The organism is Nocardia sp. NPDC001965 (assembly GCF_053594175.1).
On record NZ_JBSFDZ010000001.1, the window covers coordinates 227532 to 282447 of the forward strand.

Below are 54916 nucleotides of genomic sequence, written 5' to 3' on the forward strand. Positions count from 1 at the left end.
GCCGACCGCACGCGCATCATGCTGCGCTTCCACGACCTCGTCCTCCAGCGGCAAGAGCAGGCCCTCGACCTGATGCAGGCCGAGAGCGGCAAGACCCGCCGCGACGCCTTCCTCGAGGTCAGCGATATCGCGATCACCGCCCGCTACTACGCGCGCAGCGCACGGCGGCTCCTCGCACCGAAGCGCCGCAAGGGCGCGATCCCCGTGCTGACACACACCACCGAGCTGCACCACCCCAAGGGCGTGGTCACCGTCATTTCGCCGTGGAACTACCCGCTCAGCATGGCCGCCGGCGACGCCATCCCGGCCCTGATGGCCGGCAACGCTGTCGTGCAGAAGCCCGACACGCAGACCGCCCTGACCGCGCTGTGGGCCATGGAGCTCATGCGCGAGGCCGGATTACCGGCCGACGTGTGGCAGATGGTGGTCGGCCGTGGCAGCTCCATCGGAGGCGCGCTCATAGACGGCGCGGACTACGTGATGTTCACCGGCTCCACTGCCAGCGGGCGCCAGATCGCGCGTGACGCAGGTGAGCGGCTCGTCGGCGCGTCGCTGGAGCTCGGCGGCAAGAACGCCATGGTCGTGCTCGCCGACGCCGACATCCAGAAGGCCGCCGCCGGTGCGGTCGCCGCCTGCTTCCCCTCGGCCGGGCAGCTGTGCGTGTCCATCGAGCGGCTCTACCTCGCCGACGAGATCCACGACGCGTTCGTGGCCGCGTTCGTCGAGCGCACCCGGGCCATGCGCCTGGGGGCTGCCTACGACTTCTCGATGGACATGGGCTCGCTGACCACCTCCTCCCAGCTCGAGACGGTCAGCGCGCACGTAGACGACGCGGTGTCGAAAGGCGCGACGGTGCTGGCCGGCGGCAACGCCCGACCCGACCTCGGGCCACTGTTCTACGAGCCGACAATCCTGGCCGACGTAACACCGGAGATGACACTGTTCGACCACGAGACGTTCGGTCCAGTGGTCTCGATCTACCGGTACCGGTCGGTCGATGACGCGGTGGCGATGGCCAACGCCACCCCGTACGGCCTCAACGCCAGCGCCTGGGGCCGCAACGGCTCCGAGGCCCGCAAGGTCGCGCAACGGCTCCACGCCGGCACGGTCAACGTCAACGAGGCGTTCGCCGCCGCCTGGGGCAGCATCGATGCCCCCATGGGCGGAATGGGCGACTCGGGCCTCGGCCGCCGTCACGGCGCGGACGGGCTGCTCAAATACACCGAAGCCCAGACCGTCGCCCACCAGCGACTCCAGGGCTTCACTCCGCCCCGGTCAGTCGAGCACGAGCAGTGGGCGCGGATCCTGACCCGGGCCTTCAAGACACTGCGCGCCCTGGGCGTCCGATGACCACAAGACACGACGCTGCCCACCTCCTCGCCATCCGCCCCCGCAGGAAGGAAAATAAGCCATGACCAAGCGTGTGCTCCACGTCGTCACCAACGTCGGCCACTACGACGACCCTTCCCACGCGACAGGACTGTGGCTGTCCGAACTCACGCACGCCTGGCACGTGTTCGACAAGGCGGGCTTCGAACAGACCCTGGTCAGCCCGGCAGGCGGCCCCACTCCACTCGAGCCGCGGGCACTGAAGTTCCCCAACTACGACAAGACCGCCAAGGCCTGGCGCGCCGACCCCGCGAAGATGGAGCTCCTCGCGACCACGAAGAGCCCCGAAGAGATCGACTCCGCCCGCTTCGACGCCATCTACTTCACCGGCGGCCACGCCGTCATGTACGACTTCCCCGACTCCGAGCCCCTGCAACGCATCACCCGCGAGATCTACGAGCGCGGTGGTGTCGTGTCCTCGGTCTGCCACGGCTACTGCGGGCTGCTCAACACCCAGCTCTCCGACGGCTCCCACCTCATCGCGGGCAAGCATATGACCGGCTTTGCCTGGCAGGAGGAGGTGCTTGCCCGCGTCGACAAGCTGGTGCCCTACAACGCGCAGGAGCGCGCGAAGCAGCGCGGCGCGCTCTACGAGAAGGCAAAGCTACCGTTCGTGTCCTACACCGTCGTCGACGGCAACCTCGTCACCGGCCAGAACCCGGGCTCGGCCAAGGCCACGGCGCGAAAAGTCGTCGAGGCCCTCGCAGCCTGAAACGCTCGGTACGCGTGCACGACAGGACTGGAGGAAGCCGACCGAGTAGATCGAACAGCTGATGGTGACGGGCGCGGCGTACGTCCTCGCCGGGCGTCGAGATCCGACCTCGGTCGTGAATGACCGCGCTGACCGACTAAGTTAGCGCGGTATGCGGCATTACCGCACGCTTCACGGCCAGCACTCTCTGTGAGTTACCCGGATTACGGGCAGTTATCCAGGTAGCACCGGAGGCGGTCTTCAGCGGTGAATGCTCGGAAACCCGAGGTTGGTCAGCGATGGGGCCCGTGCGTTGCGTTCGTTCATTTTGTCCAGGCTCGCGAGTTTGGTCGCGGCGGCGCGCAGGCTGACGCGCAGTCCCTCGACTTCCCCGGTCCAGCCGCAGGATTGCGCCTCGGAGATACGGTCGCGCAGGTTGGCGATGATCTCGGCCAGGCGCGCGCGGGCGCGTGGGTCTACGTGCAGGCTCGGGCAGCGGATACAGGCGTGCTCATGCCGGCAGGGACTGCCGTATGGGCGTGAGCAGGTACCCAGTTCGAGTTTGCGCAGCTCGAAGTGCTGCTGGAACTCCTTCCATTCGCTGTCGGTGGGTTCACGGTATTCGGCTTGCGGGCGCAGGGCGCGGCGGTTGTCGAGGAAGGCCCGGTAGGCACGCACGAGGTGTTCATCGAAGACTGCGACGTAGGTTTGGGTTGTGTTGATGTTTCGGTGTCCCAGCAGTTTCGCCGCGATGTGGACCGGCAGACCGTTGCTGACCGCGTCGGTGGCCCACAAGCGGCGGAAGTCGTGCGGGGTGTAGCGCAGGGGCCGGCCAGCGGCGTCGGTGAGTCCGGTGCGCGCGAGGGTGCCGGTGAGAAGTTTCTGGACCTTGCCGTAGCTGAAGGTCTTCCAGATCCATCCGGTGCGGTGCTGGAACAAATGAGGAAGCGGCGGGCCGATAACCTTCTCGTGTGCGTCATAGCGCGCGGTCAAGGGCACGGTGGCGTCGTGATGGGCGCGCAGCCGGGAGATGATCGCCGCGAGCACGCTGGCCAGCTCCGGGCTGACCAGCAGCAGGCGTTCCTCGTTGCTCTTGGAGGGCACGATCTGCAGCATCGGCACGATCTCGCCGTTGGCGGGCACGGTGTAGGCGATCAGGCCGAGGTGGGTGATCTCGAGCAGTTCCTCGATGCGGATGCCGGTGTGGCGCAGGACCTCGATGATCGCCCAGGCCCAGAACGCGTCGTGCTCGGTCTTTCCGATATCGATCACCGCCCCGTTGTCCAGATCCTCAATGAGATCGGGCGGGCTCGCGGCGAGCCGGCCGGGATTCTGATACGGCCCAGGAAGTGGTCGCCCGTATCGGCGACCTTCGTGGGTGAAGCTTTCGCCCACCGGGGTCGCCGCGGCCGCAGCCAGTAGCCCGGCCTGTTCGGCGCGATATTTCTCGGCGGTCTCGACGAGGATCGGCAGGTGAGGCAGGCGTTCACGGATGCGTTGGGCCATCGCGGCTCGGCGTCTTTGGTCGGCTTTGGTGACCCCGCCGGTGTCGTTTTTGCGGATGGGGTTGGCGACGCTGTGGCGGGCCCAGTACGGGTCGTGCACGGCCCAGTCCTGGATGTCGCGGTAGAACGCGCGGACCGTGATCAGGACCTGGAAGTAGGTGTCCTCGCTGCGGGCACCGCCCAACCCTCGAGGCTGTCGTGCTCGCCGAGGTCGGCAATGCCCTGCAGCAGCGACCATCCCAGCGACAACCCGGCCGGGACCTGCTTGCCGCCGCGGCGCTGCCAAGCACGGTAGGCCAGCAGATCGATGGCGGTGAGTTGATCGGGATCCTTGCCGGTCCGGGTCGCGACCTTGCTGATCGTGGTGAGTGCTTCGTGGCAATGCACGGTATCGATGCCCCGCTCGGCGGCGCGCTGCGCTATCTGTGTGTAGAGATCCGGGCGCCACAGTTGCCGGTATTTGCCGTAGATCCGGGAGGCCTTGCACTCGTTGAGCAGGTTATAGCTGGGAAACACGATCCTCAGCAGGATCAGTGCACTGAGTCCGCCGAACAGCTGGATACGCTGCCGCTTCGGTGGCAGCGGATGCTCGTGCTGCACCAGGTCAGCGATCCAGTCGGTGTCGCGGTCCGCGCCCGAGACCAGCCAGCGCTGCTGCCAGCCGTGCGCGTCGGCGCTGGCCAGCCACTGCAGGATGTCGCGTGCGCCGTCGACGACGCGGCGATTGGTGGTGCTGCTCGTATCCGACCACCACGGCAGTTGTGGTATCAAAGCCAGGATCTGCGGGATCGACCAGTCATCGCGTACTCCACCGGTCTCCACCCGGGTCTCGGCGAGTTCCTCGTGCCACACCACCACCGGCAAACGGCGCCGTGCCCTACCCGCCCGCGGTTGCACGGCGGTCGCGGTGTCCAGACCTGCGCTCATTGTCGGCCTCCGAACAGCACCGCCAGGTCATCGTCGTCATAGCCAGGCGCGGGGGCCGGCGCCGGCCGGGTGGGGTCGGCGAGCTCGGCCAGGTGGCGGCGTACCCGGGCGATGGTCTCGGCGTCGTCTTGCACCAGATAGATCTGGGTGGTGGTCGACAGGTGCGCGTGCCCGAGGATGGTTTGCACATCGCGTTCGCTCAGGTGTTCATCGCGGGCCATGCGCAGGGCGGCGGTGTGGCGTAGGTCGTGCATCGACCAGTTCGTCCCCAGCGTCTCGTTGGCGCGGGTGAGGACTTTACGCAGCGCTTCATAGGTCATCGGCTGCCGGCGCGGACCGTTGCCGCGGTCACGGCGACGAAGTGTCTGCCACAGCTGTTGATCCGGCTCCACCGGTGTCTCCAGTTCGGCGATCCAGAGCCGCAACCACACGAACGCCTCGGCACTTGCCGGCAGCCACTGGCTGGCGCCGCTGCCCTTGCGGGTCACCCGGATCAACTGCTCACCCCAATCCAGATCGACCAGACGCAGCCCGAGGATCTCCGCGGAGCGGGCCGCGGTGCTGACCGTCAGCGACAGCACCGCCCGATCGCGATTGTGGCGCAATGCCGCGAACAACTGCTGCCACTGCGGATCGGGGATCTCGCGAGTCCGCTGTACGGGCAGCCTGGGGTTATAGCGCAACCGCCCACCGCTCTGGAAGGTGTCGAGCGGGTTGTGATGGGCGTGGCTGCGCGATCCTCGCCGGCTCAACGGCACCGGGTTGAGCAGCGGGCCCTCACCGATCTCGATCCAGAACTCGTAGAACGAGCGCACCACCGCGTTCGAATGCCGGATGGTGCGGGCGGCGTAGCGGTCATCGAGGTAGCGCTTACGCGTGATCGGGTTGATGGTGCCGGCGGTGCCTCGTGATTTCGTCCTTGGAGAGGTTCTCGGTTTGGTATGAAAACCGAGCCACAGCACAAGATCCCGGCACTCGGCAGAAGTCGCTCTGTCCCAGGCCACCTCAACCGCCAGCAGCCAACGCCACCACCGCAGCAACACATAGGCGTAGCTGCGCACCGACCGCGGGCTGTTGCCCTGCGCGACGAAGTCGGCGAGAAACCGCCGGATCGGCACCACGGGCACCCACTGGCATCCACAACCAGGAACGGCACGACCCCCTCGACCTCGACGACCCTCCCCCACTTGGCAGCCGAACTGCCCGAATATCCCGCTCAGCCCCACCATTCAAACCCAGAACCACCTCTCCCGTCAGACCACAGAAGATCTACCGGGCAACGAGGTAGAGCGATACCCGAAACACCGAAGCAAGCCGCGGTAGTCCGGTCAACGACTCGTCCTACCAGCCCGGGCGCCGTTCGCGGGCATGGGTGAAAACCCCGCTCCGCAAGACCACGGAGGCGATCGTCGCCGGCTGGACCGCCGGGACCGGGTCGGTGAATACCTCGTTCGGGTCGTTGATCCTGACCGGCCACGACCCGGCGGGGCAGCTGGTGCATATCGGCAATGTCGGCACCGGCTTCACGATGTCAGGGCGGCGGGCGTTACGGGCTCGTCTCGATGAGATCGCGCGCACCGAAGCGCTGTTCGTCCTGTCGCCGGGCCGGTTCGGGCGCCCCGGGGTGCCGCGGTGGGTGGATCCGGTGCTCGTCGGCGATATCGAGTACCGCGAGTACACCGGTGAGGGGCTGCGGCATCCCAGCTGGCGGGGCCTGCGCACCGACAAGGACCCCGCCGAGGTCGGGATACCGGAATAGTCGACGATCCGGGCGGCCGATGTCGGACGTGCGTGTCATCCTCGCGGGTGTACGTGTCCTGGCCGGAGGAGATGGATATGGCCGAGGTCGCCGAGGATCGGCCCACCGTGAAGCTGGTCGCGCACTGCCGCCGGTGCCATGGCTGGTTGCTGTCGCCACGGTCTGTGGCCGAGGGGATCGGCCCGACGTGCGCGGCGCGGGAACGTGCCGAGGAGCGCGACCAGGCTTCGGCGGCTCGACAGGAGCTGGTTTTGTTCGATATCGCGGCGTGAAGCCGGGCCGGCCGGGCAAACCGGCGCTACATGCCCAGTACGCCGCCGCGGCTGGGCCCGCGTGACATGCCTACCACGAGATTCAGAGACGTTTCGTCATATCCAACTTGCCCGGCAACACCATCACGAGGTCTGTCTTCAGATCGATCTTGCGCTTGGCGGCCCGCACCACCCGACTCCGCGCGGCCAGATCATGTAGCGCCTGACGCCGAGCCGCCGGAATGGCCGCGAGCACCAGGCTGACCGCAAACGACAGCATCCCGAGTATGGCCAGCATATTGAGGATGCCTGACTCCGGGAATCCCCCGGACAGCGACAAAAACACGAACGGCAGAAAGATGATCAGCATCCGAGTCACGGCAGGTCGCACACCGATACGGGGCGCGACCGTCTCCACTGCCGGCACGACCCGTAACCCGAGCAGCCCTTTGCCAAGGGTCTGCCCTTCCCGTCGAACCAGCAGAAACACCTCCAGCCCGACATAGGCGATGAAGTAGCACATCGCCGCCCCCAGTCCGTACACGAGGTCCTCATCCGCCCCCTCGGTCACCAGTCCGATCGGAATCCAGAGAATCGATACCGGTATGGCGACAACGAACGTCAGAACAAGACAGAACGCCAGATCCAGAATTCTGGCAGCGAGCCGCCGAAAGAAGGGCGCAGCTTCGTAGGACATCGGACCTCGCCTGTGTTCGAGCACCCGGGACGAGCAAATTCCCAGCAGCGCAGCTTTTCAATATACGCAGAGATCGGCCCATCCACACCGGCCGTTACCGCTTCACTTCCATCGCTACTACGTTGTCCCCGAATGTATTTTGCAACACGGCCTGACCGCCCCCGTCGCTGATCAACTCCGCAAGGCCCGTCGCCTGAGTGGATCGGTCGCCCGGGCCGGATCCACCGGCCGCTGCGGGTGCGCGACACCCTGTTCTGACCGGTCCCGGCGTTACCCCAGGGCCCGGTTCGTGTGCTCGTGGTCGAGCCATTCAGTGGTCCTCATGTCCGGGATCAGGTCCGCGCAGGATCGTCCGTCCTGGGTCCAGTCGTGGTCCCAGGCCCGTGAGTGGTGCGGTCCGGCGATGTAGCCGAAGGAGTAGGGGCGCCCTCGACTCCGATCCGCAGCTTGTCGGCGGTGATGCCCGCCCACTGGCGTCCGGTGTGCCGGCTGATCACCCGCCGTGCCCGGCCGGTCCAGACGTGCAGGGCGTATTTCGGGCTCGCTGTGGGTGACGCCGGGATTCCATGCCGGCTCCTGGGTCGACTGCGCGGGCGGGGCGTCTGGTCGGCCGGTGACCGCGGCGCCGAAGAGGCCGCGCGTCAGTGGGGGCGATGCGGTTCGGCGTCGCGTTGGTCGGTGACATGCGTACTCCAGGTCCACGCTTCCCGCCGGGCGGTGTACGTCGGGGACCTCGCGGTTCCGAATGGCGAGCCCGACATATGCAGAGGTTAGGACTTACTGCGTGCGAAGAGAATCGCTTGCTGAGCTTTCGCATCCGGGTCGAGCAGCATCTGGGCCTCGACCACGAATCCGGCATCGTGCAGCCAGGATGCCACCTGGTTCGGCTGACGGTGGTGGACATGGACCTTCATCGGGTGACCGCCGTAGCCCTCTGTCTTCAACAGCGACTCGTCGCCGACGTGAAACAGGAGTTGCAACGGTCCGCCGGGACGCAATGCTTGGTGGAAGCGCCCGAGCACAGTCGGCACCTCGTCGTCGGGGATGTGGATCAACGATTGCCAGGCGAGCAGGCCGGCCACCGAAGCGACGGGCAGGTTCAGTTCCGTCATCGAGCCCACCTCGAACCGCAGGCCGGGGTGGTCGCGCCGGGCCACGTCGATCATCGCCGGGGAGAGGTCGATACCGAAGGCGTCGACACCGAGCTCATGCAGGTGGGCGGTGACTTCGCCGGGGCCGCAGCCGACGTCGGCGACCGGTCCGCCGCCCGCGGTCCGCACGCTGTCGGCGAACAACGCCAGAGCCGCGCGAAGGTACTGGTGTCCGGCGAGGGCGCCGCGCACTTGGTCGGCATAGCTGACCGCGACCGTGTCATAAGAGGTTCGGGTGGCGGCCAACCAGTCATCCGTGGTCATGACCGGCACGATATTCCATGATCGCGGCGGACTCGGCGCTACCCGGGAACGACAAAGGTGCCTCCACCCGGCCGGGTGGAGCCACCGGTAGGCAGGACGGCATCGCTCATGGCGCGGGCCCCCGAGAGACTCTGGCCGACTCTGTCATCCGGTGGCGTGGGCATCAGTGACTGCGGCGAACGGCGGTACGCGTCTGGCTGTGACCGCGCATCGATAGCAGTGATACCCCGGATAGTGGGCTGTTATCCGGGGTATCGTGACCCTCGACCTGCGGCGGACCCGCTCCACCGGGTACACGAACCGGCCCCGTTATCCAGGGCAAGGACTGACGAGGGGATCCGAGGGCCGCGAAGGTGGCCCGGCTGCGCACCGCCCCGCCGGCGCGCAGCCTGCGCACCGCCGCCGAAGCGTTCCTCGACACCATCGGCTCGGCGAACACCCGCCGCGCCTACGGCATCGCCATCGTCAGACCGTCGACCGGCTCGACGGCCGCCCGGACGGACTCACCGCCGCCAGCCGCGCCCTGGACTCGGTCACCGACACCCCCAGGCCGAGAACCTGCGCCGCTACTTCAAACCCTCGCCGCAGGCGATCCGTGAGCTGACCTCGATCCTGGGCCCGGGAGCCGAACGCCGACGCTGACCAGCAGCTACGCCATATCCGTTGGTTTTTCGGCGGTTACTACCCGGACCCCTGACTGGCAGCCGCCCTGCGGGTGCTGCCGACGATGCCGAGGACGGCTGGTCACCGAGAAAGGTTGGCTCGCCAACTTCGCCTATTTGGAGTACAACCTGGTGTGCAACCGGGTCACTCGGTAGAAGCCGACCTCACACATCTGGTTACACCGGGTGCGTCAGTTCTCATTTGGCGAGCCTCCTCGCCCAGCGGTCATGTGCAGACTGGCGAGAGATCCCGACCTCGCGGCCAATGTCGGCCCAGGAGGCGCCAGCGTCGCGCGCGATGTGTACGGCCAGGTCCAGTTTCCCCTGCGCGTCGGCGACCGCATCGGCGTGCCGCCCCACCTCGTGCAGCTCGGCGGCAGGAGGACCGGCGTGGACCTCCCAATCCACCATGATCAGGGCGTCGTCTAAAGGGGCGAAAAAGGCTACCTCGCTCGGCCAGTGGACCTTCCGGGCGTCGAGATCCTGGTCCGCCAGGGCGGCCACACGAATCCAGTCCGGCCCCGTCCAGCAGCGGCGCCAGCCGTTGGGGTAGCTGGAATAGGTGGTGCAGATCGCGCGCCAGCCAACGATCTCGGCGGCGCTGCGGGTCGACCACCGGTCAACAGGCAGCGGTGTGCCGTCGGCGTCGATGGTCACCAGCGGTCCGGTCGCATCCCAGCGCTCCCCGGACATGCCGTCGGCGAAGAAGTGGACCATGGCACCTGCATGCCCACTGTCGGTCAGCCTGCTCATGGGATACCCCCGGAATCGAGATGTCAGGACTCCCGACAAATCTATCGGCGGTAAGGGAACCCTGACAGCAGTCGACCGAGGAGAACGCTATATGTCTATTTGGGGTAGACCCCAGATAGATACTCCTGACCGGGGCTAACGCGTCAAAATAGAGTCTCCTCGCACGTTGATTGACAGCCGTCCATCGTGTTGAAGGACCTCACCTTGTCACGCGTATGGCCTGGGGCCGGGCGCGGCGTCGGGTCAGTCTGGGAGCCTGGTCGGTAGTTCGACGCCGAGTGCGGTGATAGCGTCTTCGACCGTTGCGCCGGCGGGCGGGTCGCCGTGGATGGTCCATTCGATAGTGATGTCGTAGCGGTCCGACCACTGGCGGGCGTAGTCGAGGACACCTTTGACGACGTCTTCCAGGTCGGGGTTGCCGTGATCGTCGATGCCGGAGCTCTCGTCACGCAGTTCGTATTCGCAGGACCAGTCGACCCATTCCGGAGGCTCGCCCTCTTCGGGAGGTGAGTCGTCGACGTTGCGCCACAGTTCGGCATCGAGCACCCGCGCCCGCTTCACCGCGGTACCCGAAGCCAGTGGCAACAGACGGCGCGGCCCGAGCACGCGCGCACCTTCGGGTCGACGCACTCCTGGGCACGATGCGGCTGGCGCGATTTCCTCATCTCGTTATGCTTTCACCCCACGCGAACTGATCGAGGCGCCGCCTTCGACGGCCGCCTTATCGACCAGATCACCGAAGTGCTTCACACGCCGCGTCTCCCTTCCTCGGGACGCCGCTCGATATCGCGCTCCGCGCCCCGCCTATCTCATCTGGACCCGCGGCTACGGCTAGATCTAGGACAACCACGTCGAATATGGCGAAGGAGCCCGGAAACCCGCGGATCGACTCGATTTCAGGGGCTGGTCGTGGCGGGTAGCGCGCCGCGCGGCGGCTTGTGAGTTGGGGCGCCCAGTAGACTCTCCGATCAGCGGAACGGCCAAGCCCTACCCACCGTTTCGCGCTCTGCTCGTTGGTGTTCCGGTGCCGCTGGCATCTGTGGGAGTGCGGCGGGTGGAGATGTCCCGATCGGTGTGATCGGTGCCTCTCCGTCCGTCGCAAGAGCACGGATTCCCCTGGCCTTCGGGCCTCACACGACAAGGAGCGGTTCTACATGGACCAATCCGGAACGAGCGGAAACCGGCGCGGCCGCAAAGCCGCCCAGACGATCACCCGCAAGGTCTTGCCGGCCGTGCTCGCGCACGCGCTGAGCAAGATGGTGGCGGCGTGGATGGCGAACCTCGTCGAAGACGACGAAGCCGCCAGCCCGGCGCATACCGTACTGACGGCGATCGTCAAACTATGGAAGATCCTGCTCGGCCTAGGAAACTGACAGGATCGACCTGATCCAAGCCCCGCGTCTCGCGCGCCTAGCAAGCGCGCGGGGCCGGGGTTTTTCCTTTTTGGAAGCTCCATCCTGGAAGGTTCCATATGGAAGATTCCAGGATTCAACTTTACCTGTAGTCAGGTCGCAAGTCTTTCCTGAAGTCTTGTGACAAGCTGTCCGGCCCGGATCGCCTTCACCGCGACCCGGATCTCCCGGCCTGAGTCCTCAGCCCCTCCCGGCGGGGACGTTTGCCGTCGTGTCTGGGGCGGTGGTGAGTTCGGGCAGGTACTTGTAGAGCGTGGTCCGCGAGATCCCCAGAAGCCGAGCGATCGAAGACACCGACTCATCCGGCCGGGTCATCAACGCGCGGGCCTGGCGGATCTGCTCCTCGCTCATGGCTGGTGGACGGCCGAGGCGTTGCCCGCGGGCCCGGGCCGCGGCGAGGCCTTCGTGGGTGCCGTCGACGATGAGCTCGCGGATGAACTCCGCCAACGCGGCGAACACATGAAACACCAGCCGCCCACCGGGAGTCGTGGTGTCGAGCGCCTCATGCAGGGAACGGAACCCGATACCGCGGCGGCGCAGGTCGGCGACGATCGAGATCAGGTCCTGCAGGCTGCGGCCGAGCCGGTCGAGGGAGGCGACGACGAGGGTGTCGCCGGCGCGCATGTAGTCCAGGCACGCCGACAACTGCTCGCGCTCGATATCCTTCCCAGATTTCTTGTCGGAGACAACCTTCTCGCAGCCCGCCGCCTTCAACGCCCGGGTCTGCCGATCCAGGTTCTGGTCCCGGGTGGAGACGCGGGCGTACCCGATGAGCGCTCCTCCCCCGCCGATCGGGTCCAGGGCATCGCCGTCGAGAGAAAGCGGTTCGAGCGCATCGGTATCCGTCACCCTCGAATCGTACAGAAAAGGGTGTTGCGCTGTTATTGAACAGGCAGACTTTACGACACGTTTTTTGAACAGTCACGGTTCTCGGTCGACCTGGGCGTTCGTCTGTCGGAGCCCGTTTCGAGCGGAGTGTTCATAAAACGATCATTTGATGAACAGATTCCTGTCGCGACATCCAGTCTGCAATGGTTTCTGCGATGCTTACGGGCCATGAGTACGCGACCTTCCGGAGATCCGGTCCCCCGGCCTGACGGGACATTCTGCTGGATGGACTTGAAGACACGGGATCCGAACGCGGCGGCAGCTTTCTTCGAACGCGCGCTGGGCTGGACTGTCGAGACCGACCAGGACTCGTGGCGGCACGCTACCGTCATCCGGGTGGGCGAGCACCGCATCGGCGGACTCAGTGACGTGACGGCAGCTATTTATCCGCCCGGGACACCCCCGCACATCGCCTGCTACCTGGCGGTCGACGAGGTGGACGCGCGGGTCGCGGCCGCGGTCGAGGCCGGTGCCCGACTATTGGTGGCGCCCTTCGATGCCGGGGACGACGGCCGGATCACGACACTGATCGATCCGTTCGGCGCGGCAGTGTCGCTGTGGCGGCGGGCACCGCGGAGGGGTTGGACGCATCCACGGGCGACCAGGGCGGCGCCGCGGCGACTACAACACCTGAGCGCAGATCCACCAGCCGCCGCCGAGTTCTACCAGCGCCTCCTCGGAATGACCGATCCCGACACCGACTTCACTGGGCTCGCAAAGCCGAACACGGTGCCGGGCTGGCGCCTGATCGTCGCCGTCGACTCCGTCACCGAGGTTCAACGGCGAGCCGGCGAGTCGCATGGCGGAACTGGGCGGGTGGATCCCGTAAACGACCGGGGGGTGGTTGCTGATCTCACCGCACCCGATGGCCTCACCTTCTCCATCGAGGGCTGACTCCGGGAACCGGTTTCGCAGCGGACCGAGGATGGAGCGTCCGAGATACCGCTCTTCCTGCTGTCCAAAAAAGGGGTGGTCCTGGACGAAACTCGGTCGAATATATCTATGACCAGCGATGATCTCGCCTATAGGTGTTCAAGAACACATCATTTAATGGACGACACAAAGTCCCCCGGCCGGTCCGACCCGGGCAGGTGTGGCGTACCTGGACCTCAGGTCGATCCGCTATGATCGTAGTCGGGGTGGCTGTCCTCGACGGAGTCTGTGGGCCAAGCCGAAGTCACCATTCGCTGAACTGCTCCGGTAGTATGTCCAGGCTCCATTTGCGGGAGTAGGGCAATAGGGCCCAGCCTGTCGGATCCGTCGATTCGGAGGAATCTCGTGGCTCGACGCATCGGTCGAGGACATGTGATCTCGTGAACCGGTGGCAACCTGCCGACGAAGTTGCGAGATGGGCGGCCCAGCTGTCCGAGCAGTTGACTCGAGGGGCGGCGCAGGAGGCGCGGTCGGAAGCAGCAGCGGCACAATATCCGAGATGTGATCGGTGGAGTAACGGGTGCCGAAGAGCAGGGCGAAGGGCTACTCGACGGGACATCGAGAACCTCTCTCGAAGGGAAGAATATTCGGGCCGTGATCCTTGGGGAGGACGACCACCGCGAGCCCCTCGGAATACATGACGATGCCGCTCGTGCGGGTGATACGACAATCGGCCCGCAGATCGACACACCCGCTCTCATTGACGATGACAGGTCCGCACTGCAGCGCTACGGGGGATCCTCCGGAGGGTTGAACTTCGCAATACGCCAGAACGATCTGAGCCGCTACCAGCAACTGTTGCGCGACGACATCAACTCGGCCCTGAGCAAGCTGCCCGATTACAGCAACAAATGGGTCATACGTCGGGTCAACCTTTCACCCGAAGCGTTGGCCCGTCACCGGGACGATCCGGATCTGGTCGAGGCGGCATTCACCTCCGCGTCGAGGACGGACAAGGCCGCATGCGGCACCGACCGCATGAGCGGTATTCCTGTGGAGTTTCAGCTCTTGTCGAAGCACGGTAAGGACGTGAGTGCGTACACGGGTAAGCCTGAGGAGGAGGAGATACTGTTCCGAAGCCCCACGCCGTTCAGGACAATCGAGATTCCATATGTGGATCCGGAGACCGGGCGGACTGTGATTCGCAGGGTCGAGCTGTGACGAGCACGGCGTCGCACCCTGGACCTGGGGTGAACCGGGGGTCGGGGAGCAGATCCGCCCGATACGGCGCTAAGCGCGGAACATCATCGAGCGGTGTTGGCCTATAGGTGATTTCATGTCGGCGTGACCGATGAGGGTGGCCCCGCCTGGACCCCTGCACGCGCTGCACCAGAACAATGTCGCCGTCGACCGGATGGTGGCATTACTGGCCGGGGGTGCGCGAACGTACCGATCAGCGCGTCTAGGCCGGCGCCGAACTCCGCACCCCGGGCCCCCGTCGAGGGGGACGGGTCGGGTGAGTAAAGGTTTCGGTAGGAATCTGATGTCTGGGGTGGTCGAGGCCTTGAGCCGCCATCTCGGGGCAATGAGCGATGCCATCGCCAATCCCTGGTACCGGGGCAGGATCATTCACCCGACCGTGCAGGGGGTCGCCGAGACGGTCGATAGGGACCAGCTCCTCCGGGAGAGGATTCGGGCGACTCGCCTCCAAAGACAACGGGTGGCCGAGGCGGAGATAGAACCGATGCTGCCCTCGGTCGGGGAGCTGCGGATCCGGCCCGAGTCGCCCTCGCAGTATCTGGCGGACACCGATCTTCGCCAGCTGCGTGCCCGGGAGATGCGACAGCTCGACGATATCGATCAGAACCATCACGGCCTGGAGCGTAAGCACGGTACCGTGCCGGTGGAGATGGATCCGACCTCGCTGCGCACGCAGCCGGCAGCAGACCTGACCTCCTTGTTATCCCAGGCCGGGAGGGCCGAGGGCGGTGCGCGGCTGGTGGTAGGCGGCGGTCACGTTTTCCGGCCCGCCGAGCCAGGCGAGGTGTTCCTCAACAGTTTTCCGGAAGACAGACCGGATGTCGTGGCAAATTTTCGTGACATGTCGGTGCTTCCCGATGCGGTCTTCGACGAGGTCTACTTCGAAGGGGTGCCGTTGTCTTACAACCTGCGCGACGGCGGTGCCGCCGAGCTCCATCGGGTCCTGAAACCCGACGGCAGGCTGCTCATCCAAACCGGACGGGTGGAGATCCTGCCCGCCCTGGAGCAATCGATGAACGTAGGCGCTCTGCAGAGTGCGGGGTTCACCGACATCGAGATCCGGGGTCCGCTGCCACCGCCTGAACGTCGACGCCCTCGCTGCCGCCGGACTGCCCGACGAACGCATCTACGTCGACCGCAAGACCGGCACCACCGGTACCCCCAAAAGCAGTAACAGGGGTAGGGGCGCATTCCCCAGAAATCCGGCGGTGCAACTGCAGGATTTACCGGCACGGCAGCCCCGTTGCCGTGATCGAAGTGTGGTTGTGTCAGCGGAGTTTTTCGGTCAGTTGCTCCAGGCCGTCTTTGATCAGCTGTCCGTACTCGTCGTCGCCTAGTGCGCCGATGGTGTTCTGCGCGTGCCGGAGGTGTTCACGAGCTCGGTCGAGATCGCCCAGCTTGAGGTAGCAGTCACTCAGGTTCAGATGCAGCGAGGGATACAAGCCGGCCACCGACAGCGTGACGCCCGATTGCGTCAGGTCGGCGTCGGTCAACTGGTCCGCGGCCGCCAGCGCGCGCAGATCCCAGGCGAGTTCCTGCTGTACGTCTTCTTGGGCGTCGGCGATCGAATGAGCGAGTGTGCACCGGTGCAGCGGGTCTCCGTCCTCGCCGCCGATCTCCTCCCAGATCTCGGCGAATAACAGGCGGGCGGCTTCTCGCTCACCACTGTGGTTGAGCTGCGCTGCTTCACCGATCCGGAGCAGCGTCGGGTCCGTGATCATCCACGGTTCCTTCCTGGCAGGTTCGCGGGACATGGGTGACAGGCCCCGAGGCGCTACACGATACCGCTCTCTGCATCACGAATCGCATTGTTGGCTGGGGCAGCGAAGTGCATGCGCATCCACGGTATCCACGTGCCGGTGCCGGGGTCGCGTTCCCACAGTGCGGACATCGACGATCGGTCTTCGGCCGGCCGGAGAGTGCTGCGCATTCCTTCGCCCTCGAAGTGCCAGGACCCATCGGCGTTCGGGCGTGCCGTCATAGTGCTGTACGCCCCGGAGGCGTCGAAGGCCCGCATCGCGTAGGTACCGGCCTCCGGGGCGTAGTCGCCGATCAGTTCGAGAGCCCGGGTGCGCTCGCCGCCCATCATCACATCGACGCGGTGCAGGATCCAACCGCCTCCGGTCATCCACTCGTACTCGTCCGTGCCCTCGATCGTCAGCGTCTGCCGACCTTTCTCGTCCAGGACGACACCGGATGTCTTCCACCGGCCGATGATCGATTCGAACCGGAGCATCGCAAGGTCGGGTGTGGTCATGGGAGATTCTCTCTTCGTTCGGGCGCGGGACACACGCTCGGCCCGAGCACGGCATTACACGGATGCTCGGGCGGTGCGCTCGTGGAGTAGACGAGCTGGACCCCGAACGAACTCATCGGCACGGCACTTCCGATCTTCGGTGAATGCGTGAGGTTGCCTCCGGCGAACAGGGCCTCGACGGCACTCTTCGCCGGGTTCGTGCTCGGCCGGTCACAGGTCATGGTTCGGGTACGAGGGTGGTCACCATCGATTGCCACGGGACAGCCGAGGCCCAGCCGACAAGAGGCATGGTCTCGTTGTAGTGCGGAGCAAATTGCGCGACGTCGACCGTGAGCATCTGGTAGTTCAGGCCGCGGACATGGTCCAGGAACGTCCCGGGCAGCGATACATGATGGGTTTCCAGGTAGTGCGAGAAGTCCTTGCGCCACAACCAGGTGCCATCGGTCACCAGGGATGAACATCCGGGAGCGTTCCGGTGGTCGCTCCCAGTGATGACGTCACGCCCGGGTTCCATGACGTCCAACACCACGTAGCCGGCGTCCAAGTAGGCCACCAGTTCCGCCTCATCCGGCTCACCCACCGGCCGGACGGCGTCGAGGATCGACCCGCTCGACCGGCTGCAGTGCTTGTCCAGTTCATCGTAGAAACCCAGCAATCCCAGCACCACAACTCCTTCGACGAGCCGTTCCACCCTGCTGACATGGACATCCAGCTACCGTGGGGCGGGTGCGTGAAGACAAACAATCACGCGGCGGCGCCCGCAGAACACAGCGTAGCCGGGCCCATCGGCAGACCCGGGCGAAGGCAGCCGGCTGCAAGAAGATGTTCGCCGACAAGAAGTCCGAAAAGGACATCGAACGCGAACAGCTCGCGAAGTGCCTGGACTACATGCGCGCCGGCGACCCCACGACCGGGCACTCGCCATCACCGACACCGGCAACGATGAGTTGAGCAGGCTCGGCATGTGGCCCAGCCAGGAACGCATGCCCGCATGATCGACCCCCCGCGCCGCCCCGCCGCGTGTTCGCAATAGGGTTGTTTTCGGGCAGTTCGCCGACAGTAAACATCGATGACCAGCGATAATTATGTCCACGAGTGCCCAAGAATGCATCGCTTGATGAACAGCTGGGCGTCTCGAACTGCATGAGCACTTCTATTCGCCTCCTGGTGGAGCATCGGGGCCGGCGCTGACGTTCCGAGTGGGCGGCGCGTAGTGCGTGATGGGGTCGTCGAGGAGTGCTTCTTCCGCAGGGCTGTGCGTCACAGCGGATAGAGTTGATGCATCGACACGGGTTTCGTCCCCGATGGACCAACTATAGGTTGCGGGTTGAACGCGTAGACATCGGTGTCGATCCCTGCTTTCCACAGCTCAGCGGTCATTTCGTTCGCCGAAGCGTCGCCGTAGCAGATGGAGGACACCGTTGTCGGGCTGTTCTCGTCGATGGCTCGTCGATAGTGGTCGTTGGCGGTCAGGATTCGGCCGAATGATCCACCGTCTACAAGTAGGTCTGCGGTGTTTCCGTCATCGGTTCGAATCCGGACCATCGTTTTGCCCTCGGGCGTCCCGTGGGCGAAGACGTAGGTAGGCGGGCCTGGTTCGCCGTTGTCCCAGGGTGCCGGTACGGGATCGGGAAGATTCCATCGGTGTCCGCTGCCGTCGGGTTTCGGGGTGATGACGAGCTCTTGGGTCGAATAGTAGGTGTCTGATACTCGGAAGTCGGCGCGGCCCATCTGACCCAGTTGTCGGGATTGTCCTGTTGTGCGGGGAACTTGACGCCGATGACGTTGCCTTGCGCGTCCCGCAGCTCAACATTCTCCACTTGCCTCACCTGTGCCGTCATCGCGCCGCGGCCACCCTCCGACCAGGAGTCGCACGACCGGCGACGAGCCCCCAATGTCCACAAATGGGTTTTTCATGGACGGAATCCCGGGTGTAAGTATCGCTGACCAGCGATGAATCCGCTGTGCGATGTTCAAGAATGCATCAATTTATGAACAGTGCGTGGCTCCGTCCGCCTCGCCGCCGACGCCCATCGGGGCAGAGGTTGGGGCTGGGTGCGGGTGATCACCGTCGGCGAGGGTGTTTTTGAACTGGGGGCACTGGACCAGGGGCTGGTGGGTGCAGGTCGCTGCGTGGCTCAGACTGTCGCGCATCCGGGTCAGCCGCGCAATGTCGTGGTTCAGTTGCGCCGCCTTGACCGCGAGCTGGGCGCGCAGCTCGGTGTCGTCGGGTGTCGCGGTGAGGAACCGCTGGATCTGGGCGAGGGTGAAACCAGCTCCGCGCGCGCAGTCGATGAGCGTCAGACGATCGAGTACGTCCCGTTCGAACGTGCGGCGCAGACCGTTGCGTCCGGCCGACTGGATGAGGCCCCGTCGTTCGTAGAACCGCAGGGCAGAGGGAGCCAATCCGGACCGGTCGGCCACCTCGGCGATATCGAGCAGCGCCATACCTGTTCTCCTTGACTTGAACCACGCTTCAAGTAACAGGATAGCGGTATGCGTACAGCGAACACACCCACCTCGGGATTACATCCGCAGGTGCAGACATATTTGGATCGGATCTCACGCGCAGGCTTCGCGGAACTGCACACCTTCACTCCCGCGCAGGCTCGCGAGGCACTACGCCGCCAGATCCCGATGCTCGCCGAGCCGGAATCGGTGGCTGCGGTCGAGGATCAGGTCATCGCGTTGGCGGGACACCAGGTTCCGATACGGATCTACACCCCGGCCGGCGCGGCGCCGATGCCTGTGGTGCTGTTCTTTCACGGCGGCGGATTCGTCCTCGGCGATCTCGATACCCACGACGGCCTGTGCCGCAGCCTCGCCAACGGCGCGGCCGCCATCGTCGTCTCGGTCGACTATCCGCGGGCCCCCGAACACAAATTCCCCGCCGCACCGGAGGTGTGTTTCGCTGCCACACGATGGGCCGCGGCCAACGCCGATAGCTTCGGCGCCGACGCGACCAGGATCGCGGTCGCCGGTGACAGCGCCGGCGGTAACCTCGCCGCAGTCGTCACCCATATGGCCCGCGATCTGGACGGACCAGCGCTGGCCTTCCAATTGCTCATCTATCCCGATACGGATTTCCGCCGCACCAACGTCAGCATCCGGGAATTCGCGGGCAAATACGGGAACATCACTCGTGCAGGCCAGCACTGGTTCATGGACAACTACCTGACCAGCGAGGGAGAAAAACTCGATCCGCGTGTCTCACCTCTCCTGGCGACCGACCACAGCGGCCTACCGCCGGCCTTGGTCATCACCGCCGAATACGACGCGCTGCGCGACGAGGGCGAAGAATACGCCGCCGCACTGGCCCACGCCGGTGTGCCGGTCGAAGTTCGCCGCTACCCGGGAATGATCCACGAGTTCCTCCGCCATCCCTTCGACGACAGCGGCACTGCGCGGGCCGAAGCCGCCGCCGCACTACACAATGCGCTCACCGCCGTTTCCGAGGCACAGTAGAAAGCCCGCCCCGACCCCGAGACGTGCCGGCGGGTCGGCCGTCGCAGTCGGCCCGGCCGGTACCCCGAGCTGAGGCAACTCCTCGGCGTGACTTTTACCGTCAACGTTCCGGGGCCCCTATCCGGCGCTTCCGGCTGACCGCTGGCGGCTGAGCAGGGCTGGTGGCCATCCAGCGCTCCAACCTGTATCGCACTATCCACACCGAGTGTTCATAAAAAGACATTTCATGGACGTAATGAAACCTGCAGGGAGTTCGCGGCAGCGGCCGCGGCGAAGCCGGCCGAGGCGCTGTCCACGGGCCCGGGCTGCGGCCAGAGGCGGGCGGTCCCGCCGCGTTGCCTTCACGACCACCATGCGACGGACCCTTCGAAGCGTCCAAGAAAAGGGCAATCATGGACAGATGCACCCCGGGATGATCGCTGAACAGCGATGACGAGAGTCATATCTGTTCATGAATGCATCATTTATTGAACAGCATCCGCTGCTGGTTCGTGCTGTGGCGGAATTCTGTGGCGTGGTGGCCCCGGTATCGATGTCTGTACACGCCGGCAGGACTGGCTCGATGTCGGATGGGGAGCACGGATACGAGTGTGCCGCCCTTGCGGTGGAGGCAAGGGCGGCACGGTTGTTCAGATGCTCAGCGGCTCAGATGATCTGGGCGGTGGGCAGGATGGTGATTTCGGTGAGGTTGACGTGCTTGGGGACCGCGGCGACGAAGGCGACGGTTTCTGCGACGTCTTCGGACTGCAGGACGTCGATCTGGTCGATGAGGTCGGCCATCAGTTTGCTGGCGTCGGGGTCGGTGACGTGGTCGGGCAGTTCGGTGTCGACCATGCCGGGTTCGATCGTGGAGACGCGGACGTTCTTGCGGCCGAGTTCGGTGCGCAGCAGGCGGGTGAGTTGGCTGATGTAGGCCTTGGTGCCGGAGTAGACCTGGAACTTCTCGAGGACGCGGGTTGCCGCGATCGAGGAGGTGGTGATCAGGTCGGCGGTCTTGCCGGCCTCGGCCGCGTCGACGAGGGAGGTGACGAAGGCCTGGATGGTGTTCATCACGCCTTTGATGTTCAGGTCGCTTCGTGGCCGATCATCCGCGGCGGCTTCATGTAGTTGCCGTCCCGACCGGGTGCGCGAGGTCACTACACCACGACGACCACGAGGAGGGAAGTTGCGGATCGGAATCGGTCTGCCCGCCGCTGTACCGGGAAGCGACCCCACAGCGATCGGTGACTGGGCCGCCGCGAGTGAGGCGCGTGGTTTCCACTCGCTCGCCGTGATCGACCGGCTGGTTTACGACAATCTGGACCCACTTGTGGCCTTGGCTGCCGCGGCGGCGCGCACCGAGCGAGTCGAGTTGCTGACCACTGTGCTCAATACGGGCTACCGGCGTAACCCGATCGTCCTGGCCAAGCAGATCGACTCCCTGGAACGCCTTTCCGGCGGACGTCTCACAGTGGGGCTGGGTATGGGCGGCTGGCCGGAGGACTATGCCGTCAGCGAGGTCTCGCTGGCCGGTCGGGGGGCCGCGTTCGAGAGTGCGCTGGCTGCGATGCGCACGGTGTGGCGGGGCGAGGTGTCGGGTGCCTCGGGGCCTGTGCCCGCTTTGCCGCCGGGCCGGCCTGGAGTCCTGCTCGCCGGGGTGGTGCCCGCAGGTTTCGCCAGGGCTGCCGCGCTGTCCGACGGATGGGTGGCGCCGTCGTTCGGTCGTCAGGCCCTGCACGCAGGTATCGAGGCCGTGCACCGGGAGTGGAGTCGCGCCCGGCGTCCCGGCCGGCCGCGGGTGGTCGTGGAGCGCTACTTCTGCCTCGGCCCGGGCGCCGCCGAGATCGCCGAGGCGTACGTGAAGCATTACTACGGCGCCGAATATGTAGCGCAGATCCGGCCCGATATCCTCACCGACGAAAGCCATCTCCGCAACGAAATCGACCACCTCGCCGAGGCCGGAGCCGACGAACTGCTGCTGCTCCCCAGTACGGGAGCGCTGGAACAGATCGATCTGCTCGTCGAAGCGCTCGGCGGGTTCGCGCGGTGAAGGACGGCCACATGCAGTCGCAGCCGTGAGCGAGGTGACCGGGGTCGCCCGACGCGATCACGCTGTCAGCCGACCGGTTGGAACACCTCTACCGGCGTTCTGAGGCAGCTGCGGGCGCGAGTGCGCCAGGCTCTGAAACGAGCAGCCTAGATGAACCAGCGGATGCCACGGAAGGGACCGGCAACCGCATGCGATACGGGCACGGAGCAATAATGGAGGTTCGGTGGACTGCGGCAAATTGCCCGCCGAGAGGTGGTGAGAACAGTGGATCGAACTCTGCCCGGTCGGCCCGCCGACAGCGAGGGTCTCGAGGACGGACACTGTCACTATCGTGAGATCGCCTTCGCCGGATCGAGGACCGGGTTTCTGTGCAGGTGGACCCATCGGGTCGGCGGCGGTGCCCAGCGCGTGATTCCAGACAACCACGCCGACTTTATTGTGAGCAGTACCGGCCGGAGCTGGCTCGTTGGCCCCGCCACGACGGTCGACCTGCCGGCGCTGTCGCCGGGAACGGTTCTGCACGGCGTGCGTATTCACACTGCAGCGTTGCGCTCGGTGACCGGAGTGGCGGGTTCCGAGCTGCGGGACACGGCGATGGCGGTAGACGACCTGTTGCCCGGCCGGGTCGCTCGCGCGCTCGTCGGCAGTCTCGGCGCGGGCGAATTCGACGAGCCGACAGCGCACTTGTTGTGGCCGTGCCTCACCGTCGATCCGCGGGTGGAGAAGGCGGTCGAGTTGCTGACCGCGGCGACGACGACCGTCGACACGGTTGCCGATCGTGTCGCGCTCACACCTCGTCATCTGCGGCGACTGGTCGAACAGGAGACCGGGCTGACCCCGAAGACACTTCAGGTCGTTGGCCGGCTACAGCGGGCGGTCCGGCTGGCTCGTCGGGCGCCGGGCGCTTCGCTGTCGATGGTGGCGGTCGCGGCGGGTTACGCCGACCAAGCGCATCTCAGCCGTGACACACGACGAATGACCGGGCTCACCCCGGGTTCACTGCTGGGCTGACTCCGCCGTGGACGCGGACTGTTCGTCGTAGACCACCCGGGGACCTCCCACCCGGCCCTGCTGAAGGCGATCACTCAGGGCAAGGGAGCGAACAAATCGACGGTATTGCCATCCGGGTCGTGGACAATAGCGTAGCGCTGTCCCCAGACAGCGTCCCACGGCTCCTTATGGCCGTGGAAACCCGCTGCGACGACGGTCTTGTACAGTGCGTCGACATCGGACGGGCTCGCGGTCGCGAACGCGAGGGCCACCGTGTGCCCGCCGGGGGCCTGGGTGAAGTCGGGGTCGAAGCTCCTGATCGTGTCGAGGGTGTCCCAGGCGAGCCGCAGTCCGTTCGGGAGTACGACCTCGACATGGGGTTCGCTGCCACTGACCTCGGGTGTTTCGATACCGAGAGCACGGTAGAAGGCGAGCGCTCGGGCCAGGTCGGTGGTGACGATACCGATGAGGTCGAGAGAGACAGCCATGGTTCAGCCTTTCGTCAGCGGTGCGATGTTGTGGTTGACGCGGAAGAGATTGTGCGGGTCCACGCGGTTCTTGACCGCGCGGAGCAGTTGCAGGTCAGCGGCACTGAAGGCGGCCGCCACCACGGCCGGGTCGGTGTGAGCACCGAGGAAATTCAGCATGCTGCCCCTGTCGAGGCCGCGGAATCGGTCCCGGGCCGAAGCGTGTAGGGCCCGGTCGGCATCGTGGCGGGGGTCGATGGCCGAGCTGAGGTACACCGTGAATTCGGCGTCGCGTCCGCCCACGACATTCGGTACTTCCGGCGGTTTCCGGTACGCGCCGCCATGGTGTCGCAGTTCGAAACCGAGCGGTTCGGCGGCATCCGTCCCGGCGACCGCTAGAATGCTGTCGACATCGGCTTCTTCGAGAGGTCCGCTGTAGAAACCGGATTCGTGCACCGTGTACCGCCCGACCGGTTCGTGATGGACCATCCCGATCTCGGTGTAGCGCATCGGCCGCACCGTGTCGAGCACAGGCGGCCCGACCTCCCGAATCGCCGCAAGCAGCGACTCGGCCTCCCCGGATGGGCCGAAATACGCGATGCGCAGCTGTGCGATATAATGCCCCCGCAGCTCCGGGCGAATATCGGGATGATCCGGGTAGCCGAGCAGGAAGATCGATGTAGCGAGGGTGTTCGGAAGGTCGGCGGTCCAGCGGACATACCGGTTCAACAACTCCCGCGCATGCTCGGCCGAAAAGAGGAGGCTGCCGCCGTAGAAACCGGTCACCGGGAAGAGATCGATCTCGATCCCGGTGGCGATCCCGAAATTGTCCTTGCCGCCGCGGACCACGCGGAACAGCTCCGGATCCGTGGCCGGGGAGATCGTGCGAACCACGGCGTCGGCGGTGACCAGTTCGATGGAGTGCACGTGGTCCGCCGCGTATCCGTACTGACGGCCCAGCATCCCCACGCCGCCACCGAGGACGTACCCCATCACCCCGACGTGTGGACTCGACCCGTTCAATGGCGCCAAGCCGTGCTCGGCCGCGGCGGTGATCACCTCGCGCCAGCGGTCGCCGGCGCCGACCCACGCCCGGCGCCGGACAGGGTCGATCGTGACGCGGGACAGCTGTCGGGTGGTCACGAGAACACCGTCGGCGGCCCGCGGCATTCCGTGCCCGGTGGACTGAACCGCGACCGACAGGCCCCGCTTGCGCGCGAAAGTCACCGCGTCCGCCACATCGCCCGGCGATGCGACCGGACACACCACCCGCGGGTGGTGGACGACCGAGCAATTGTCGGTGCTGAGCTCGTTACGGTAGCGCTCGTCGGAAGGGTACAGCCAGGTCATCATCCGGGACATACGCATTCGCCGTGGCCCGGGCGGCCGGGTGAGAAAAGGACTGCGAACGAGGACAGCGCACTAAGCAGGCGGGCGGCGGCACGGCCTACACCCATGAGAACCGAGTTTGGATTCACATTCCGGACGATATGGGCACAACCACTGCCGGTCTTGTACGAAACGGACACGACTGTAGCCGGACAGCTTTGGCTTTGGTCGCTGCTGAACCTCGGCACGGCCGGTCAAAGCTCCGTGCCCTCGTGACACCGACACGTGTTCAAGCTCGACCGGGGCCTGCGCTGGTGTCTCGAAACCTTGGTATTGAGACTGACGCTCATGCGCCCTGAGCCTGTGAACTAGGGAGAGTCCCGTGTCGCGGTCCGCTGACTCCTGACCGGGAATCGGGCACTACCGGGTGCGTCGTCAGACAGCAGTTGCAGGTTGCGACCGTGGTGATCTACGACGACAACGCCCTCCCACTGGTCGTGATCCAGGGATTCAATTCCTCGCACCCGTTCGCTGCGGCGGTGGAGAACTACGCCGGCCTGGTCGATTATCACGATGGTAAGCGGCCCTTGCGCTGGCAGAGCCGTGACGCGCTGGTCAGCATGGGCGACCCGGACCTCTTTCTCAGCGATTCCGACATCTGCGAGTGATTAAAATCGGGGGCACCCCGGTGGGTACGCGGGCATATCAACGGAACATGAGCTACCAAGGGATCACGCGGCCGTTCGGCGAAGGCACGTCCTACGGTGAGGAGCTTGAGCTTCCTGACGATGTTGAGGGCGAGTGGTAACAGTTGACCCGCACGCAGCTCGTGCGGCGGTCGATGCCGAGCCCCGGGCCATCGGCCGGACCCCGATCGGCTGGTGTGCGTGTTTATCTGCACCAAAGCCTGGTGCCGATCGGGTCATCCAGTGCGGCCATGTCGGCAGCCGTTCGGCGGCCGCTGTTCCGTGGTGACGACCTGAGCGTCTCAGCTCTGCTGGTGCGGTATTCGGCCGGAGGTGGAAGGGCCGGTGCCGGGGAAAACAGGTGGTTGTCGGTGTCGTAGACGTGGTCCCCCGCCACAGCCGTCCAGCCCGGCCCGTCAGCGGGCGAGATCATCGTCCACGGTGACCTGGTAGTCATGGTCTGATCTGCGCCGACCGGTCCCCGAGATACCCTCAGGTCGCCAGGCGCGCCGTGATGCCATCGAGGACAGAGTCCAGACCGATCTCGAACTGCCACTGCACGTCGTCCTTGCGGGCGGCGTTTTGGATATAGCGTGCGTACATCGGGTAACGGCCCGTGTTCATGAGCCATGTCATCTGTGTGGCCAGTCCCGTGCGGGCCTCCTCGCGGGTGGACCAGCCGCGCGCGTGGAGCATCTGACTCAGCCTGACCTCCGAGTCGACCGCGCCGTGTACATAGGCGGCGACGGTGCTGTAGGCCGCCATGGCGGTGTCCACGTCGAGCCCGAGACCGTCGAGCGCTACGAGGGCCGCCTCCGTCACGGCCAATTGGCTCGGGGTCGGCGCGCCGCACCCCACCCGCGTCACCCAGGAGTGCGCCAGCAGGACCTCCCTGATTCGCAGGGCGACGGACCGTATGGTCGCGCGCCAGCCGTCCCTGCTGTCGGGCAGATCCAGTTCCCCGTAGACGAAGTCGACCATCAACTCGAGCAGCTCGTCCTTGCCAGTGACGTAGCGGTACGCGGCCATGGGGGCAACACCGAGTTCGGTGGCCAGGCGGCGCATGGTGACCGCGTCGAGCCCCTCGGCGTCTGCGATAGCGACAGCGACCTCGGCGATCCGTCGCGGAGTGAGGGTCGTGCGGGGAGCCGGTGTCGGCCGTTCGAGGCGCTCCCACACCGAGACGGGGTCCCTGCCCTCGCTCGCCGACTGTCTCGCCTGGGGGGCCATCGCTTGGATCCTTCCGCCGAATGCTGCCGTGTACATCGTACCGGCAGTAGACGACGTTCACCTTGGTGTGTACGTTGTACGTTATGAATACATCGTACACATGGTCGAGGGGTTTTCGTGGCTGACTCGACCGCCGACATCCTGCGCACCGCAGTGATCATGGGAAGCACCCGGGACGGACGGTTCGGTCCGGTCGTCGCCGACTGGATCGGCGGACATATCGCTCAGCGTGAGGACATGAAGGCCGATCTGATCGACCTCGTCGAGACGCCCCTGCCAACCGTTTTCCCGGCGTTCGGACAGGCTCCTTCCGACGAGGTCAAGGCACAGCTGGGCGCCGTATCGCCGCGGCTGGGCCAGGCTGATGCCTTCGTGATCGTCACGCCCGAGTACAACCACAGCTTCCCTGCGTCGCTGAAAAACGCTCTCGACTGGCACAACGAGCAGTGGCACGCCAAGCCGGTCGGCTTCGTTTCCTATGGCGGCCTAGCCGGCGGACTGCGCGCCGTTGAGCATCTTCGTGTCGTGCTCGCCGAACTCCACGCGGTCACGATCCGCAACACCGTCAGCTTCCACAACTACGGTGAGATCTTCGGTATCGACGGCAAGCCGTCCGACCCCAGGTGTGACATCGCGGCCAAAGCAATGCTCGACCAGCTCACCTGGTGGGGGCAGGCACTGCGCGAGGCCAGACGCGTCAGCCCGTACGCCGTCTGACATCGCGTCAGCGATGAACGATGCCGGCTGACACTCCCGCGCTCCTTCTTCGCGGCGCCGGACGGACGACAGATCCTCGCAGCAAGCTTCCCCTGACCGGGGGGCGACCTCGAGCTCGACTGCCCAGGACTCCTATCAGCGACCGAGGCGAAACTCCAGCCAACTCCTGGTTCCACACCCAAGCCGCCGACCGCATGGCCTGAATCCCTCGTCGCAGCACGGCCGGCCTCTATCGAAAGCGAACACCGATGCCCACCAATCCCCTCGAACGTGCCAGGGACATCCTGGTCCGTCCTTTCTCCCTGGGCAGCTTGACGCTGCCCAACCGCGTCGTGATGGCTCCGATGACGCGCGAGTTTTCGCCCGGAGGTGTGCCAGGCCACGACGTGGCGCAGTATTACGCCCGCCGGGCGGCCGCCGGTATCGGTCTGATAATCACCGAAGGCACCTATGTCGGCCACGACTCAGCGGGCAACAGCGCCCGGGTCCCGCACTTCTACGGCGACGAGGCTCTGGCGGGCTGGTCGGCCGTGGCCGAAGCAGTCCATCAGGCGGGAGGTCGAATCATGCCGCAGTTGTGGCACGTCGGAACGGATCGCATCGTCGGCAATCCGCCAGTCCCCGACGCCCCGCGGATCGGACCCTCCGGCATCGCCCTGGACGGCACGAACTCCGGCAGAGAGATGACCTGGGCGGAGATCGACAATGTGGTCGCCGCGTACGCCTCGGCAGCGGCGACTGCCGAGACGCTGGGCTTCGACGGCGTCGAGATTCACGGTGGCCACGGTTATCTGATCGACCAGTTCCTGTGGGCCCACACCAATCGGCGCGCCGACGCCTACGGAGGCGACATCGTGGGCCGTACCCGTTTCGCCGCCGAGATCGTGGCCGCCTGCCGGGACAGCGTCTCCGGCGATTTTCCGATCTCCTTCCGTTTGTCTCAGTGGAAGGTGAACCACTACCAGGCGCAGATAGCCGACACGCCGCAGGAACTGGAGATCATGCTCGGCCTGCTGGCCGACGCGGGCGCCGACGCCTTCCACTGTTCCACCCGGCGGTTCCAACTCCCCGAGTTCGAGGGCTCCGACCTGAACCTGGCGGGCTGGGCCAAGAAGCTTTCCGGAAAACCCACCATCAGTGTCGGCTCGGTGGGCCTCAGCAACGAGTTCCCCCAGATGTCACCAGGCGAAGTCGCGGACATAGGCGAGCTGCTCGACCGCATGGAGCGCGATGAGTTCGACCTGGTCGCGGTCGGCAGAGCCCTGCTGGGAGATCCCGAGTGGCTAGCGAAGGTTCTCGCCGGTCGCATCGACGAAATCACCCCCTTCCACGGGGGCGTCCTCGGCAGTCTCCACTGAGAGCGGATCCACCGATCTGGTGACGATAATCGAAGGATTGGAGCAAGTAAGAATGCAAACACGACCTACTCTCGGTGATCCATCCCGCGCTACCACGGCTCACGAGGTAGCCTCACGATTCGCCGAAGGGTTACAACAGTCAGGCGCAGCAGGCGACGCGGATGGCTACGACGTTGCTTTTGCGGCAGACGTGGTGTGGGGCAGTCCATATGGTGCGTCGGTAACCGGCTACTCCGAATTGAACGCCATCCACCGCCGCTTGATGAACGCACAGGTCGCGCCGCCGTCACACTTCGAAGTCGTCGGCGCGACTTCGCCTGCGCCAGGGGTTGTGCTGACCCAGATCCGCAGGGTCGCTGCCGAAGCGGGCGGATTCTCCGAGATTGCCATGTACGTACTGGTCGAGAAGGATGGCGGATGGTGGCTCGCTGGGGCCCAGAACACGCCGATCACGGATCCACCCCAACGAACCGAATCCAGTTCATGATCTACTCGTGTCGGACACGTCGTGGGTTTTCCGGTATGCGGGGCTGATCGTCCCCGGAAGCCCTCTCCGACTTCTTCGCCCGTTTCGATCCACTCGAGCCCGATGAACACGCCATCGTCCACACCGGCGGCGACCACACCACGGTGCTCCATGCCGACTTCTCAATCGCCGCTGATCGGCTGGAAAACGTTGCTGCGGTGCGATGCTCGCGGGTGTCGGACTGGGGTGATGGACACTTGAATCGGTTAATGACGGGTGGGCCGCACCAGCTTGTAATCCGGGTATGTCGTCAAATGACTTTGACGACATACCCGCCGAAGGGGTTCCGCGCGGCCCGGAATCATGCGGAAACGGCTCATCCGATCCAATGCGATCCGTTCCCCATTGACGACAGGGTTTGACGACAGAGAAACGGTGAACGGACAGCATTCCGGAGCCGACGGAAAGGACGCCGCGGATCATGGTCGAACTCGTCTACACCCGAGTGTCCACGGGCGAACAGAGCACCACACGCCAGACCCACCCGCGAGGGCCTGACCGCCGCCTGGGCCAACGGCGCGAAATCGGGTCGCCGCCCACAGATCGCCACCCTCGGGGCGACCGAGGCGGTCCGTCAGGAATACCGCGACGGCGCGAGCATCGCGGCCCTGGCCCGGCGGCACCAGGTCAGCCGGGTCGCGATCCGCACCGCCCTGGCCGACCTGCTGCCCGGCCGGACCGAACAACCCGTACACACCATCGTCAACGGACCACGCGAGATCCGAATCGAAATGCCAGGGCAAGGTCGCCCACCGCCTGGCCGGCTGCCTCGCCGATCTCGGCGCCCCCGAGCGCCGGGCCCTGCAACAAGGCCGGAAAGTTCGACGCGGCCAGGGCTACAGCCTGCATATCACCGCCCCGCCAGAGGTCCACCAGGCGCTGCTGGCCGCCGCCGAAATAATCGGCGAGAGCGCTACTCGGCCGGAATTTTGCAGGGCCGCCCTGACCCCTTTGGGGTCGTTGTCGTTCGTGATGACGGACCCATCGAGATACATTCCATAATGCGCATATCTAGATACCACTGTTCTTTTGATTCGAGGCGGTTCGCCCGCGGTCGCGTTCACCGATCGGCGGCCAGCACTGCTGCGATGCCTTCTCGCAGGTCTTCGACGAAGAATTGGGGAACCTCGAGCGATGGGAAATGTCCCCCGGCCGCGGGCGAACTCCACCGGACGATCTGCCGGTACCGCTGCTGCGCCCAGGGCCGGGGACACTTCTCCACGTCGCGGGGATACATAGTGAGTGCCGACGGGACGTCGACCCGGAGTTCCGGGTCCAAAGAGTTGTGGCTCTCGTAGTAGATGCGGGCCGCCGATGCGCCGGTCCGGGTCAGCCAATACAGAGTCACATCGTCCAGGACGCGGTCCCGGGAAATCGTCTCGAACGGGCTGTCCTCGGTATCGCTCCACTCGGCGAACTTGTCGAGGATCCAGGCGAGAAGCCCGACCGGCGAGTCGACGAGCGAGTAGCCGATGGTCTGCGGCCGGGTCGCCTGCTGCTTCGCATACGCCGCGCGGTGGCGCCAGAAATGGCGGGTCTCCTCGACCCATTCGCGCTCGACCGCTGTCAGCCCGTCCGTGGCCGAACCGGGCAGTGCCTCCGCGAACGTTGTGTGGATGCCCAGAACATGCGCCGGGAACCTGCCACCGAGCACCGTGGTGATATTGCCTCCCCAGTCGCCGCCGTGGGCGGCGAACTCGCGATAGCCGAGTCTTCCCATCAGTTCCACCCAGGCGGCCGCGATCTTTTCGGTTCCCCAACCGGTGACGGCCGGCCGGTCGCTGTAACCGAAGCCCGGTAGCGACGGAACCACCACGTGGAATGCCGGCGCATCCGCATTTTTCGGATCTGCCAGCTCGTCCACTACATCGATGAACCGGACGATGCTGTCCGGCCAGCCATGCGTCAACAGCAGCGGGGTGGCATCCGCGCGTGCGGATCGGCGGTGCAGGAAGTGGATTCCCAGATCGTCGATGGTCGTGCGGAACTGGCCGATCCGGTCGAGGCGCTCCTCGAACGACCGCCAGTTGTATCCGGTACGCCAGTAGTTCACGAGATCGGTGAGGTCGGCGAGCGGAACGCCCTGATCCCATCGGCGAGGGCCGGGCGCGGCGCCGTGGACCGTCTCGGCTTCCGGTAGTCGAGCGGCAGCCAGCCGCGCGCGCAGATCGTCGAGTTCGGCGTCGGTTGCGTGGGATTCGAATGCTCGGATGTCGCTGCTCGAACGGGGCATGAGACCTCCTGGTCGTCGCGGGACCGGCCACCACCTGGCGAGAACCGGCTAAGACGGTTCTAACACGCGATCACGCCGACCTGCAACCGGCTAAGGTGGTTCCATGCCTCCTGGGTTCCCGGACTTTCGCCTCGGTAGCGTGCTGGCGACCAGCTTCACGGCGACGCTGACAGAGCGGCGTGGCGACGCCGTGGAGCGCATCCCCACGCCGCAGCGACTCGTCGACTGGCTGGCAGTCAACGGCCTCACCGTGGACTCCTGCACCACCGACCAGCTCGAACACGCTCGGGAACTGCGGGAATCGATCCACGCAGCCGCGACGGCGGCCGCGAACCGAGATGCCCTCCCTGCATCTGCTGTCCGGATCATCAACGACTGCAGCGTTCAGGGCCGGGCCGCGGCTGTCCTGACGCCCGACGGCCATCGGCAATGGCGGCTCGGCTCGGCTTCCCGCGTCGAGGATGCCCTGGGCGTGATCGCCGCCGACGCGGTCGACATCATCGCGGGCGAACGAGACGGAAAACTGGCCTTGTGCGCATCGCCGAGCTGCCGCGCCGCATTCTTCGACACCAGCCAGAGCCGCACCCGCAAATGGTGTGACATGAACACGTGCGGGAATCGTCAGAAGAAGGCGCGCTTCAATGCCGGGCAGCGCCGCAGAAGCGAAGGCTGACGACACGCCACGATGGTTCGCGCGGCTGCACAAGGGACCCGGGATCTTGCTGGGCACGGCATTTCGGACCGATCGGACAGGCCGGTCCCCAATCGGTCCCGGCGGTGGCGACCGCGGTGAGATACGAACGCTCCGGCCCGTTTCCGGTGGCGCGCCGCTAGTCTGATGCGAGCGCCGCGATAACCGACAGCGAACAGGAGACGATCCTATGGGGCCGGTGAACCGCCGCCGATTTCTTACCACCAGCGCGGCGGCTGCCGGCGCCGTCGTACTCGGCGCGGGGCATGCCGTGGCCCGCCCCGCGCCCCCGGTCGAGGTCGCTCCCCTCGGACCGGACTTCCTGTGGGGCGTCGCATCCTCGGGTTTCCAGTCCGAAGGCCATGCGCCCGAGAGCAACTGGACCCGCTATATCGCGGCGGGCAAGACCGAGGATCCCTACCGCGATTCCGTCGACTTCTACTCCCGCTATCGCTCCGATATCGCCTTGGCCCGGCAACTCGGGGTGCGCGCCTACCGGATCGGGGTCGAGTGGGCACGGGTACAGCCCCGGCCCGGAGAATGGGACGAAGCGGGGTTCCAGTTCTACGACCGGGTCGTCGAGGCCATCCGCACCGCCGGTATGCAGCCGATGCTGACCCTGGATCATTGGGTGTATCCGGGCTGGCAGGCGGATCGAGGTGGCTGGCGGCGTGCGGGAATGGTGGACGACTGGCTCGCCAACGCCCGGAGGGTGGTGGACCGGTACGCCCGGCACGATCCCCTGTGGATCACATTCAACGAACCCGCGGCCTACCTGATGAACGAAGTGCGCCACGGCGGCATCGGGGTGACCGATATTCCCGTGATGCAGGACCGGATGGCCACCGCCCACAACGCGATCTACGACCATATCCACCGGGTACGGCCCGCATCGATGGTGAGCAGCAATGTCGCCTACATCCCTGCCGCCGAGGACGTGGTGAACGGCGCGTTCCTCGACCGGATCGGCGCGAAACTCGACTACCTCGGGATCGATTACTACTACGGGTTCTCCCCCGCCGGTGTGCTCGACCGAGTCCCCGATCCGAGCAGACTGTGGACGCTGTCGTTGCAGGCCGAGGGTATCTACTATGCCCTCGACCACTACGCGAAGCGGTTCCCGGGCATACCTCTCTACATCGTCGAGAACGGGATGCCCACCGAGAACGGGAACCCGCGTGCGGACGGCTACACCCGTGCGGATCTGCTACGCGATACCGTCTATTGGCTGCAGCGGGCCGCGGCCGACGGGATGAACATCGTGGGCTACAACTACTGGAGCCTCACCGACAATTACGAATGGGGTTCCTACACCCCGCGGTTCGGGCTCTATACCGTCGATGTGCTGAACGATCCGGAGCTGGTCCGCCGCCCGACCGATGCCGTGGCGGCCTATACCGCGATCACCGCGGGCGGCGGGGTACCGGGCGATTACCGGCCGACCCGGGGGCCGGCGACCTGCTCGATCGTCGACGGACCGGCCAGCTGCTTCGATCAGGTCACCGTGCCGCGCTGATCCCGGCAGGGCGACCTGATCGAAGCAGTGCGCTTGCGCCGACCCCCGACGAGCGTCGAGGGTGTTCCGCCGGTGGTTGCGGCGGTGCCGGGCCGGGCCGGACGTGCGAGACTGGCCGGGTGAACGGGGAGAAGGAAGTCCGCGCCGACAGTACTCGCTCCACCAGCGCCACTCGGGCGCTCGACCGAGGGGACGTCTTCGGTTCCGGGGTGTTGTGGCTGGCGAAATGGGCGATATGCGTGGTCGCGATCGCGGCCGGGGCGTGGGTTCTCGGGTTCCTGGCCGCCCGGCTGTGGGTGGTGCTGCTGCCGGTGCTGCTCGCGATCGTGGTCTCGACGGTGCTCTGGCCACCCACCCGGCTGCTGGTGAAGGCCGGATTGCCACCGGCCGCGGCCGCCTCGCTCACCGTGGTGGGGTTCATCGGCGTGCTGGCGGGCGGGATCGCACTGATCGTGCCGTCGGTGGTGGATCAGGTACCGGAACTCTCCGACAAGGCCACGACAGGTATCAACACCGTGCGGGACTGGTTGCAGGGTCCGCCGCTCAACATCCGGGACGAACAGCTGAACTCGGCGGTCGACGCGGTGGTGTCGCGGATGCAGTCGAGTGCCGAGCAGATCGCCTCCGGAGTGTTCACCGGCGTCAGTACCGCCACCTCGGTACTGGTCACGATTTTCCTGGTGCTGGTGCTCTGCTTCTTCTTCGTCAAGGACGGACCGAGATTCGTTCCGTGGATCCACAAGCTCACCGGCGGGCGCAGCGGCCGGCACTTCGAGGAAGTGCTGGTGCGGGTATGGGATGTGCTCGGCGGGTTCATTCGCACCCAGGCACTGGTCAGCTTCATCGATGCGTTCTTCATCGGTCTCGGGCTGGTACTGCTCGGGGTGCCGCTGTGGGGAGTGCTCACGGCCCTGACGTTCCTGGGCGGATTCATCCCGATGGTGGGGGCGTTCGTCGCGGGTGCGCTGGCGGTTCTCGTCGCTCTGGTGGGCAACGGGTTCACCACGGCGCTGATCGTGCTGGCCATCATCATCGCGGTCCAGCAGCTCGAGGGCAATGTGCTGCAACCGGTCCTGCAGAGCCGCACGATGAAGTTGCACGCAGTGGTGGTCCTGCTCGCAGTGACCGGCGGCGGCACGCTGTACGGCATCACCGGCGCGTTCTTGGCCGTCCCCGTGGTGGCGGTGGTGGCGGTGGTGGTCCGCTATATCAGCGAACAGATCGATGTGGCGGTGGCGGAATCCGATCCCGCCGGAAAGACGGCGACGGCCCCCGCCGAATCCGACGGCGACACCGAGATCGCGGGAGAGACCGCGGACCCCGGACGGTAGATCCGTCCAGGGCGAACTCATGCCACGCCGAGCAGGCCTTCCAACGCGGCGATATGGGTTTCGAACACCTGCGTGCGGTCGGCGAAGGTGTCGGCGCCGTACATATCGAACACATCGAAACTCACCGCGCCGAACAGCGCGCACCAAACGGTGAGCCCGCGGGCGAGCAGCCAGTCCGGCACATCGAGCCCGAATTCGGTCCGGATCCGGACGAAATCGGCGACCAGTGGCCCGGTGAGCGGCGGCCGGTCCGCCGTCGGGGGTGTGAGCAGTCCCCGGCGATGGGCCGCGTCGAACAACCCCATCAGTGTCACGATCACTCGCGTCCCGGGCGTGACCGTGCGATCGGCCGGAGCGGCATATCCGGGTACCGGGGTGCCGAACAACAGGCCGTACCAGGCGGGCTCGGCGAGCGCCCAGGCGCGCACGGCGCGCGCGGTGAAACGGAACTGTTCGATCGGATCGTCCGGCGCGGCGTCGAGCGCGCTTTCGACGGCGTCCCCCAGCGCGTCGTAACCATCGACCACCAGCAGGGTCAGCAATTCGTCGCGGCTCCGGACATAGCGGTAGACCGCGGAGGAGACCACGCCCAGATCGCGGGCCACCGCGCGTAACGACAGGGCGGCCGCGCCGTCGGTGGCAAGATGTTCGCGCGCGATCCGTTTGATATCGGTCATCGTCTGGGCCCGGGCGCGGGCGCGGGGTGTGGTCATTGCCTAAGCCTGACCAATTCGGAGAGCACTGTCAACAAAAGTGAGCGCCGCTCCCGTTGAGCTATGTTAATGTTACCGCACGTCACTGCTGACCATCCGAACCAAGGAGAAGCCCCATGTCCGAGGCGGCCACGGATTTCGATGTCCTCATCGTCGGCTCCGGGTTCGGTGGCAGTGTCACCGCCCTACGACTGGTCGAGAAGGGCTACCGGGTCGGCGTAGTGGAGGCCGGCCGCCGCTACGCCGACGACGAGTTGCCGAAAACCAGCTGGGAACTGCGCAAATTCCTCTGGGCACCCAAGCTGGGCTGTTACGGGATCCAGCGCATCCATCCGCTGCGCAATGTGCTCATCCTCGGCGGCGCCGGGGTCGGTGGTGGTTCGCTCAACTACGCCAACACCCTCTACGTTCCGCCGGAGCCGTTCTTCCAGGACCCGCAGTGGCGTGAGATCACCGACTGGCGCAGCGAACTCACGCCCTACTACGAGCAGGCCAAACGAATGCTCGGCGTGGTACAGAACCCGCATATGACACCGGCGGACGAAGTCTTCAAACAGGTCGCCGAGGATATGGGCGTCGGCGAGACCTTCGTCCGGACCCCGGTGGGCGTGTTCTTCGGCGAACCAGGCGAAACGGTGGACGACCCGTACTTCGGCGGGGTGGGACCGGCGCGCACCGGCTGCCTGGAATGCGGCGACTGCATGGTCGGCTGCAAGTTCGGCGCGAAGAACACCCTGGTCAAGAACTATCTGTATCTCGCCGAACAGGCCGGAGCACAGGTCGTGCCGATGACCACGGTGACGGAGCTGCGGCCGCAGCCGGACGGCAGCTGGGTGGTGTCGGCGCAGAAGACCGGCGCGTGGTTGCGCAAACAGCGCACCACCTACACCGCCCGCCAGGTGGTGGTGGCGGCCGGAACCCTCGGCACTCAGCGACTCCTGCACGATATGCGGGATCGCCGGGTACTGCCGGAGCTGTCGGACCGCCTCGGCCTACTGACCCGCACCAATTCCGAGTCGATCGTCGGTGCCGCCACCAAGAAGCTCGCGCCCGGCCAGGATTTCACCCGGGGTGTCGCGATCACCTCGTCGATCCACCCGACCCCCGATACCCATATCGAGCCGGTGCGCTACGGCCGGGGTTCCAATGCGATGGGGTTGCTGCAGACTCTGATGGTCGACGGCGGCGGCCGGGTCCCGCGCTGGCTGCGGTTCCTCGGTACCGCGCTGCGGCATCCGCTGCTGCTGCTCAGTTTCCTCAGCGTCCGCAACTGGAGTGAGCGCACCATCATCTCGCTGGTGATGCAGCATCTGGACAACTCCATCACCACATACACGACCCGCGGATTGTTCGGCCGCAAACTCACCAGTAAACAGGGCCACGGAGAACCCAATCCCACCTGGATCCCCGCCGGCAACGAAGCCACCCGTCGGGTCGCCGAGCAGATCGGCGGAACCGCGGGCGGGACCTGGGGCGAGGTGTTCAACATCCCGCTGACCGCGCATTTCCTCGGCGGTGCCGCGATCGGCGCCGACCGCGAATCCGGAGTCATCGACGCCTATCACCGGGTGTTCGGCTACCCCACCCTGAGCGTGGTGGACGGGGCCGCGGTCTCGGCCAATCTCGGGGTGAATCCCTCTCTCACCATCACCGCCCAGGCCGAGCGGGCGGCCGCGTACTGGCCGAACAAAGGCGAACAGGATCCCCGGCCCGAGCAGGACACTCCGTACCGCCGGATCGCGCCGGTGGCACCGAAATCCCCGGTGGTCCCCGATTCGGCGCCGGGCGCGTTGCGCCTCCCGATCACGCCGGTGGAAAATCCGGCCGCCGGCTGACCCGGGGCTTGGCTTCAGCCCTTGAAGTAGACCAGCTGGTGACTGGTCGCCAGCAGGGTGCCGTCATGCCCCCACAGCTGAGCGTTCTGGTCGAAATGCCCATGCCCGAAGCGGTTCGCCCGGGCTTGCCCCAACAGGTATTCGGTGCCCTGGGCCGCCAGTTCCTCGGCCGTGGCATGGAAATACACGGTGAGCGAGATCGTTCCGGCCGGGAGGTAGCGGCCGCGGCGCAGGAACACGCGCGGGTAGAACGCATCCGACATGGCGGTGAGCGAGGCGAAGTCGACCGGGCGCGCCGGACTGTCCCGCAGCCACAGTGTGCTCACCGAGTCCGGGTTCTCCGGGAGCTCCGCGGTGGGCTCGGCATCGGGTACCGCCCCGGCGACGAACCGTAGATCGTAGTTGCGGCCCCAGGCGATGAAATCGGGGAAGATCTGCGGTACGGCCGCGGCCGGCCCGGGAACCGACGGCATGGTGAGCTCCAGATCCGACCAGGTATCGCGCCGGATACCGAATACGGCACTCGCGGTGGTGGCGACCGCGCCGTCCTGGGTGAGTTCGAGCAGCCAGTGCTGGTTCGTGCGGTTGGTGCGGACCGGGCGCGCCGTGATCTCGAACGGACCGTCGGCGATCGGTCCCGCGTAGTTCACGGTCAGCGACAGCGGATCACCGAGCCGCTCGGGGTGCCGTTCCACCGCTCGCAACAATGCCGCCGCGGTGACTCCCCCGAACGGGCCGACCATGTTCGCGTAGTCGGGGCAGGTGTGACCGGCCAGCTGATGCGCATCGGTGTATTCCACCGCGATCGCCGTATCGAAGGGATGAGTCGGCGCGTCGATCCCGGTCACAGATCCTCCTGAAGATTGGGCCGTTTACGGCAGCGAAAGTTTTTTAAGTATGACAACATACATAGTAATGACAGGCAAGAGGGAGCAGTGATGCCACGACCGAAGGATCCCGACGGCCCCCGGGCGGCCATGATCGACAGCGCGATCTCGCTCATGCGCCAGCGTGGCGTCGCGGCCGTTTCGTTCACCGACGTACTCCAGGCCAGCGGCGCGCCCCGCGGCTCGGTTTACCACCACTTCCCCGGTGGTCGCGCGCAGCTGATGACCGAGGCGACCGAGGCGGCGGGCAGCCGGATCACGGCGGGGGTCACCAGAGCTCTGGGCGCCCCCCGATCGTCCACGGCCCTGCGCGCGCTCGCCGATATGCTGGCCCGCGGTCTGGACAAGAACGACTACGCGCTCGGCTGCCCGATCGCCGCGGCAGCGCTCGGTAACGAACCCGGCGCCGTCGCCGCGGCCGCAACGGCGTTCGACAGCCTGCGCGATCTCGTGGCCGCGAAACTCGTGGAGGACGGCGCGCGGCCGGAACGGGCGCGTTCGATCGCCCTACTGGTGATCAGCTCCCTGGAAGGCGCGTTGATCGTCGCCCGCACCGAACGCGGGCCGGCCGCACTCGATACCGTCGTCGAGGAACTGAGCGAGATATGCCGGATCGCGGTCGAGGAAGCGTGATCGCCGAGCCCGCTCATTCCACCGGCCGGGTCTTGATCGCGTCGCGCGAGATGAAGACGTCGTATTCGCCCGGCGTCGCGATCACCGCGTTGCCGTAGGCCGACCGTACGAACGGCGAAGTGAACCAGCGGTTTTCGCTCATATCCTCGAAGAAATCGCGATCTCCGCCGTTGAGGAAGATATGGTTCTGCGCGGTCGCCACGCCGTCGATTCGCTGCCCGTACAGACGTGAGACCTTGTACCCGGAATGGAAGCCGAGCGCGTTCACCCAGGGCTCGAGCTCCACCAGTTGCGCCTGCAGCACCCACATATCGCCCTCGACCCGGTGGGTCGTGCGCTCGGCGGTCCCGCCGTCCTCGTCGAACAACGTCAGCTCGACCTCCAACTGATGATCCGCGCCCGAAACCGGTGCGACCACCACATGTGCCGCCCGGACCTCCCCGGTCAGCCCCAGGTAGGTCTGGACGAGAGTGGCGATCCAGAGCACCAGCGCCGCGGCGGCGAGTAGCAGGGCGCCACCGGCACCCCGGGCGATCAGGGCACGCGGCCCCCTCTTGCGAAACGCGAACAATGCCGAAACCAGCAGGGCCACACCGAGGATGATCGCGATGATCGAACCGGTCTGCAGCACCCCGAAGTCCACCGGGTAACTCATGCGCCGGTTATACCCCGGTAGCCCGCGATCTCACCCACGAACGAGTTTTTCGCTTTCCGGTCGCCGGGCACCGATCCGAGCCGGCGATACCGCGCCCGTGGAACTCCGGTCGCCCCGGATCCGGCTTGTCTCGGATTCGAGACGCCGGGGCGAAGATGCCCCACACCGGTCCCCGCTCTCGTATGTTGGCGATACACGAGATCGAAAGGTGCGAAGGTGACAGAAGTCAGTGCGGACTACGTGATCGTCGGGTCGGGGTCGGCCGGGGCGCTGCTCGGGAACCGGCTCAGCGCGGATCCGGGGCGCTCGGTGATCCTGCTCGAGGCGGGCCCGGCCGACAAGGACAAATTCATCCATATACCGGCCGCCTTCTCGAAGCTCTTCCGCACCGCCTATGACTGGAACTATCTGACCGAACCGCAACCCCAGCTCGACAACCGGCAGATCTACTGGCCACGCGGGAAGACCTTCGGCGGGTCGTCCTCGCTCAACGCCCAGATGTGGGTGCGTGGGTTCCGCGCCGACTACGAGGAGTGGTCCGCCGCCGCAGGCCCGGAATGGGGTTTCGACAAGGCGGTCGAGCAGTTCCGCGAGATCGAGAACGTCGAAGCCGCCACCGGGCCCGACCACGGCACCGGCGGACCGCTGCACATCTCCCGGCAGCGCAGTCCACGACCGTCGACCGCGGCGTATCTCCGGGCGGTGGCCGAACGCGGGTTCCCGGTCGAGGAACCGAACCTGCCGGAACCGCAGGGATTCACCCAGACGATGGTCACCCAGTACAAAGGCCGGCGCTGGAGTACCGCCGACGCCTATCTGCGGCCCGCCCTGAAGCGGCGGAATTTCCAGGTTTACCCCGAGGCCACCGCTACCCGGGTGCTGTTCGACGGAGACCGCGCCGTCGGCGTCGAGTACGTACGGGGCGGGCGGACCGAGAAGGTGACGGCCCGCACAGAGGTCGTGCTCTGTGGGGGCGCGATAAACAGCCCGCAGCTGCTCATGTTGTCCGGAATCGGTGACCGCGCCGAACTCGAACGGCACGGAATCGAGGTACGCCGGCACACCCCCGAGGTCGGGGCCAATCTGCAGGATCATCTCGTCACCGGACTCGGATACGGCGTGCACGCCGACTCGCTCTTCGACGCCGAGAAACCGGCTCAGCTGGTGAATTACCTGCTACGCCATCGCGGCATGCTCACCTCGAATGTCGGTGAAGCCTACGGCTTCGTGCGCAGCCGCCCCGAGCTCGAACACCCCGATCTCGAGCTGGTCTACGCGCCCGCACCCTTCTACCACGAGGGGCTGATCGATCCGACCGCACACGGCGTCATCCTGGCGACCGTCCTGCTGCGCCCGCACAGTCGCGGCACCATCACCCTGGCGTCGAAAGATCCACTCGCCAAACCGGTGATCGATCCGAAGTACCTCTCCGATGAGCAGGGCGTCGATCGGGCGGCGTTGATGGCCGGATTGCGGCATTGCGCGGATATCGCCGATACCGCGGCGATGCGGGAAGTCCTCGGCCCGCTCTGCTATCCGCCGGACGCACCGGGCGACGGTGCCGCGGAGGCGACCCGGGCGCTGGCGCTCAACGGTTACGCCCACACTCTCTACCATCCGGCCGGCACCTGCCGGATGGGGTCGGACGAGAACAGTGTGGTGGATCCGGAACTCCGGGTCCGCGGCGTGGAAGGGTTGCGGGTCGCGGACGCGTCGATCATGCCCGTACTGGTACGCGGGCACACCCATGCGCCCAGTGTGTTCATCGGAGCCCGGGCCGCCGATTTCCTGACCCGCGGATAGGACGCGCGGCGCCACCGGCCCGGACGCGGTTCGGGGCCGGTGGCGACCACCGGGCGGCGCATGCGGCTACATGGCGGTCACAACTTGCCGCCGCCCCCGATCAGCCACGGATTGAAGGTGCACTGCAGGGCCGGGACCTGTGCGGGGTCCAGGGCCTGCAGTGCGATGGACAACGCACGCGGCGAGTACATGAGGGTCAGGTGATCGGACAGGTCTTGTTCGCAACCGTCCTGCAGGGTGATGTTACGGACCGTCGCGCCGGGGCCCGGTTTCAGGAAGGTCAGATCGTAGGGGTTGGTCACTTCGTCGTAGCGAGTACCGACCACGGTGTAGTCGACCCCGGGCACGGTATCGCCCCCGGCGTTGAGCCGGTTCACGAAATCCGAGCCGATCGTCTGCTGGATACCGGAGTGACCGACGAAGATCTCGATGAACCCGAGAATATCGATACCGAAGTTGTTGATCGCCCGGCCCAGCGCCCCGATACCGTCGAGCGAGGTCCCGTGATGGGTCGCGCCGAAGGTGATCAGCTTGTCGACCTTGTCCGCGCCGCCGTCGAACTTCGTGTACCAGTTGGCCATCGAGCCACCCTGGGAGTGCGCGACCATATCGACCTCGGACGCGCCGGTCGCCGCCAGCACCCGGTCCACGAACACGGCCAACTGCTTCGACGAATCCTGGATATAGCCCGTACCCATCGTCCCGGGTAGCACCGAACCGAGACCGCCGCCCTGGACGAGGTTGGAGCGGCCGTAGTTGAAGGTGAAGGTGCAGTAGCCGGCGTCCTTGATCGGCTGGCCCATGAAGGCGAACCCGTTGTAGGCGTTCATCCAGGTGCCGTGGATCAGCAGCACCGGACGGGGATGTTCCGCGCTGGGTTTGCAGTTCCAGTCGTTGGCGCCCGGAGGCGCGGCGTCACCGTTGGCCAGCCCGTATGCGAACGCGGCCAGCCACGAGGTCTGCGCCGGCCCGTAACCGACGGTATCCGAGGCGTATCCGCCCGACAGGCCCGAACTACTGCCCGAACCGCCGTAACAGTCGCCGGATCCGTTACCCGAACCGGCGCCGCTACCGGAGTTGCAGGCCGAACCGCTGGCACTTCCGGAACCCGCCACCGGCTGCCCGGTACGCCCGGCCGCGATATAGGCGGCGAGATCCTGCTCGGTCGGCGCCGCCGCGGGCTCCGCCTGTGCGCCCGTGCCGGCGAGTCCGCAGGCGAGCACGGTGGCGGCCAGCAGCACGGCCGACCGCAGCCGGACGGAGTGTGGTCTTGTCATCGGGGGCCTTCCTGGAGAACATCACTGTCCGATTCACTTGCCGCCGTTTCGATTTCACGGCAAGTTGCGCCGACAGTACGGGCGCCGGACCGGATTCCGGTGGCGCACGATCAGGAACTGGAAAGCTCACGAATACCCGATATCGGGTTTGGCCCGCGTCACAGCGGGATTCTGTGCCGGATTCCGGAGAAACTTCGCACCACCCTCGACGATGGCCGGATCGCGAATGCATCCCTCCCGAAGGAACGGCTTCCGCGGCAGTGAAGTGTCCAGTTATCACGCAGATCACGAATCGATTACTCGAACGACCGCGAATTTATAAGAGAAAAGCTTGTATTCGGCTGCGGCCCAGACCGTTCGGAGAACCAGCGTCCGATCCCCCCGCCGGATCCGCTCGCCATCGCCGCCCCTCCGGAACGATCCAGGCCGGCATCACCTCACTGCTGGCCACCGCGGCCCCGGGCGTAACCCTGCCGGGAAACGCCGGTGCGGCACCGCCGCCCGGCCCGGCGACACTGACCCCACGTCGGATTCCGGAATTCGTCACAGTGCTCACACCCGATCGATGACCTCCCCGTCCGGTACCGCCTCCGATGGCAGCCGCCGCGCGGAATTCAGGAATCCTGCGGAATCTCCAAGGCGGCGCTCAGCGTCGGCCAGCTGCGATGCAATTGCACTTCGAAATCCGGCCAGGAATGCATACCTTCCGGCAGATAATCGACGACCGCGGGTATGCCGAGTTCGGTGAGACGGCCGGCGAATCGCTGCGTGCACAACCGGGCACCCGATTCCAGCAGTGATCCGCCACCGAGCAGCACCGCCAAGATCTCCGGACTGTCACCGATGGACATCATCGCCGCATTGCTCGGGGCCCCGTTCGCCACCGAGACGTAGATCTGGGTACCGCGCAGTTTGTCCGCCCCCAGCAGGCTGTCGTGGGCGAGCCATTCCGGCGAGGCCGGGGGACCGAACAGATTCTCCGGATTCCCGCCCCGTGAAGCGACGGTCATGGTGGTGACCGCGCGGCCCAGTTGATCGGAGGTGGAATAGCAGCCGCTCATCCCCGCGACACCCTTGTAGAAACCTTGATGCCGCTGTGTCAGCATCATCGCCGCCTGCGCTCCCATGGACACTCCGGCGATGGCCCGGGTTCCGTTGGAACCCAGATACTTCTCGACGATGGGTGGGAGTTCTTCGGTGAGGAAGGTTTCCCAGCGGTTCAGCCCGAGCGCAGCGTCCACCCGGATCCAATCGGCGTACATACTCGCCGTACCACCGGTCGTCAGCACCACATCGACCCGTTTGTCGGCGAAGAACTCGGCGGCACCGCCCTTGGTCAGCCAGCCCGAAGTGGGGCCACCGTCCACGCCGTCGAGCAGGTACAGCGTGGGCCGCGGCGCCGGGCCGGAACCGACCAGAGTGTCGATGGCGATCTCGCGCCCCATGGCCACGGAACGGATATGCAGCCGGATCCGCCGATCGTCGAGCACCTGGACGCGCAGCAACTGGGCACCGGACCGCGGTTCGCTCACGGCCGGAGGGACGGCCGGGGCCGCCGCCGCCGGAGCCACCGCACCGGCTACCGCGCTCACCACTGCCAGGGCTACCAGAACCGGAACATGTGCTCTCATCTCATACCTCGCAGTGCCGCCCACACACCGGTCCGTACCTCACGCCGCACCCGGTTTACCCGGCCGGGTCCGTCGGCCTGCTCCGGAGCGCGGTAGCCGGTGCACCTGCCGCGCGTCTGCCACCGCCCCGTCGTCCGCGGCGGATGTCTCATCGGTTATCCGGTACAGCCCGGGTGGTTGCCCACTCGCACGCAACCGGTCCAGCGCATCGTGCGCGCGGCCGGCCAGTTCGGGCACCTCCGCGGTGGTTCCGGCAGCCACGGCCGCCGTCGGCCGCACTTCGGCCGCCTCGGCCACCAGCTGTAGTACTTCGGCGCTCATCACGCCTGCCGTCGCCCGGCCGCCCGAGACGGATTGCGCCGATTCCAGCGGTATCAGCACGGTGCCGCCGTCGGCCCGCAACAGCGACAGCGATCGCGACCCCAGCGGGGTGCCCAGTGCCGCCTGCACCCGGCGCAGCTTCCGGCGCGCCGCCGACACCGCTTCGAAACCACCCGCACGTTCCTCTGCGTGTGGCGGAATATCCAGTGCCACAACCTGGTACGCGGGCGCCACCCGGATACCGGAACGTCTCGCCAGCGCGGCCACACCGTGCCCGCTCAACAGCGCGGCCACCATCGTCTGCGCCGAGGTCTGGTGCTCGCGCGCGACGACGCGATGCTCGTCCAGGTACGCGGACGCGGCAGCCGTGGTCACGACTTCCACCACCCGCACCAGCAACCGGGCACCGTCGACCATCGCCTCCGCCCGCAATGCCGCGTCGGCGATCCGCTCGGCGAGGAATTCGAGTGCGTCGCGGGCACATCCGTGGCACGCGGTGAGCACCGTTTCCAGTGCCACACCCTCACGCGCCCAGCGCACCGCCGCGGCCACGACAGCCGGTGGCGCGGCGGCCGGGGCCGCGGGTTCGGGTGCGAGATCCTCCGCGATATCGGCGAGGCAGTGCCGGACCGTCGTCACCACATCTGCGGCCCCCGCGAATCGATCGCGGCGCCGCAGATGCGCCACGAGTTCGCTTTCCAGGTCCGTTGTCCCGGAATCGGCTCTACTGCCCACCATAACTACCGAACAGTAACCTCTCTCGCCGCCGATCGAGACGATCCACCGTTTGTCCGGACAGTTCATCAGTGACCGAGCCGCGGTTTGGGTTCGATCACAAGACGGTAACGAGTTCCCCTCGGGGAAAGCAATACCCGGGGAATTCCGGGCGCCGTCGACCGGGCGAGAGATCGGCCGCCGGGAGCGCGGAGGTCAGTGGCCGGTCCGGCCCGGTTCCCGCCGCGCGGGCTGATCCAGGACGCGCGGTTGCCGGCGCCGCAACGCGGCCAGCAGACCTGGGGTGTACTCCGGCGGCGCGGCGTGCACCGAGAGCTGGTTCGCGACCGAACGGTACGCGTCCAGGTCTGCCTGTTTGTCCAGATAGAGAGCTCCGGTGAGCTGCTGGAGATAGACGATATCGGGCAGGTCCGCCTCGGCGAACCGGAGATAGGTGAAGGCACCGTCGGCCAGCGCCGGACCACCCACGTGGTCGGCCAGGAGCTGCACCGTGATGTGCGGCTGCCGCGCCGCCGCCAGCACCTGGTCCATCTGCGCGCCCCAGATCCGCGAACCACCGATCCGCCGGGTGAGCGCGGCCTCCTCCACGATCAGCCACAGATGCGGTGGATGCGCGCGGTCCAGAATGTGCTGACGGCGCATCCGCAGCGCCACCCGCCGTTCGATCGCGTCCTCGGGTTCACCCGGATGTGCCAGCGTCAGCAGCGCGCGGGCGTAATCCGGGGTCTGCAGCAGCTCGGGTACGGTACGTGGCTCATAACAGCGGATCACCTGCGCGGCCTGCTCCAGGCCGAGATACATATCGAACCATTTCGGCAGCCAGTCGTTGTCGCGATGCCACCATCCGGACGTATTGGCCTGGCGGGCCAGTTCCTGGAAGGCATCGAGTTCCTCGGAATCGGTGACACCGTACAGTCCGAGCAGATCCACCAGATCACGCTCCCGGATACTGGTTCGCCCGAGCTCGAGCCGACTGATCTTCGAATCCGAACCGCGGATGTGATCACCGGCCTGTTCCCGGGACAGTCCACTGGCCTCGCGCAGCCGCCGCAAGCGGCCGCCGAGCACCATCCGCAGCACCGTCGGCCCGCCGTCGGCCGCATTTCGCGCCGTGGATCCCGGTACGGACAAGGACTCCGCCTCCCAAGCCGATCGCATCCCAGAAGCACCCATTATTCGAGTTTCGCATGGGAGCGGTGCCCGGGACCAAACGAAACACCCGTGGCGTGAACGACATTCGCGGGAAACGACAGCCTCCCCACCCACCGGGCAGCGCCGCCGCGGCAGCCTGCAGACCCTGCGCGCGATTCGGCACGGACACGACGATCGGGCCCCGGATCTGTGGTGAACCGCCCCCACCCGTTGCGCACGGTCCTGTGACATCCCCAGATCCGTAGCCGGGACATGTTCTCAGCAATGGTGCGAACTTACTGTTGGATCCGACGGCGCCGATGGGACGCCCGGAAGGAGACGCGGATCTTGGACGCCACGACACCGGCTACAGCCGGACGCGACGACACTGCCCGCGACGATCTCACGCGCCGGGTCACGGTCTACTTCGACGGTCCCGCCGCAGGCAACGCTCTCGTGCTGGAATACGCAGCCACCAATTCCGAAGCTCGGGAATTCACCTCCGCCGCAGTACACGCGGGCCTCACCGTGACTGTGGACAGCAAGATAAGACCGGACCTGCGGAGACTACCCTGTCACAGCCTGTGGCACTGAGTGAGCTGAGGACGCCGCCGCGCGCGCGCCACACTCACCGGTGAATCCGCACCGGAGCGAGCCGACCCTCTAGGCTCGTGGGCAGCCGGCGCGATGGGCGGGCCGGCTCCGACCGCAGGAGCGCGAATGCCGATCGAATCCGCGGCCCGCGCGGCCGGCGTGCTCGTGATCCTCTCGGCCGTCGCCACCGGGTGCGCGAACTCGGACTCCGCTGTCCGTTCCGACAGTCCGCCCGCCGCCACGACCACCGCGGCGGCGATCACCACCACGGCGACCGCATCCGTGACCCGCACCCCGGTCCCCACCCCGACCGTCGATCCATATGCCGGGCAACCACTGATCGACCGTGTGGAATGGACGGAGAACGTCGACGGCCCGCGATTGATGGTGCATCCGACCCGGGCCGGCCGCGATACCACTTTTCCCGGGTCCGACCTGCGAGCCTGGCAGGAGATCCGCATCGCCGATCCGGAAGCGGACACCCCGGGTATGTGGGACCAGTTCCGCTGCCACTGGGAGTGGGCGCGCCTCGTCGCCCCGGACAAACCGACCTGGAATCTGGAACCCTGGCGGCCGTCGGTGGGTTACGACGCGACCGTCGATGCCGCCTGCAACCCGGGTGGACCCGAACGCTGACCCCGAAAGGACCCCTGATGCGCATCGTCATCGCCGGCGGACACGGCAAGATCGCTCTGCTGCTCGCCGAATTACTCACCGGGCGGGGCCACAGCGTGATCGCCTTGATCCGCAACTCCGCCCACGCACCCGAGGTGTACGCCACCGGTGCCGAGTCCGTGGTCCTCGATCTCGAGCAGGCCGTGGTGCCCGATCTGGCCGCGACCGTGCAGGGCGCGGACGCGGTGGTGTTCGCCGCGGGCGCCGGTCCGGGCAGCGGGGTGGCCCGCAAATACACCGTCGACCGCGACGGGTCGGTACTGCTGGCAGAGGCGGCCGAGCGAGTGGGGACGCGCCGGTTCCTGCAGGTTTCCGCGATGGGCGCGGGCACTGCTCCGGCTGCCGGAACCGACGAAGTGTGGGCCGCCTACATCGATGCGAAGACCCAGGCCGAGGACGATCTGCGAGGCCGTGACCTGGACTGGACCATCCTGCGCCCGGGCCGGTTGCTCGACTCCCCCGGAACCGGCGCGGTGACCCTCGCCCCGCCGCGACTCGACCGAGGCGATATCCCGCGGGCCGATGTGGCCGCCGTTCTGGTCGAACTGCTGGGTGCCGGCCACACCGCAGGTCTGACCTTGGATCTGGTGAGCGGCAGTACGCCGATCGAAGCCGCGGTCGCGGCGCTGGCACCCTGAATCCGGCCACCGAAAACCGTTCGGACACAAAGAATCGATCGTGCAGATGTACTTGCATTTGAAAGCACCGCCGACCTAGACTCTTCCCACACCGCTATACAGGGGAAAACAAGGGGAGGCCGCGTGAGTGAGCCGATGAGAACATTCGCCAATGGTTCACTGCCGCAGCTGCGGGAGAGCCCCGCCGGTCCGGCTCGATTCGGAACCGGACCAGCAACCCTCGATCCCGCCCCGATCGGCAAGCCGGCGAACGGTATTGATATGACTACATTCGGCGTCCGCAGCGGCCGCCCGCTCAGCGATTCGACCCGCGAAACCGCAGTCGAATTCGTAATCGACGCAATCGAATCCACCGGCGCGGCAACGCGTGACGACTTCGATATCGATCAGATCGTCAGCACCGCACACGCATTGGCAGACGATTGGGATTTCCGGCTGTTGCAGCCGGATACCTTCTGGCGCGTCGCGTCGACCTTCATCCGGGCCTGACGCTTCGGCACAAATATCGTCTCGGCGCTTCGGCGCCGAGACGATATTTCCCGCAGCGACTTTCGCCGACGGCGGTCAGAGGCCCTTCGTATAGTCCGCGATGATCCTGCGCGACTCTTCCGGCGGCGCCGCCTGCACACTCAACCGGTCCATCACCGACAGGTACAGCGCCAGATCTTCGCGCCGGTCCAGATACAGCGCGCTGGTCAGCTGTTCGAGATACACGATATCGGGCAGATCCGTCTCGGCGAAGCGGAGAATCGTGAAAGAGCTTCCCGCGGCGGCATGTTCACCGGCCGAGAACGGGACAACCTGAATCGTCACATTGGGCAACCGGGTCAGATCCAGCAGATGTTCCATCTGCGCCCGGTGCACATCACGGCCACCGACCGGGCGATGCAGCGCCGCTTCGTCGAGCACCGCCCAGATCACGGGCGGGTCGGTGCGGTGCAGAATTTCCTGCCGACGCTGCCGGAAAGCCACTCGGCGGTCGGTATCGGAATCCTCATACCCCAGCGTTACGACCGCCCGGGCATAATCCGGTGTCTGCAGCAGGCCGGGTACCAGATGGGATTCATAGGTGCGAATCTTGCTGGCCGCCTGCTCCAGACCCAGATATTGGCCGAACCAGGGTGGCAGCAGATCGCCGTAGCGGTGCCACCATCCCGGCTCGTTCGCTTTGCGGGCGAGCTCGAGAAAGCTCTCCCGCTCTTCGGGATCGTCGACGCCGTACAGCGTAAGCAGATCCCGGATATCACGCTCTTTGAAACTCGTCCGGCCCAGCTCGAGCCGGCTGATCTTCGCATGAGAACCCCGAATCGCATCACCCGCGGCTTCTCGGGTGATCTTCTTGCTCTCGCGCAATTTTCGCAACTGGCCACCCAGAGCGATGCGTAGAACCGTGGGGCCACGCTCCGCCTCGACGGATTGCGCGCCACCACGGTTCTCGGGCTCTGCGATCATGGAGTCGTCTCCGCTTTCGGGTTAACCCACGGTGCGCCACTCATCTGATCGGGCGCACCACGCCGACGGCCCATGCTACCTCTCAGCCCGCCAGATCGTCGAACTCTCCGGCTTTGGCGCCCTGCAGAAAAGCCTCGATCTCCGGGCGCGTGTAGAAGAGCACGCCGCCGTCGGGGAATCGCGAATTACGCATGGCCACCAAGTTGTTGGCAGCCTCGGCGAACTCGACACAGTTCCCGCTCGGGTTGCTGAAGGTGCTCTTCCGCCAGGCTCCGATCACCTGGTTCCCAACTTCCGACATAGGACCTACTCCTTGCTCATGGTCGCTGACGCCACTGTCGCATACCGTCGGTCCTTACAGATGCAAACGCAGGTGTTCTTGCATCTGCACCGACATCAGGACGATAGCACGAAGTTCGCCGAGCCGCGTCCGCAGACCCCGAGCCCCACGCGAGGCCTGGGCCCGGGCCGTAACCCACCGGACTTCCGACGCACCGGGAGAGATGGACAGTCGATAACGAGCCGCGCCGACCACCCAGCCGGCGGCCACGAGTCTTGTTACTGTCGCACTGGACATCGGTTTCACCAGCCGTCGGATCCACCGCCGGTGTACCCGCCGGCGCGCTTCGACCATGACCGCCAGGAGTCCGCCATGTCCGAGGAACCCGCGCCCGAGGAACACCGCCCCGCGATCCGCACCGATATCCCGCACTCCGCGCGCATCTGGAACTACTGGATGGGCGGCAAAGACAACTACGAGGTCGACCGAATCGCCGGTGAGGCCGGTATCGCTATCGATCCGGAGATCACCACCATGGCCGTGGAGTCACGGCGCTTCCTCATCCGGGCGGTGCGATTCCTCGCCGCGGAGAAGGGTATTCGGCAGTTCCTCGATATCGGCACCGGCCTGCCGACCATGCAGAACACCCACCAGGTGGCACAGGCCGTCGCTCCGGAGTCCAAGATCGTCTATGTGGACAACGATCCGCTGGTACTCACCCACGCCCGGGCACTGCTGGCCGATACCACCGACGCGGGGGTCACTGTCTATCTCGACTGCGACTACCACCGGCCCGAGCTCATCGTCGGCGACGCACGGCACGTCCTCGATTTCACCCGGCCAGTGGCGGTGATGTTCATGGGGGTGCTCGGGCATGTGCACTCCGCCGAAGAGATGCGGCGCATAGTTCACACTGTTCTGGAAGCCACGCCGTCCGGTAGCTATCTGACCCTCTGGGACGGCACCGACGACAGTCCGGCATACGTGACGCTGTGCCGGAACTACACCGACACCGGGGGTACGCCCTATATCCCCCGGCCCTGGTCGGAGATCCGGACGGTCTTCGACGGGCTCGAACCGGTGGAACCGGGCGTGGTGCCGATCGACCGATGGCGCCCGGACGCCGACGACAGCGATACCCGGCCGCCGATCTCCGCCTACGGTGGCGTGGCCCGCAAGCCCTGACGGCCGCCGGGCGCCATGCCGGGGCGGACCGAGTCTGCGGCTACGGCGCCGCCGATACCGGAAGATGTAGGGCCACAGCGTCGGTCGCCGTGAAATCCTCCGAAAACAGGGCGACTGCAATTTCGTCTGTTGTTTGCAGATGTACTTGCATTTGTAAGCGACGTCGGCTTAGACTCAGGCGCACAAGAGGGGCGATACGCAGCATTTTCTCCGGCTGATTCGCCGGCCGGACGTGTCGCCCTGCAACGTCGCACGTGAGGGGCCACCGAATGATCCAACCATTCCGAAGTCCCCATCGCGGCGCCGTCGGCAGTACCGGCGGCGCTCACTCGCTCGGGCATCATCCGGAACCGATCCGACACTACGCAGCACCGGAGGCCGGTGCCGATTGCAGTGCCGACCCGCCGGTGCTCACCTACCGGCAGGCACGCGAGATTCTGCACATCCACGATGTACACGGCCCGCAGTGTCGCCAGTGGCTGGCGGCGGCCGCCTACCTGTCCGCAGGACTCGACGACGAATAGGCCCCGCAAGGCGAGGCGGCCAGCGTACGAGCACCGAAAAGGTCGGCCGATGCCGATTTGTGCTGGCTTTCGAGGACCGGGCGCGGGATTCTGGAATCCCGCGCCCATGTGGATGGTGACCATGCGAATCGCCGAGATACTCCGCAACAAGGGCAGCGCCGTTACGACGGCGCGCCCGGATCTCGATATCCGCGCGCTACTGGCGCTGCTGGCCGAACACAACATCGGAGCCGTGGTCGTCTCGCCCGACGGCAGCCGGATCGCCGGAATCGTCTCCGAACGAGATATCGTTCGCGCCCTGCACCGGCACGGCACGGCACTACTGGATTCACCGGTATCGCGGATAATGTCGACCGAGGTACGTACCTGTGCTCCCGATGACCATATCGAGGGTCTCCGCCGGATCATGACCGATCTCCGGGTCCGACATCTGCCGGTGGTCGCCGACGATGAGCTGGTCGGCATCGTGAGTATCGGCGATGTGGTCAAGAGCGCCATCTCCGAACTCGCCTCCGAGCGAGAGCAACTGGTCGAATACCTGCAGGGCGGATACTGACGGTTCAACCGAGATCGGCCGACAACCAGCGCTGTGGACGCATGAACACCACAACGTGTTCGCCGAGCTCGGCCGCGGCGTAGGCCAGGTAATCCTCCACCCGTTCGGGCGGCAGGTACCGCGCCACCATTTCCCGGTGCCGATCGTCGCTCAGGGACTCGACCCGGGTCACCGGACCCTCCACGCTCACATAGCGAACCGTCGGTACCAACCGTTCGGCCATCAAGCTGAACCGTCCCGCCGCCTCGATCCGGCGCATCTTCTCCGATTGCAGGCCGGTCAGCACCCACAGGTCCCCGCCGGGCTCGTACTGATACCAGATCGGCACCGTGAGCGGGCCCCGCCGCGGACCTGCCGATACCGAGAGTGCGCCGATATGCGGTTCGGCCAGAAACGACTGTCGTTCATCGAGGGTGAGTGGCATATCGGCACCATAGCCTCGGCCACCGACATCTTCCGGCACCGCGCCGCGCGGCCGCGGAGGCGATCGAAACCGGTTGCGCACCAAGTGCACTGGGCGAACTTTCCGACAATGAGTATCGTTGTTCGCAGTCCGGGCAGATCGGCGGAAGGAGCGATCGGATGGGATCACCCCTGCGCCGTCCGGAATATCCCGTACTCGTTCCGGGTGCGGCGGCGACCCGGATGAGCGCGCTGCTGCCCGCGGATGTCCGGACCTCGTTCCCAGCGCTGGCCGACACCGCGGAGATCTATCTGGACAGTGCCGCCACCACGCAGAAACCCCGCGCGGTGGTCGACACGGTCCGGGATTACCACACGATCGCCACGGCCAACGCGGCGCGCGGCACCTATCCGTGGGCGACGGCGCTCACTCAGCGCATCGCCGCGGTCCGGGCCCGCACCGCCCGGTTCCTGGGTGCCGCCCACGCCGACGAGATCGTGTTCACCGGCGGCGCCACTGCGGCGCTCAATGCTGTCGCACTGTCCTGGGGGCTGACCGCCCTGGTGGACGGGGACGAGATCCTCTACAGTCCGCGCGACCATGCCGCGAATATCGCACCCTGGTTCCTGCTCCGGGACACCCTCGCGCACTTCGGCCGCCGGATCGAACTCGTGCCCTACCGGGTCACCGCGGACGGACGAGCGGACACCACCGATATCGCCGAGAAACTCGGCCCCCGGACGCGGCTGCTCACTGTCACCCATCTGCACCATGTGTACGGCGCGCTCTCCACCCTCGCCGAACTGCGCGACCGAATGCCCGAACGAGTGCTCCTCTGTTTCGACTGCAGCCAGAGTGGCGGCCACGTTCCGGTGGACGTCGCGGCGCTCGGTGCCGATTTCGCGGCCTTCGCGGCGCACAAGATGCTCGGGGCGCCGGGCACCGGGATTCTGTACTGCCGCCGCCGGATACATTCCGCGCTGCGCCCGTTCCTTCCGGGCGGAACCACCGACGCATCGCTCACCGCTGCCGGTTTCGCCGGGGGTGTCATGCCGGGCCTGCTCGAGGGCGGTACGCCCGATATCCCGGGCATTCTCTCCCTGGGAGCAGCGCTCGACGTACTCGCTTCCTACGGGATGCCCGCGGTCGCGGCGCACAACCGGGAACTGACCGGGCGGTTGATCCGCGGCCTGCGAGCGGTGCCCGGCGTGAGTTTCCTGCCGGGGCCCGCCCACGGCTCCGGCGACGACGGCTACGGCATCGTCTCGTTCACCCTGGCCGGGATATCGGCGGCGGACCTGGGGTTCGTCCTCGCCGAATACGGCTTTCTCGTCCGGACCGGCGCCCACTGCGTACCCGAGGCCGCGGGCGAGCCGGAATCGGTGCGGGTCAGCACCCATATCTACACGGGTATCGACGATATCGACCGCTTCGTCGCCTGCATCCGGACTCTCGCCGAGGAGCTGTCATGAGCACAGAGATCAGCGCATCCACCGAAGCCGACACCCGGTACAACCGCCGCGCCGCCGCCCGGATCCTGGCCGAACTCGCCCGGCCGGGGTCGTTCGCCGGCAGTTCCCCGCAGCGGCCGGGCAGGGTCGAATACACCGCGACGGAGCTGCGTACCGAACCCGGCAGTCATCTCACCTTCTCGCAGCAGCTGTACCTGGAACGCTTCATG

Annotated in this window: 60 protein-coding genes (2 of these 60 only partly in view); 31 read left to right on the plus strand and 29 right to left on the minus strand. The window is 66.2% G+C overall.

Annotated elements, in window-relative coordinates:
* Both ACWCPQ_RS01010 and ACWCPQ_RS01015 read left to right on the plus strand, forming a co-directional pair.
* A protein-coding gene (locus ACWCPQ_RS01010) for a succinic semialdehyde dehydrogenase (protein ID WP_449893325.1) crosses the window boundary here: on the plus strand, positions 1-1350 show its 3' portion. 237 nt of this gene lie to the left of the window's left edge; the window shows 1350 of its 1587 coding nt (coding positions 238-1587); its start codon lies beyond the left edge, outside the window; the stop codon is at positions 1348-1350.
* A gap of 61 nt (positions 1351-1411) precedes the next feature.
* Entirely contained in the window at positions 1412-2101 is a 690-nt protein-coding gene (locus ACWCPQ_RS01015) for a type 1 glutamine amidotransferase domain-containing protein (protein ID WP_449893326.1), read from the plus strand.
* Between the two features lie 240 nt (positions 2102-2341).
* Here ACWCPQ_RS01015 and ACWCPQ_RS01020 read toward each other — a convergent pair whose 3' ends face one another.
* From ACWCPQ_RS01020 to ACWCPQ_RS01030, 3 genes are read right to left on the minus strand one after another with little or no spacing between them, the layout of a single operon-like run.
* Entirely contained in the window at positions 2342-3769 is a 1428-nt protein-coding gene (locus ACWCPQ_RS01020; protein WP_449893327.1) for a tyrosine-type recombinase/integrase, read from the minus strand.
* On the minus strand, positions 3727-4512 hold the full coding sequence (locus tag ACWCPQ_RS01025; RefSeq protein ID WP_449893329.1) for a hypothetical protein: 786 nt from the start codon (positions 4510-4512) through the stop codon (positions 3727-3729). Before ACWCPQ_RS01025 ends, ACWCPQ_RS01020 begins: the two co-directional genes overlap by 43 nt.
* Positions 4509-5552: a tyrosine-type recombinase/integrase gene (locus ACWCPQ_RS01030; RefSeq protein WP_449893331.1), complete on the minus strand. Its 1044-nt coding sequence runs from the start codon at positions 5550-5552 to the stop codon at positions 4509-4511. The genes ACWCPQ_RS01025 and ACWCPQ_RS01030 overlap by 4 nt, the downstream gene beginning before the upstream one ends.
* A 332-nt stretch (positions 5553-5884) precedes the next feature.
* On the opposite strand from ACWCPQ_RS01030, the gene ACWCPQ_RS01035 reads away from it, so the two are divergent.
* Together ACWCPQ_RS01035 and ACWCPQ_RS01040 are read left to right on the plus strand one after the other, a co-directional pair.
* Positions 5885-6271, plus strand: a complete 387-nt coding sequence (locus tag ACWCPQ_RS01035; protein ID WP_449893333.1) for an ATP dependent DNA ligase — start codon at positions 5885-5887, stop codon at positions 6269-6271.
* Between the two features lie 77 nt (positions 6272-6348).
* Positions 6349-6543, plus strand: coding sequence for a DUF6011 domain-containing protein (locus tag ACWCPQ_RS01040; RefSeq protein WP_449893334.1), 195 nt, complete (start codon positions 6349-6351; stop codon positions 6541-6543).
* 82 nt (positions 6544-6625) lie between these two features.
* Here ACWCPQ_RS01040 and ACWCPQ_RS01045 read toward each other — a convergent pair whose 3' ends face one another.
* From ACWCPQ_RS01045 to ACWCPQ_RS01060, 4 genes are all read right to left on the minus strand, one after another.
* Positions 6626-7219, minus strand: coding sequence for an RDD family protein (locus tag ACWCPQ_RS01045; RefSeq protein ID WP_423697072.1), 594 nt, complete (start codon positions 7217-7219; stop codon positions 6626-6628).
* 770 nt (positions 7220-7989) lie between these two features.
* Complete coding sequence (locus tag ACWCPQ_RS01050) at positions 7990-8634, minus strand: class I SAM-dependent methyltransferase (RefSeq protein WP_449894360.1); 645 nt, start codon at positions 8632-8634, stop codon at positions 7990-7992.
* Positions 8635-9494: 860 nt separating this feature from the next.
* The gene (locus ACWCPQ_RS01055; protein ID WP_449893335.1) at positions 9495-10049 is read right to left on the minus strand and encodes an AsnC family protein; all 555 of its coding nucleotides are present in this window, start codon (positions 10047-10049) and stop codon (positions 9495-9497) included.
* 243 nt (positions 10050-10292) lie between these two features.
* Positions 10293-10655, minus strand: coding sequence for a hypothetical protein (locus ACWCPQ_RS01060; RefSeq protein WP_449893337.1), 363 nt, complete (start codon positions 10653-10655; stop codon positions 10293-10295).
* Positions 10656-11203: 548 nt separating this feature from the next.
* Between ACWCPQ_RS01060 and ACWCPQ_RS01065 the strand changes: the two genes are divergently transcribed.
* A complete protein-coding gene (locus tag ACWCPQ_RS01065; protein ID WP_449893339.1) occupies positions 11204-11422 on the plus strand; it encodes a hypothetical protein in 219 nt (72 codons plus the stop codon).
* 219 nt (positions 11423-11641) lie between these two features.
* On the opposite strand, the gene ACWCPQ_RS01070 is transcribed toward ACWCPQ_RS01065, so the two are convergent.
* Entirely contained in the window at positions 11642-12310 is a 669-nt protein-coding gene (locus ACWCPQ_RS01070) for a recombinase family protein (protein ID WP_449893341.1), read from the minus strand.
* Between the two features lie 264 nt (positions 12311-12574).
* On the opposite strand from ACWCPQ_RS01070, the gene ACWCPQ_RS01075 reads away from it, so the two are divergent.
* From ACWCPQ_RS01075 to ACWCPQ_RS01085, 3 genes are all read left to right on the plus strand, one after another.
* On the plus strand, positions 12575-13243 hold the full coding sequence (locus ACWCPQ_RS01075) for a VOC family protein (protein ID WP_449893342.1): 669 nt from the start codon (positions 12575-12577) through the stop codon (positions 13241-13243).
* A gap of 540 nt (positions 13244-13783) precedes the next feature.
* Entirely contained in the window at positions 13784-14443 is a 660-nt protein-coding gene (locus tag ACWCPQ_RS01080) for a hypothetical protein (protein ID WP_449893344.1), read from the plus strand.
* A gap of 331 nt (positions 14444-14774) precedes the next feature.
* Complete coding sequence (locus ACWCPQ_RS01085) at positions 14775-15656, plus strand: hypothetical protein (protein WP_449893346.1); 882 nt, start codon at positions 14775-14777, stop codon at positions 15654-15656.
* A 94-nt stretch (positions 15657-15750) separates the two neighbouring features.
* Here the strand turns inward: ACWCPQ_RS01085 and ACWCPQ_RS01090 are convergent, their stop codons facing one another.
* The 3 genes from ACWCPQ_RS01090 to ACWCPQ_RS01100 form a co-directional block, all read right to left on the minus strand.
* On the minus strand, positions 15751-16203 hold the full coding sequence (locus tag ACWCPQ_RS01090) for a hypothetical protein (RefSeq protein ID WP_449893347.1): 453 nt from the start codon (positions 16201-16203) through the stop codon (positions 15751-15753).
* 53 nt (positions 16204-16256) lie between these two features.
* A complete protein-coding gene (locus ACWCPQ_RS01095; RefSeq protein WP_449893349.1) occupies positions 16257-16739 on the minus strand; it encodes a hypothetical protein in 483 nt (160 codons plus the stop codon).
* Positions 16740-16956: 217 nt separating this feature from the next.
* The gene (locus ACWCPQ_RS01100) at positions 16957-17403 is read right to left on the minus strand and encodes a hypothetical protein (RefSeq protein ID WP_449893351.1); all 447 of its coding nucleotides are present in this window, start codon (positions 17401-17403) and stop codon (positions 16957-16959) included.
* 62 nt (positions 17404-17465) lie between these two features.
* On the opposite strand from ACWCPQ_RS01100, the gene ACWCPQ_RS01105 reads away from it, so the two are divergent.
* Positions 17466-17690, plus strand: a complete 225-nt coding sequence (locus ACWCPQ_RS01105) for a hypothetical protein (RefSeq protein ID WP_449893353.1) — start codon at positions 17466-17468, stop codon at positions 17688-17690.
* Positions 17691-17999: 309 nt separating this feature from the next.
* Here ACWCPQ_RS01105 and ACWCPQ_RS01110 read toward each other — a convergent pair whose 3' ends face one another.
* Together ACWCPQ_RS01110 and ACWCPQ_RS01115 are read right to left on the minus strand one after the other, a co-directional pair.
* Positions 18000-18470: a hypothetical protein gene (locus tag ACWCPQ_RS01110; protein ID WP_449893355.1), complete on the minus strand. Its 471-nt coding sequence runs from the start codon at positions 18468-18470 to the stop codon at positions 18000-18002.
* 258 nt (positions 18471-18728) lie between these two features.
* On the minus strand, positions 18729-19187 hold the full coding sequence (locus ACWCPQ_RS01115) for a MerR family transcriptional regulator (RefSeq protein WP_449893356.1): 459 nt from the start codon (positions 19185-19187) through the stop codon (positions 18729-18731).
* A 48-nt stretch (positions 19188-19235) separates the two neighbouring features.
* On the opposite strand from ACWCPQ_RS01115, the gene ACWCPQ_RS01120 reads away from it, so the two are divergent.
* Positions 19236-20204: an alpha/beta hydrolase gene (locus ACWCPQ_RS01120; protein ID WP_449893358.1), complete on the plus strand. Its 969-nt coding sequence runs from the start codon at positions 19236-19238 to the stop codon at positions 20202-20204.
* Between the two features lie 645 nt (positions 20205-20849).
* On the opposite strand, the gene ACWCPQ_RS01125 is transcribed toward ACWCPQ_RS01120, so the two are convergent.
* The gene (locus tag ACWCPQ_RS01125) at positions 20850-21419 is read right to left on the minus strand and encodes an SDR family oxidoreductase (protein ID WP_449893360.1); all 570 of its coding nucleotides are present in this window, start codon (positions 21417-21419) and stop codon (positions 20850-20852) included.
* On the opposite strand from ACWCPQ_RS01125, the gene ACWCPQ_RS01130 reads away from it, so the two are divergent.
* Together ACWCPQ_RS01130 and ACWCPQ_RS01135 are read left to right on the plus strand one after the other, a co-directional pair.
* Entirely contained in the window at positions 21370-22233 is an 864-nt protein-coding gene (locus tag ACWCPQ_RS01130) for an LLM class flavin-dependent oxidoreductase (RefSeq protein ID WP_449893362.1), read from the plus strand. The genes ACWCPQ_RS01125 and ACWCPQ_RS01130 overlap by 50 nt on opposite strands.
* 525 nt (positions 22234-22758) lie before the next feature.
* Positions 22759-23244, plus strand: a complete 486-nt coding sequence (locus tag ACWCPQ_RS01135) for a helix-turn-helix domain-containing protein (protein WP_449893364.1) — start codon at positions 22759-22761, stop codon at positions 23242-23244.
* Positions 23245-23318: 74 nt separating this feature from the next.
* Here ACWCPQ_RS01135 and ACWCPQ_RS01140 read toward each other — a convergent pair whose 3' ends face one another.
* Together ACWCPQ_RS01140 and ACWCPQ_RS01145 are read right to left on the minus strand one after the other, a co-directional pair.
* A complete protein-coding gene (locus ACWCPQ_RS01140; protein WP_449893366.1) occupies positions 23319-23711 on the minus strand; it encodes a VOC family protein in 393 nt (130 codons plus the stop codon).
* Positions 23712-23714: 3 nt separating this feature from the next.
* Positions 23715-25043 (minus strand): FAD-binding oxidoreductase, encoded by a 1329-nt coding sequence (locus ACWCPQ_RS01145; protein WP_449893368.1) that lies wholly within the window; start codon positions 25041-25043, stop codon positions 23715-23717.
* A gap of 437 nt (positions 25044-25480) precedes the next feature.
* Here ACWCPQ_RS01145 and ACWCPQ_RS01150 point away from each other — a divergent pair, with 437 nt between their 5' ends.
* Entirely contained in the window at positions 25481-25687 is a 207-nt protein-coding gene (locus tag ACWCPQ_RS01150; RefSeq protein ID WP_449893370.1) for a hypothetical protein, read from the plus strand.
* 510 nt (positions 25688-26197) lie between these two features.
* Here ACWCPQ_RS01150 and ACWCPQ_RS01155 read toward each other — a convergent pair.
* Positions 26198-26935 (minus strand): TetR/AcrR family transcriptional regulator, encoded by a 738-nt coding sequence (locus ACWCPQ_RS01155; RefSeq protein WP_449893372.1) that lies wholly within the window; start codon positions 26933-26935, stop codon positions 26198-26200.
* A 117-nt stretch (positions 26936-27052) separates the two neighbouring features.
* Here ACWCPQ_RS01155 and ACWCPQ_RS01160 point away from each other — a divergent pair, with 117 nt between their 5' ends.
* The 3 genes from ACWCPQ_RS01160 to ACWCPQ_RS01170 all read left to right on the plus strand — a co-directional run bounded on the left by ACWCPQ_RS01160 (position 27053) and on the right by ACWCPQ_RS01170 (position 29497).
* The gene (locus tag ACWCPQ_RS01160) at positions 27053-27652 is read left to right on the plus strand and encodes an NADPH-dependent FMN reductase (protein WP_449893374.1); all 600 of its coding nucleotides are present in this window, start codon (positions 27053-27055) and stop codon (positions 27650-27652) included.
* 248 nt (positions 27653-27900) lie between these two features.
* Positions 27901-29010: an NADH:flavin oxidoreductase gene (locus tag ACWCPQ_RS01165; protein WP_449893376.1), complete on the plus strand. Its 1110-nt coding sequence runs from the start codon at positions 27901-27903 to the stop codon at positions 29008-29010.
* 19 nt (positions 29011-29029) lie between these two features.
* Positions 29030-29497, plus strand: coding sequence for a DUF4440 domain-containing protein (locus tag ACWCPQ_RS01170; protein ID WP_449893378.1), 468 nt, complete (start codon positions 29030-29032; stop codon positions 29495-29497).
* A 741-nt stretch (positions 29498-30238) separates the two neighbouring features.
* Here the strand turns inward: ACWCPQ_RS01170 and ACWCPQ_RS01175 are convergent.
* Both ACWCPQ_RS01175 and ACWCPQ_RS01180 read right to left on the minus strand, forming a co-directional pair.
* A complete protein-coding gene (locus tag ACWCPQ_RS01175; RefSeq protein WP_449893380.1) occupies positions 30239-30409 on the minus strand; it encodes a hypothetical protein in 171 nt (56 codons plus the stop codon).
* A gap of 187 nt (positions 30410-30596) precedes the next feature.
* Positions 30597-31769 carry an epoxide hydrolase gene (locus ACWCPQ_RS01180; RefSeq protein WP_449893382.1) on the minus strand — a complete coding sequence of 391 codons (1173 nt, stop codon included), beginning with the start codon at positions 31767-31769 and terminating at the stop codon, positions 30597-30599.
* 103 nt (positions 31770-31872) lie between these two features.
* On the opposite strand from ACWCPQ_RS01180, the gene ACWCPQ_RS01185 reads away from it, so the two are divergent.
* The 3 genes from ACWCPQ_RS01185 to ACWCPQ_RS01195 all read left to right on the plus strand — a co-directional run bounded on the left by ACWCPQ_RS01185 (position 31873) and on the right by ACWCPQ_RS01195 (position 35307).
* A complete protein-coding gene (locus ACWCPQ_RS01185) occupies positions 31873-32442 on the plus strand; it encodes a CGNR zinc finger domain-containing protein (protein ID WP_449893383.1) in 570 nt (189 codons plus the stop codon).
* 208 nt (positions 32443-32650) lie between these two features.
* Positions 32651-33976: a family 1 glycosylhydrolase gene (locus tag ACWCPQ_RS01190; RefSeq protein WP_449893386.1), complete on the plus strand. Its 1326-nt coding sequence runs from the start codon at positions 32651-32653 to the stop codon at positions 33974-33976.
* 119 nt (positions 33977-34095) lie between these two features.
* Positions 34096-35307, plus strand: a complete 1212-nt coding sequence (locus ACWCPQ_RS01195; protein WP_449893388.1) for an AI-2E family transporter — start codon at positions 34096-34098, stop codon at positions 35305-35307.
* A 17-nt stretch (positions 35308-35324) separates the two neighbouring features.
* On the opposite strand, the gene ACWCPQ_RS01200 is transcribed toward ACWCPQ_RS01195, so the two are convergent.
* A complete protein-coding gene (locus ACWCPQ_RS01200) occupies positions 35325-36020 on the minus strand; it encodes a TetR/AcrR family transcriptional regulator (RefSeq protein ID WP_449893389.1) in 696 nt (231 codons plus the stop codon).
* 116 nt (positions 36021-36136) lie between these two features.
* Between ACWCPQ_RS01200 and ACWCPQ_RS01205 the strand changes: the two genes are divergently transcribed.
* Entirely contained in the window at positions 36137-37855 is a 1719-nt protein-coding gene (locus ACWCPQ_RS01205; RefSeq protein ID WP_449893390.1) for a GMC family oxidoreductase N-terminal domain-containing protein, read from the plus strand.
* A 14-nt stretch (positions 37856-37869) separates the two neighbouring features.
* Here ACWCPQ_RS01205 and ACWCPQ_RS01210 read toward each other — a convergent pair whose 3' ends face one another.
* Positions 37870-38703 carry an acyl-CoA thioesterase gene (locus ACWCPQ_RS01210; protein ID WP_449893392.1) on the minus strand — a complete coding sequence of 278 codons (834 nt, stop codon included), beginning with the start codon at positions 38701-38703 and terminating at the stop codon, positions 37870-37872.
* Positions 38704-38793: 90 nt separating this feature from the next.
* On the opposite strand from ACWCPQ_RS01210, the gene ACWCPQ_RS01215 reads away from it, so the two are divergent.
* Entirely contained in the window at positions 38794-39375 is a 582-nt protein-coding gene (locus tag ACWCPQ_RS01215) for a TetR/AcrR family transcriptional regulator (RefSeq protein ID WP_449893395.1), read from the plus strand.
* Positions 39376-39388: 13 nt separating this feature from the next.
* Here ACWCPQ_RS01215 and ACWCPQ_RS01220 read toward each other — a convergent pair whose 3' ends face one another.
* Positions 39389-40030: a hypothetical protein gene (locus tag ACWCPQ_RS01220; RefSeq protein ID WP_449893397.1), complete on the minus strand. Its 642-nt coding sequence runs from the start codon at positions 40028-40030 to the stop codon at positions 39389-39391.
* A 216-nt stretch (positions 40031-40246) separates the two neighbouring features.
* Here ACWCPQ_RS01220 and ACWCPQ_RS01225 point away from each other — a divergent pair, with 216 nt between their 5' ends.
* Positions 40247-41833: a GMC family oxidoreductase gene (locus tag ACWCPQ_RS01225; protein WP_449893399.1), complete on the plus strand. Its 1587-nt coding sequence runs from the start codon at positions 40247-40249 to the stop codon at positions 41831-41833.
* 77 nt (positions 41834-41910) lie between these two features.
* Here ACWCPQ_RS01225 and ACWCPQ_RS01230 read toward each other — a convergent pair whose 3' ends face one another.
* The 4 genes from ACWCPQ_RS01230 to ACWCPQ_RS01245 all read right to left on the minus strand — a co-directional run bounded on the left by ACWCPQ_RS01230 (position 41911) and on the right by ACWCPQ_RS01245 (position 46868).
* On the minus strand, positions 41911-43110 hold the full coding sequence (locus tag ACWCPQ_RS01230; protein WP_449893401.1) for an esterase/lipase family protein: 1200 nt from the start codon (positions 43108-43110) through the stop codon (positions 41911-41913).
* 614 nt (positions 43111-43724) lie between these two features.
* Positions 43725-44741, minus strand: coding sequence for an alpha/beta hydrolase (locus ACWCPQ_RS01235; RefSeq protein WP_449893403.1), 1017 nt, complete (start codon positions 44739-44741; stop codon positions 43725-43727).
* Positions 44742-44780: 39 nt separating this feature from the next.
* Positions 44781-45800 (minus strand): transcriptional regulator, encoded by a 1020-nt coding sequence (locus ACWCPQ_RS01240; RefSeq protein WP_449893406.1) that lies wholly within the window; start codon positions 45798-45800, stop codon positions 44781-44783.
* Positions 45801-45992: 192 nt separating this feature from the next.
* Entirely contained in the window at positions 45993-46868 is an 876-nt protein-coding gene (locus ACWCPQ_RS01245) for a helix-turn-helix domain-containing protein (protein WP_449894362.1), read from the minus strand.
* A gap of 408 nt (positions 46869-47276) precedes the next feature.
* On the opposite strand from ACWCPQ_RS01245, the gene ACWCPQ_RS01250 reads away from it, so the two are divergent.
* From ACWCPQ_RS01250 to ACWCPQ_RS01265, 4 genes are all read left to right on the plus strand, one after another.
* Entirely contained in the window at positions 47277-47522 is a 246-nt protein-coding gene (locus tag ACWCPQ_RS01250; RefSeq protein WP_449893407.1) for a hypothetical protein, read from the plus strand.
* Positions 47523-47648: 126 nt separating this feature from the next.
* The gene (locus ACWCPQ_RS01255) at positions 47649-48158 is read left to right on the plus strand and encodes a DUF2599 domain-containing protein (RefSeq protein ID WP_449893409.1); all 510 of its coding nucleotides are present in this window, start codon (positions 47649-47651) and stop codon (positions 48156-48158) included.
* Positions 48159-48175: 17 nt separating this feature from the next.
* The gene (locus tag ACWCPQ_RS01260; RefSeq protein WP_449893411.1) at positions 48176-48835 is read left to right on the plus strand and encodes an SDR family oxidoreductase; all 660 of its coding nucleotides are present in this window, start codon (positions 48176-48178) and stop codon (positions 48833-48835) included.
* A 261-nt stretch (positions 48836-49096) separates the two neighbouring features.
* Positions 49097-49324, plus strand: coding sequence for a hypothetical protein (locus ACWCPQ_RS01265; RefSeq protein WP_449893413.1), 228 nt, complete (start codon positions 49097-49099; stop codon positions 49322-49324).
* Between the two features lie 75 nt (positions 49325-49399).
* Here ACWCPQ_RS01265 and ACWCPQ_RS01270 read toward each other — a convergent pair whose 3' ends face one another.
* The gene (locus ACWCPQ_RS01270; protein WP_449893415.1) at positions 49400-50287 is read right to left on the minus strand and encodes a helix-turn-helix domain-containing protein; all 888 of its coding nucleotides are present in this window, start codon (positions 50285-50287) and stop codon (positions 49400-49402) included.
* Between the two features lie 82 nt (positions 50288-50369).
* A complete protein-coding gene (locus tag ACWCPQ_RS01275) occupies positions 50370-50588 on the minus strand; it encodes a DUF397 domain-containing protein (protein ID WP_449893417.1) in 219 nt (72 codons plus the stop codon).
* 351 nt (positions 50589-50939) lie between these two features.
* Here ACWCPQ_RS01275 and ACWCPQ_RS01280 point away from each other — a divergent pair, with 351 nt between their 5' ends.
* From ACWCPQ_RS01280 to ACWCPQ_RS01290, 3 genes are all read left to right on the plus strand, one after another.
* A complete protein-coding gene (locus tag ACWCPQ_RS01280; RefSeq protein ID WP_449893418.1) occupies positions 50940-51752 on the plus strand; it encodes an SAM-dependent methyltransferase in 813 nt (270 codons plus the stop codon).
* Positions 51753-52021: 269 nt separating this feature from the next.
* Positions 52022-52276, plus strand: coding sequence for a hypothetical protein (locus tag ACWCPQ_RS01285; RefSeq protein WP_449893420.1), 255 nt, complete (start codon positions 52022-52024; stop codon positions 52274-52276).
* Between the two features lie 121 nt (positions 52277-52397).
* Complete coding sequence (locus tag ACWCPQ_RS01290) at positions 52398-52832, plus strand: CBS domain-containing protein (RefSeq protein ID WP_449893421.1); 435 nt, start codon at positions 52398-52400, stop codon at positions 52830-52832.
* Positions 52833-52836: 4 nt separating this feature from the next.
* On the opposite strand, the gene ACWCPQ_RS01295 is transcribed toward ACWCPQ_RS01290, so the two are convergent.
* A complete protein-coding gene (locus tag ACWCPQ_RS01295; protein ID WP_449893423.1) occupies positions 52837-53256 on the minus strand; it encodes a pyridoxamine 5'-phosphate oxidase family protein in 420 nt (139 codons plus the stop codon).
* 158 nt (positions 53257-53414) lie between these two features.
* On the opposite strand from ACWCPQ_RS01295, the gene ACWCPQ_RS01300 reads away from it, so the two are divergent.
* Both ACWCPQ_RS01300 and ACWCPQ_RS01305 read left to right on the plus strand, forming a co-directional pair.
* Entirely contained in the window at positions 53415-54707 is a 1293-nt protein-coding gene (locus ACWCPQ_RS01300) for an aminotransferase class V-fold PLP-dependent enzyme (protein WP_449893426.1), read from the plus strand.
* A protein-coding gene (locus ACWCPQ_RS01305; RefSeq protein ID WP_449893427.1) for a heavy-metal-associated domain-containing protein crosses the window boundary here: on the plus strand, positions 54704-54916 show its 5' portion. It continues 1065 nt past the right edge of the window; only the first 213 of its 1278 coding nucleotides appear in the window; its start codon is at positions 54704-54706; the stop codon falls past the right edge of the window. Before ACWCPQ_RS01300 ends, ACWCPQ_RS01305 begins: the two co-directional genes overlap by 4 nt.

What these genes read in the sequence shown, in the direction of transcription:
- ACWCPQ_RS01075 (WP_449893342.1), top strand. Translation starts at nt 12,575, where the DNA reads ATGGACTTGAAGACACGGGATCCGAACGCGGCGGCAGCTTTCTTCGAA.
- ACWCPQ_RS01050 (WP_449894360.1), bottom strand. Translation starts at nt 8,634, where the DNA reads ATGACCACGGATGACTGGTTGGCCGCCACCCGAACCTCTTATGACACG.
- ACWCPQ_RS01120 (WP_449893358.1), top strand. Translation starts at nt 19,236, where the DNA reads ATGCGTACAGCGAACACACCCACCTCGGGATTACATCCGCAGGTGCAG.
- ACWCPQ_RS01200 (WP_449893389.1), bottom strand. Translation starts at nt 36,020, where the DNA reads ATGACCACACCCCGCGCCCGCGCCCGGGCCCAGACGATGACCGATATC.
- ACWCPQ_RS01270 (WP_449893415.1), bottom strand. Translation starts at nt 50,287, where the DNA reads ATGATCGCAGAGCCCGAGAACCGTGGTGGCGCGCAATCCGTCGAGGCG.
- ACWCPQ_RS01235 (WP_449893403.1), bottom strand. Translation starts at nt 44,741, where the DNA reads ATGAGAGCACATGTTCCGGTTCTGGTAGCCCTGGCAGTGGTGAGCGCG.
- ACWCPQ_RS01295 (WP_449893423.1), bottom strand. Translation starts at nt 53,256, where the DNA reads ATGCCACTCACCCTCGATGAACGACAGTCGTTTCTGGCCGAACCGCAT.
- ACWCPQ_RS01040 (WP_449893334.1), top strand. Translation starts at nt 6,349, where the DNA reads ATGGCCGAGGTCGCCGAGGATCGGCCCACCGTGAAGCTGGTCGCGCAC.
- ACWCPQ_RS01205 (WP_449893390.1), top strand. Translation starts at nt 36,137, where the DNA reads ATGTCCGAGGCGGCCACGGATTTCGATGTCCTCATCGTCGGCTCCGGG.
- ACWCPQ_RS01185 (WP_449893383.1), top strand. Translation starts at nt 31,873, where the DNA reads ATGCCTCCTGGGTTCCCGGACTTTCGCCTCGGTAGCGTGCTGGCGACC.
- ACWCPQ_RS01110 (WP_449893355.1), bottom strand. Translation starts at nt 18,470, where the DNA reads ATGGGCCGCGCCGACTTCCGAGTATCAGACACCTACTATTCGACCCAA.
- ACWCPQ_RS01300 (WP_449893426.1), top strand. Translation starts at nt 53,415, where the DNA reads ATGGGATCACCCCTGCGCCGTCCGGAATATCCCGTACTCGTTCCGGGT.
- ACWCPQ_RS01115 (WP_449893356.1), bottom strand. Translation starts at nt 19,187, where the DNA reads ATGGCGCTGCTCGATATCGCCGAGGTGGCCGACCGGTCCGGATTGGCT.
- ACWCPQ_RS01260 (WP_449893411.1), top strand. Translation starts at nt 48,176, where the DNA reads ATGCGCATCGTCATCGCCGGCGGACACGGCAAGATCGCTCTGCTGCTC.
- ACWCPQ_RS01095 (WP_449893349.1), bottom strand. Translation starts at nt 16,739, where the DNA reads ATGACCACACCCGACCTTGCGATGCTCCGGTTCGAATCGATCATCGGC.
- ACWCPQ_RS01045 (WP_423697072.1), bottom strand. Translation starts at nt 7,219, where the DNA reads ATGTCCTACGAAGCTGCGCCCTTCTTTCGGCGGCTCGCTGCCAGAATT.
- ACWCPQ_RS01265 (WP_449893413.1), top strand. Translation starts at nt 49,097, where the DNA reads ATGACTACATTCGGCGTCCGCAGCGGCCGCCCGCTCAGCGATTCGACC.
- ACWCPQ_RS01220 (WP_449893397.1), bottom strand. Translation starts at nt 40,030, where the DNA reads ATGAGTTACCCGGTGGACTTCGGGGTGCTGCAGACCGGTTCGATCATC.
- ACWCPQ_RS01240 (WP_449893406.1), bottom strand. Translation starts at nt 45,800, where the DNA reads ATGGTGGGCAGTAGAGCCGATTCCGGGACAACGGACCTGGAAAGCGAA.
- ACWCPQ_RS01180 (WP_449893382.1), bottom strand. Translation starts at nt 31,769, where the DNA reads ATGCCCCGTTCGAGCAGCGACATCCGAGCATTCGAATCCCACGCAACC.
- ACWCPQ_RS01280 (WP_449893418.1), top strand. Translation starts at nt 50,940, where the DNA reads ATGTCCGAGGAACCCGCGCCCGAGGAACACCGCCCCGCGATCCGCACC.
- ACWCPQ_RS01245 (WP_449894362.1), bottom strand. Translation starts at nt 46,868, where the DNA reads ATGGTGCTCGGCGGCCGCTTGCGGCGGCTGCGCGAGGCCAGTGGACTG.
- ACWCPQ_RS01255 (WP_449893409.1), top strand. Translation starts at nt 47,649, where the DNA reads ATGCCGATCGAATCCGCGGCCCGCGCGGCCGGCGTGCTCGTGATCCTC.
- ACWCPQ_RS01140 (WP_449893366.1), bottom strand. Translation starts at nt 23,711, where the DNA reads ATGGCTGTCTCTCTCGACCTCATCGGTATCGTCACCACCGACCTGGCC.
- ACWCPQ_RS01015 (WP_449893326.1), top strand. Translation starts at nt 1,412, where the DNA reads ATGACCAAGCGTGTGCTCCACGTCGTCACCAACGTCGGCCACTACGAC.
- ACWCPQ_RS01145 (WP_449893368.1), bottom strand. Translation starts at nt 25,043, where the DNA reads ATGATGACCTGGCTGTACCCTTCCGACGAGCGCTACCGTAACGAGCTC.
- ACWCPQ_RS01090 (WP_449893347.1), bottom strand. Translation starts at nt 16,203, where the DNA reads ATGATCACGGACCCGACGCTGCTCCGGATCGGTGAAGCAGCGCAGCTC.
- ACWCPQ_RS01275 (WP_449893417.1), bottom strand. Translation starts at nt 50,588, where the DNA reads ATGTCGGAAGTTGGGAACCAGGTGATCGGAGCCTGGCGGAAGAGCACC.
- ACWCPQ_RS01285 (WP_449893420.1), top strand. Translation starts at nt 52,022, where the DNA reads ATGATCCAACCATTCCGAAGTCCCCATCGCGGCGCCGTCGGCAGTACC.
- ACWCPQ_RS01230 (WP_449893401.1), bottom strand. Translation starts at nt 43,110, where the DNA reads ATGACAAGACCACACTCCGTCCGGCTGCGGTCGGCCGTGCTGCTGGCC.
- ACWCPQ_RS01055 (WP_449893335.1), bottom strand. Translation starts at nt 10,049, where the DNA reads ATGAGCAGGCTGACCGACAGTGGGCATGCAGGTGCCATGGTCCACTTC.
- ACWCPQ_RS01065 (WP_449893339.1), top strand. Translation starts at nt 11,204, where the DNA reads ATGGACCAATCCGGAACGAGCGGAAACCGGCGCGGCCGCAAAGCCGCC.
- ACWCPQ_RS01025 (WP_449893329.1), bottom strand. Translation starts at nt 4,512, where the DNA reads ATGAGCGCAGGTCTGGACACCGCGACCGCCGTGCAACCGCGGGCGGGT.
- ACWCPQ_RS01155 (WP_449893372.1), bottom strand. Translation starts at nt 26,935, where the DNA reads ATGGCCCCCCAGGCGAGACAGTCGGCGAGCGAGGGCAGGGACCCCGTC.
- ACWCPQ_RS01290 (WP_449893421.1), top strand. Translation starts at nt 52,398, where the DNA reads ATGCGAATCGCCGAGATACTCCGCAACAAGGGCAGCGCCGTTACGACG.
- ACWCPQ_RS01215 (WP_449893395.1), top strand. Translation starts at nt 38,794, where the DNA reads ATGCCACGACCGAAGGATCCCGACGGCCCCCGGGCGGCCATGATCGAC.
- ACWCPQ_RS01190 (WP_449893386.1), top strand. Translation starts at nt 32,651, where the DNA reads ATGGGGCCGGTGAACCGCCGCCGATTTCTTACCACCAGCGCGGCGGCT.
- ACWCPQ_RS01165 (WP_449893376.1), top strand. Translation starts at nt 27,901, where the DNA reads ATGCCCACCAATCCCCTCGAACGTGCCAGGGACATCCTGGTCCGTCCT.